Annotated in this window: 39 protein-coding genes (1 of these 39 running past the window's edge); 11 read left to right on the forward strand and 28 right to left on the reverse strand. The window is 67.5% G+C overall.

The window, feature by feature from the left end:
- Positions 1–46 precede the first annotated feature (46 nt).
- The 4 genes from VGD28_RS15935 to VGD28_RS15950 are packed head-to-tail and all read left to right on the forward strand — an operon-like array spanning position 47 to position 4,518.
- Positions 47–2,644 carry a molybdopterin-dependent oxidoreductase gene (locus VGD28_RS15935; protein WP_331029338.1) on the forward strand — a complete coding sequence of 866 codons (2,598 nt, stop codon included), beginning with the start codon at positions 47–49 and terminating at the stop codon, positions 2,642–2,644.
- Positions 2,637–3,407, forward strand: a complete 771-nt coding sequence (cobA, locus tag VGD28_RS15940; RefSeq protein WP_331029339.1) for a uroporphyrinogen-III C-methyltransferase — start codon at positions 2,637–2,639, stop codon at positions 3,405–3,407. The genes VGD28_RS15935 and cobA overlap by 8 nt, the downstream gene beginning before the upstream one ends.
- Positions 3,404–3,937: a molybdenum cofactor guanylyltransferase gene (gene mobA, locus VGD28_RS15945; protein ID WP_331029340.1), complete on the forward strand. Its 534-nt coding sequence runs from the start codon at positions 3,404–3,406 to the stop codon at positions 3,935–3,937. Before cobA ends, mobA begins: the two co-directional genes overlap by 4 nt.
- A 32-nt stretch (positions 3,938–3,969) precedes the next feature.
- Entirely contained in the window at positions 3,970–4,518 is a 549-nt protein-coding gene (locus VGD28_RS15950; protein WP_331029341.1) for a pseudouridine synthase, read from the forward strand.
- 11 nt (positions 4,519–4,529) lie between these two features.
- Here VGD28_RS15950 and VGD28_RS15955 read toward each other — a convergent pair whose 3' ends face one another.
- From VGD28_RS15955 to VGD28_RS15980, 6 genes are read right to left on the reverse strand one after another with little or no spacing between them, the layout of a single operon-like run.
- Positions 4,530–5,699: a CoA transferase gene (locus VGD28_RS15955; RefSeq protein WP_331029342.1), complete on the reverse strand. Its 1,170-nt coding sequence runs from the start codon at positions 5,697–5,699 to the stop codon at positions 4,530–4,532.
- A 4-nt stretch (positions 5,700–5,703) separates the two neighbouring features.
- Positions 5,704–7,236: a carboxylesterase/lipase family protein gene (locus tag VGD28_RS15960; protein WP_331029343.1), complete on the reverse strand. Its 1,533-nt coding sequence runs from the start codon at positions 7,234–7,236 to the stop codon at positions 5,704–5,706.
- Complete coding sequence (locus tag VGD28_RS15965) at positions 7,236–9,074, reverse strand: glycoside hydrolase family 127 protein (RefSeq protein ID WP_331029344.1); 1,839 nt, start codon at positions 9,072–9,074, stop codon at positions 7,236–7,238. The genes VGD28_RS15960 and VGD28_RS15965 overlap by 1 nt, the downstream gene beginning before the upstream one ends.
- The gene (locus VGD28_RS15970; RefSeq protein WP_331029345.1) at positions 9,058–11,199 is read right to left on the reverse strand and encodes a formylglycine-generating enzyme family protein; all 2,142 of its coding nucleotides are present in this window, start codon (positions 11,197–11,199) and stop codon (positions 9,058–9,060) included. The genes VGD28_RS15965 and VGD28_RS15970 overlap by 17 nt, the downstream gene beginning before the upstream one ends.
- Before the next feature lie 10 nt (positions 11,200–11,209).
- Positions 11,210–12,157, reverse strand: a complete 948-nt coding sequence (locus tag VGD28_RS15975; protein WP_331029346.1) for a ribokinase — start codon at positions 12,155–12,157, stop codon at positions 11,210–11,212.
- Positions 12,158–12,187: 30 nt separating this feature from the next.
- Positions 12,188–14,350, reverse strand: coding sequence for a TonB-dependent receptor (locus tag VGD28_RS15980; RefSeq protein WP_331029347.1), 2,163 nt, complete (start codon positions 14,348–14,350; stop codon positions 12,188–12,190).
- 228 nt (positions 14,351–14,578) lie between these two features.
- Here VGD28_RS15980 and VGD28_RS15985 point away from each other — a divergent pair, with 228 nt between their 5' ends.
- From VGD28_RS15985 to VGD28_RS15995, 3 genes are read left to right on the forward strand one after another with little or no spacing between them, the layout of a single operon-like run.
- Positions 14,579–15,400: a CoA ester lyase gene (locus tag VGD28_RS15985; protein WP_331029348.1), complete on the forward strand. Its 822-nt coding sequence runs from the start codon at positions 14,579–14,581 to the stop codon at positions 15,398–15,400.
- Entirely contained in the window at positions 15,397–17,784 is a 2,388-nt protein-coding gene (locus VGD28_RS15990) for a sodium:solute symporter (protein ID WP_331029349.1), read from the forward strand. Before VGD28_RS15985 ends, VGD28_RS15990 begins: the two co-directional genes overlap by 4 nt.
- Before the next feature lie 28 nt (positions 17,785–17,812).
- Entirely contained in the window at positions 17,813–18,676 is an 864-nt protein-coding gene (locus tag VGD28_RS15995) for a LysR family transcriptional regulator (protein WP_331029389.1), read from the forward strand.
- Here the strand turns inward: VGD28_RS15995 and VGD28_RS16000 are convergent.
- Positions 18,665–21,040 (reverse strand): glycoside hydrolase family 95 protein, encoded by a 2,376-nt coding sequence (locus VGD28_RS16000; RefSeq protein WP_331029350.1) that lies wholly within the window; start codon positions 21,038–21,040, stop codon positions 18,665–18,667. The two genes, VGD28_RS15995 and VGD28_RS16000, sit on opposite strands and share 12 nt — an antisense overlap.
- Entirely contained in the window at positions 21,040–22,440 is a 1,401-nt protein-coding gene (locus VGD28_RS16005) for a hypothetical protein (RefSeq protein WP_331029351.1), read from the reverse strand. The genes VGD28_RS16000 and VGD28_RS16005 overlap by 1 nt, the downstream gene beginning before the upstream one ends.
- Before the next feature lie 117 nt (positions 22,441–22,557).
- Here VGD28_RS16005 and VGD28_RS16010 point away from each other — a divergent pair, with 117 nt between their 5' ends.
- A complete protein-coding gene (locus VGD28_RS16010) occupies positions 22,558–23,820 on the forward strand; it encodes a hypothetical protein (protein WP_331029352.1) in 1,263 nt (420 codons plus the stop codon).
- On the opposite strand, the gene VGD28_RS16015 is transcribed toward VGD28_RS16010, so the two are convergent.
- Both VGD28_RS16015 and VGD28_RS16020 read right to left on the reverse strand, forming a co-directional pair.
- The gene (locus VGD28_RS16015; RefSeq protein ID WP_331029353.1) at positions 23,817–25,235 is read right to left on the reverse strand and encodes an alpha-L-fucosidase; all 1,419 of its coding nucleotides are present in this window, start codon (positions 25,233–25,235) and stop codon (positions 23,817–23,819) included. The two genes, VGD28_RS16010 and VGD28_RS16015, sit on opposite strands and share 4 nt — an antisense overlap.
- An 84-nt stretch (positions 25,236–25,319) precedes the next feature.
- Entirely contained in the window at positions 25,320–28,247 is a 2,928-nt protein-coding gene (locus tag VGD28_RS16020; protein ID WP_331029354.1) for a TonB-dependent receptor, read from the reverse strand.
- Between the two features lie 134 nt (positions 28,248–28,381).
- Between VGD28_RS16020 and VGD28_RS16025 the strand changes: the two genes are divergently transcribed.
- Positions 28,382–29,752: a glycoside hydrolase family 28 protein gene (locus VGD28_RS16025; RefSeq protein ID WP_331029355.1), complete on the forward strand. Its 1,371-nt coding sequence runs from the start codon at positions 28,382–28,384 to the stop codon at positions 29,750–29,752.
- 93 nt (positions 29,753–29,845) lie between these two features.
- On the opposite strand, the gene uxaC is transcribed toward VGD28_RS16025, so the two are convergent.
- The 6 genes from uxaC to VGD28_RS16055 are packed head-to-tail and all read right to left on the reverse strand — an operon-like array spanning position 29,846 to position 35,538.
- Entirely contained in the window at positions 29,846–31,270 is a 1,425-nt protein-coding gene (gene uxaC, locus VGD28_RS16030) for a glucuronate isomerase (RefSeq protein ID WP_331029356.1), read from the reverse strand.
- 6 nt (positions 31,271–31,276) lie between these two features.
- Positions 31,277–32,047 (reverse strand): SDR family oxidoreductase, encoded by a 771-nt coding sequence (locus VGD28_RS16035; protein ID WP_331029357.1) that lies wholly within the window; start codon positions 32,045–32,047, stop codon positions 31,277–31,279.
- Complete coding sequence (locus VGD28_RS16040; RefSeq protein WP_331029358.1) at positions 32,037–33,257, reverse strand: UxaA family hydrolase; 1,221 nt, start codon at positions 33,255–33,257, stop codon at positions 32,037–32,039. Before VGD28_RS16040 ends, VGD28_RS16035 begins: the two co-directional genes overlap by 11 nt.
- A complete protein-coding gene (locus tag VGD28_RS16045) occupies positions 33,250–33,564 on the reverse strand; it encodes a UxaA family hydrolase (RefSeq protein WP_331029359.1) in 315 nt (104 codons plus the stop codon). The genes VGD28_RS16040 and VGD28_RS16045 overlap by 8 nt, the downstream gene beginning before the upstream one ends.
- Positions 33,565–33,571: 7 nt before the next feature.
- Positions 33,572–34,225, reverse strand: a complete 654-nt coding sequence (locus tag VGD28_RS16050; RefSeq protein WP_331029360.1) for an RraA family protein — start codon at positions 34,223–34,225, stop codon at positions 33,572–33,574.
- Positions 34,225–35,538, reverse strand: coding sequence for an MFS transporter (locus tag VGD28_RS16055; RefSeq protein WP_331029361.1), 1,314 nt, complete (start codon positions 35,536–35,538; stop codon positions 34,225–34,227). The genes VGD28_RS16050 and VGD28_RS16055 overlap by 1 nt, the downstream gene beginning before the upstream one ends.
- Positions 35,539–35,796: 258 nt before the next feature.
- Here VGD28_RS16055 and VGD28_RS16060 point away from each other — a divergent pair, with 258 nt between their 5' ends.
- Both VGD28_RS16060 and VGD28_RS16065 read left to right on the forward strand, forming a co-directional pair.
- The gene (locus tag VGD28_RS16060) at positions 35,797–36,519 is read left to right on the forward strand and encodes a FadR/GntR family transcriptional regulator (protein ID WP_331029362.1); all 723 of its coding nucleotides are present in this window, start codon (positions 35,797–35,799) and stop codon (positions 36,517–36,519) included.
- 136 nt (positions 36,520–36,655) lie between these two features.
- Positions 36,656–37,780: an enolase C-terminal domain-like protein gene (locus VGD28_RS16065; protein ID WP_331029363.1), complete on the forward strand. Its 1,125-nt coding sequence runs from the start codon at positions 36,656–36,658 to the stop codon at positions 37,778–37,780.
- A 179-nt stretch (positions 37,781–37,959) separates the two neighbouring features.
- On the opposite strand, the gene VGD28_RS16070 is transcribed toward VGD28_RS16065, so the two are convergent.
- From VGD28_RS16070 to VGD28_RS16125, 12 genes are all read right to left on the reverse strand, one after another.
- Entirely contained in the window at positions 37,960–40,488 is a 2,529-nt protein-coding gene (locus tag VGD28_RS16070; RefSeq protein WP_331029364.1) for a glycoside hydrolase family 3 C-terminal domain-containing protein, read from the reverse strand.
- Positions 40,485–40,805 carry a hypothetical protein gene (locus tag VGD28_RS16075; protein ID WP_331029365.1) on the reverse strand — a complete coding sequence of 107 codons (321 nt, stop codon included), beginning with the start codon at positions 40,803–40,805 and terminating at the stop codon, positions 40,485–40,487. Before VGD28_RS16075 ends, VGD28_RS16070 begins: the two co-directional genes overlap by 4 nt.
- A complete protein-coding gene (locus VGD28_RS16080; protein WP_331029366.1) occupies positions 40,805–42,451 on the reverse strand; it encodes an AMP-binding protein in 1,647 nt (548 codons plus the stop codon). The genes VGD28_RS16075 and VGD28_RS16080 overlap by 1 nt, the downstream gene beginning before the upstream one ends.
- The gene (locus tag VGD28_RS16085; RefSeq protein WP_331029367.1) at positions 42,448–44,028 is read right to left on the reverse strand and encodes a tannase/feruloyl esterase family alpha/beta hydrolase; all 1,581 of its coding nucleotides are present in this window, start codon (positions 44,026–44,028) and stop codon (positions 42,448–42,450) included. Before VGD28_RS16085 ends, VGD28_RS16080 begins: the two co-directional genes overlap by 4 nt.
- Entirely contained in the window at positions 44,025–44,915 is an 891-nt protein-coding gene (locus VGD28_RS16090; protein WP_331029368.1) for an alpha/beta hydrolase, read from the reverse strand. The genes VGD28_RS16085 and VGD28_RS16090 overlap by 4 nt, the downstream gene beginning before the upstream one ends.
- Positions 44,912–46,369 carry a carboxylesterase/lipase family protein gene (locus VGD28_RS16095; protein ID WP_331029369.1) on the reverse strand — a complete coding sequence of 486 codons (1,458 nt, stop codon included), beginning with the start codon at positions 46,367–46,369 and terminating at the stop codon, positions 44,912–44,914. The genes VGD28_RS16090 and VGD28_RS16095 overlap by 4 nt, the downstream gene beginning before the upstream one ends.
- On the reverse strand, positions 46,366–49,641 hold the full coding sequence (locus tag VGD28_RS16100; protein WP_331029370.1) for a family 78 glycoside hydrolase catalytic domain: 3,276 nt from the start codon (positions 49,639–49,641) through the stop codon (positions 46,366–46,368). The genes VGD28_RS16095 and VGD28_RS16100 overlap by 4 nt, the downstream gene beginning before the upstream one ends.
- Positions 49,642–49,653: 12 nt before the next feature.
- Complete coding sequence (locus tag VGD28_RS16105) at positions 49,654–52,575, reverse strand: TonB-dependent receptor (RefSeq protein WP_331029371.1); 2,922 nt, start codon at positions 52,573–52,575, stop codon at positions 49,654–49,656.
- A gap of 61 nt (positions 52,576–52,636) precedes the next feature.
- The gene (locus VGD28_RS16110) at positions 52,637–53,728 is read right to left on the reverse strand and encodes a FecR family protein (RefSeq protein WP_331029372.1); all 1,092 of its coding nucleotides are present in this window, start codon (positions 53,726–53,728) and stop codon (positions 52,637–52,639) included.
- Positions 53,725–54,258, reverse strand: a complete 534-nt coding sequence (locus VGD28_RS16115) for an RNA polymerase sigma factor (protein WP_331029373.1) — start codon at positions 54,256–54,258, stop codon at positions 53,725–53,727. Before VGD28_RS16115 ends, VGD28_RS16110 begins: the two co-directional genes overlap by 4 nt.
- 98 nt (positions 54,259–54,356) lie before the next feature.
- Positions 54,357–55,877 (reverse strand): amidase, encoded by a 1,521-nt coding sequence (locus VGD28_RS16120; protein WP_331029374.1) that lies wholly within the window; start codon positions 55,875–55,877, stop codon positions 54,357–54,359.
- Positions 55,874–57,671, reverse strand: partial view of an amidohydrolase family protein gene (locus VGD28_RS16125; RefSeq protein ID WP_331029375.1) — the 3' portion only. 1,361 nt of this gene lie beyond the right edge of the window; 1,798 of the gene's 3,159 nt are visible here — the last part of the coding sequence; its start codon lies beyond the right edge, outside the window; its stop codon occupies positions 55,874–55,876. Before VGD28_RS16125 ends, VGD28_RS16120 begins: the two co-directional genes overlap by 4 nt.

The raw sequence follows: 57,671 nt of genomic DNA on the forward strand, positions 1-57,671 counted from the left end.
CTGCTGCGCGAGGCGGTCGTTCCGCCGGCGCGCGCGGCCTGAGCCGATGAGCGCGATCCGCACCACCTGCGCCTATTGCGGCGTCGGCTGCGGCATCCGCGCGACCGTGACCGGCCCGCGCGCGGTGAAGATCGAGGGCGATCCCGATCACCCCGCCAATCGCGGCCGCCTTTGCTCCAAGGGCACGCATCTCGGCGAGACGGTGGGGATCGAGGGGCGGCTGCTCCATCCGATGATCGGGATGAAGCGCGCGAGCTGGGACAAGGCGCTCAACCTCGTCGCCAAGCGCTTCCGCGACGCCATCGCCCAGCACGGCCCCAACAGCGTCGCCTTCTATGTCTCGGGCCAGCTGCTCACCGAGGACTATTACGTCGCCAACAAGCTGATGAAGGGCTTCATCGGCTCGGCGAACATCGACACCAACTCGCGCCTGTGCATGTCGAGCGCGGTCGCTGCCCACACCCGCGCCTTCGGCGAGGACGTCGTTCCCGCCAGCTATGACGATCTCGACGCCGCCGACCTGTTCGTGCTCGTCGGATCGAACACTGCCTGGTGTCACCCGATCGTCTACCAGCGCATCCGCGCGCGGTGCGAGGCAGGTGCGAAGCTGGTCGTGATCGACCCGCGCCGCACCGAGACCGCCGAGGAAGCCGACCTGCATCTGCCGATCCGGCCGGGCAGCGACGTCGCGCTGATGAACGGCCTGCTGCATTATTGCCGCGAGGCGGGCGCGCTCGATCACGGCTATCTCGCCGCGCATGTCGCGGTGCCGGATGACTTCTGGGACAGACTTGGAGAGGGAAGCGACCTGTGGTCGGTGGCGCGCGTCTGCGACGTGCCACCGTCAGACCTCAGGCGTTTCTATGAATTGTTCGCCGCCAACCCGCGGACGATCACCCTGTTCAGCCAGGGGGTGAACCAGTCGCTCTCAGGCACCGATCAGGGCAATGCGATCATCAATGTCCATCTCGCCACCGGACGGATCGCCAAGCCGGGCGCGGCACCCTTCTCCATCACCGGCCAGCCCAATGCGATGGGCGGGCGCGAGGTAGGCGGGCTCGCCTCCACCCTCGCCGCGCACATGGACTTCGCGCCGGAGAATCGCGAGCGGGTGCAGCGCTTCTGGGCCTCGCCGGCCATCCCCGAAAAGCCGGGCCTGAAAGCCGTCGACCTGTTCCGCGCGATCGACGAGGGGCGGATCAAGGCATTGTGGGTGATGGCGACCAACCCCGCCGTGTCGATGCCCGACGCCGGCCGGGTGCGCGCCGCGCTCGCCGCCTGCCCCTTCGTCGTGGTCAGCGACGTGATGGAGCGCACCGACACCGCCGAGTATGCGCATGTCCGCCTGCCCGCCGCCGCATGGGGCGAAAAGGACGGCACCGTCACCAACTCCGACCGCACGATCAGCCGGCAGCGCGCGATCTTCCCGCTGCCGGGCGAGGCCAGGCCCGACTGGTGGATCGTCAAGGAAGTGGCGCGGCGCATGGGCTGGAAGACGCCCTTCGCCTATGACCGGCCAGCCGAGATCTGGCGCGAGCATTGCCGCCTCTCGACCTACCAGAACGACGGCGCGCGCGCTTTTGCCCTGCCCAATGGCGGCGCGGGCGGCAACACCGCCTATGACGCGATGGAGCCGCATCGCTGGGGCGGCACGCCTTTCGCCGATGGCCTTTATTCGACCCCAGACCGTCGCGCCCGGCTGGTGCCGGTGACGCAGCGACCGCTGCAGGACCCGCTCGCCAACTGGCCGATGACGCTCAACACCGGCCGCTATCGCGACCAGTGGCACACGATGACGCGCACCGGCCTGTCGCCCAAGCTCGCACGCCACCGCGAGGAACCGTTGGTCGAGGTCCACCCCGACGACGCCGCCGCGCTCGGCATCGAGGATGGCGGCCTCGCCCGCGTCGCGACGCCGCAGGGGGAGAGCATCTTCCGCGCCGCCATCACCGACGCACAGCGCCCCGGCGAGCTGTTCACCCCGATCCACTGGACCGACCGCACCTCGACCGGCGGCCGCACCGGCCTCCTCCCCCGCCCGCTCACCGATCCGATCTCGGGCCAACCGGGGTTCAAGTCGACGCCCGCGCGGATCGAGCCGGTCGCCGCTGAATGGCGCGCCTTCCTGATCGTCACCGGCCAGTTGCCCGCGCCGCCGAAATGTCTGTGGGCGACCCGCGTCGCGATCCCGACCGGGACGCTCTGGGAAATGGCCGGCAATGGCGATGCGATCCGCCTCGACAAGCTGCTCCCCGCGGGCGAGCGGGTCGAGGCGGTCGATCCGGCGCGCGGCACCCGCCGCATCGCGATCCTGCGCGACGGCCGCCTCGCTGCGGCGCTCTTCGTCACCCGCACCGGCGAGCTGCCGCCGCGCGACTGGCTGATCGCCCAGGTCTCCGCGCCCCAGGTCGCCCCGACCCTGCTCGCGGGCCGTGCGCCGGGCGCCCAGCCCGATCGCGGCGCGGTGATCTGCGTGTGCTTCGACGTCGGCATCAACACCATCGTCGCCGCGATCCGCGACCAGCAATTGACCGACGTTCCCGCGATCGGCGCGGCGCTTCGGGCCGGCACCAATTGCGGCTCCTGCCGCCCCGCCCTCGCCCGCATCCTCGCCGATACCAGACAGGAGGCCGTGAATGGCTGACGACTTCCCTTCCGGCTTCGTCTGGCTGGTCGGCGCCGGCCCAGGCGATGTCGAGCTGCTGACGCTCAAGGCCGCCCGCCTGATCGCCGCGGCTGAGATCGTCTTCTACGACGCGCTCGTCGGCCCCGACATCCTCGCACTTGCCTCCCACGCCGAGTTGATCCCGGTCGGCAAGCGCGCCGGCCGCCACTCGAAAGATCAGGACGCGATCAACGACCTGCTCGTCGAGGCCGCACTGCTGGGCAAGCGCGTCGTCCGCCTAAAGGGCGGCGACCCCGCGATCTTCGCCCGCAGTGCCGAGGAGATGGAGGCATGCGCCCGCGCCGGCATCCTCGCGCGCATCTGCCCCGGCGTCACCACCGCCAGCGCCGCCGCCGCCTCGGCCGGCCTCTCCCTGTCGCTGCGCGGCCTCGCCCGCCGCGTCCAGTTCGTCACGGCCCATGCCCGCGCGGATGAGCCGCTCCACCTCGACTGGCCGGCGCTCGCCCATGCCGGCTCCACGCTCGCTTTCTATATGGGCCGCGGCGCCGCGCGCGAGATCAGCGAGCAGCTGATCGCCGCAGGCCTTGCCGGTTCCACCCCCGTGCTGATCGCGTGCGACGTCAGCCTGCCGACCGAGCAGCACCTCGCCACCCGCCTCGACCTGCTCCCGCTCGCGGTCAAGTCGATCGCAGGCAACCGCCCGACCCTGCTGCTGGTCGGCGAGGCCGTCGCCCGGCCCGCCCCCGTCCACGCCCCCGCCACGCAGGCCGTCACCGCATGACCGACCCGCCGCGCATCCTCGGCGCGGTGCTCGCGGGCGGCGCATCCCGCCGCTTCGGCAGCGACAAGGCGCTCGTCCCGTTCGACGGCGCACCGATGCTCGACCATGTCGTGCAAACCCTTACCCCGCAGGTCGCCGAGCTCGTCATCTGCGGCCGCGGCTGGCCCGGCCTCCGCACTCTTCCCGACGCAAGCCCTGAGCGTATCGGCCCCCTCGCCGGCCTCGAATCCGCGCTCCGCTACGCCGCAACGAATGGCTACGACGCCGTCCTCACCACCCCCGTCGATGTGGTACCGCTCCCGCACGACTTGCTCACGCGCCTCGCCGGTCCCCGTGCCGCGGTATTCGAGGATCAGTGGCTGATCGGCTATTGGCCCGTGGCGCTGCATGCCACGCTCGCCCGCTTCCTCGACTCCGGCAACCGTCGCTGGCAGGCGTGGATGGACGAAACGGGCGCGATCCGCGTCCCCGAACCCCACCCGCTCCACAATCTCAACACGCGGGAGGAATGGGCCGTCATCGCCGCCTAGTTGCCGTTCCGCATTGCCGCTATGGCCGTCGCATGGCACGGCTGATCCTGTTCAACAAACCCTACGGCGTGCTCTGCCAGTTCACCGACGAACGCAATCCCACGCCCCGGCCGACCTTGTCGGATTTCATTGATCTCCCAGGTGTCTATCCCGCCGGGCGGCTCGACCTCGACAGTGAGGGGCTGTTGCTGCTCACCGACGATGGGCGCTTGCAGGCGCGGATCGCCGACCCGCGGTTCAAGACGCCCAAGACCTATCTGGTGCAGGTCGAGGGCGAGCCGGACGAGGCGGCGCTGGAGCTGCTGCGCCGCGGCGTGCGGCTGAAGGACGGTCCCACCCTGCCCGCGGAAGTCGAGCGGATCGATCCGCCACAGCTCTGGCCGCGCGATCCGCCGGTACGATTCCGCAAGACCGTGCCCGATTGCTGGCTGCGCCTGACGATCCGCGAAGGCCGCAACCGCCAGGTCCGCCGCATGACCGCCGCGATCGGCCACCCCACGCTGCGGCTGGTGCGCTGGCGGATCGGCGACTGGGACCTTGATGGCCTGGTCCTCGGCGTGTGGCGAGAAGCCTTGCGCTAGCCGCCAGCGGCTCAATTCCCGTCCGTGTCACGCCGCAAGCGGGCGCTGTCCTCGTCCAGCCGCGGTGCCGCGAAGGGCGCCGGGCCCGGGGTACGGCTGAACTTGATGGCGCGCGCGACGCCGCGATAGCTGCCGAGCGCGGGGTGCGGAATGTCGCTCAGCATCGCTTCGGCGGCGACCTGGGGATCGTCGAACATATCGTCGATCGATCTCGCCACCGAACAGGGGACGGCATCGCCCAGCAACGCCTCCCATTCCGGTGCCGTCTTCGTCATCAGTGCCGCGCGCAGGCGCGGGATGATCTCGTCGGCATGGGCGGCACGGCCCTTGACCGTGTCGAGACGCGAATCCCCGAGCAGGTCGGCAAGGCCGGTCCGCTCGCACAGCGCGCGCCAGAAATGCGGTGTGTTGGCCGACAGATAGAGATGCCCCTGCGCGGTCGGATGCAGGCCGGTGATCCCGCCGGATCGCATGTCGCGGGAAATGCCGGGATCCTCCCCTTCCGCGCGGATCAGCCGCGCCGATTGCATGGTCAGCGCACTGCGGAGCAGGGAAACGCCGACATATTGGCCGCTCCCGCTGCGTTCGCGCTCGTACAGCGCCGAGGCGACCCCGGCCGCAACCAACGCGGCCGCATAATAGTCGACCGGCGAGCCATAGGTGATCTCCGGCGTTCCCGGCGGCCCCTGCAGCACGCACATGCCGGTCATCGCCTGAAGCACCTGATCGTAACCGGCCTTGGCGCGCAGCGGCCCCTCCTCGCCATAGCCGGTCACCGCGCAATAGATCAGCCGTGGGTTGCGCACGGCGAGCGTCGCATGGTCGATGCCGAGCCGCTCGGGCACACCCGGCCGGAAGTTGTGGACCAGCACATCGGCCTGATCGGCAAGGGCGAGCAACACATCCCGATCGCCATGCTGCTTGAGGTCTAGCACCACGCCCTGCTTGCTGCGGTTAACGCCCAGAAAGGCGCGGTTCTCCCCCGCCAGCGTCGAGGGATATTGGCGCAGATTGTCGCCGCCGGGCGGCTCGACCTTGATGACGTCAGCGCCCTGGTCGGCGAGCAGGCTGCAGCCATAGGGCCCGGCGATATAGGCGCTGAGATCGAGCACCTTGATGCCGCTGAGCGGTCCGGCCGGTCCGGCGCGGCGCGGGCTGGTGAAGGGGGAAGAGCCGCTCATCAAATCAGGTTCCGGGCTGGGTATAGGGATAGGGCGCGAACAGCCGCCGCTGCCAGCCGCGCGGATCGCGGACCACGCGGGTGCGGCGGTCGAAGATCATCGTCGCACGATCACGCAGGCGATAGACCGGCCATGGCGACAGCCCGGGGGCATTGGGCGTGCCGGTGCGGGCAAAGGCGACGAAGCGCTCCTGCATTGCCGCGCTGACCGCGCGCGACTCCGCGCCGGTTCCCGCCGGAGAATCTGCCAGCGTTCCGAACACGAAGGGGATATCGAGCGCATGGAACGCGCCCCGCGCGGGTTCGACCGGCGAAGGGAAATCGAACTGATAGACAAAGGCCGGGCGCCCGGCGCGGGCGAGCGCTTCGGCCTCCTCGAGCATCGGGCGCCAGCTGCGCCCATCGCTGGTCACGGCGAAGAAAATGTCGGCCGGGGAATAGCCCGGAAAGCGCCGGCGATATTCGGCGACGATCGCCTCCACGGGCGCTTTCACCGGCAGCTCGGCGGCGATCTTCGCGCCGACCGCATCCCAGCCCAGCGTGCGCATCTCGGCGCCGTCGGGATCAAAATAGGCACGGGTCTCGTCGCGCGTGCCGCCGAGCATCCAGGCGATCGCGCGCGCGGCGGGCGCGGCATCGGGGCGGAACGGATCGCGCGTTACGTTCCGGCGATCGAGCACCGGCCCCATATAGACCGGCGAGTCCTCGAACGGGTCGCGCGTCGCCAGCGCCTCGATCAACCGCTCGACCGGGAGCGTCAGCAACGGCGACAGTTCGTGCGGCGCGATCTTCAACGCCGCGAGATAGGCTCGAGTCCGCTCCGCCGAGCGCTCCGCGCCGGTCACCTCCACCTGCTGCCCGCTCATCGTCGCGGCGCGGTGGAACAGCCCGCGCGCCGCGGGCATCGCGGCCAGCGTCGCGATCTTGGCCCCGCCGCCGGACTGGCCGAACAGCGTCACGCGCGCGGGGTCGCCGCCGAACGCCGCGATGTTCGCCCGTACCCATATCAGCGCCAGGATCAGGTCGAGCTGGCCGTTATTGCCGCTGTCCGGTAAACGCGGATCGAAGGGCGCAAGATAGAGATAGCCGAGCGCATTGAGCCGGTGGTTGACCGTCACCAGCACCACGCCCTTCTCCGCGAGCGAGGCGCCGTCATTCTCGGGATCGGTGACGCTGCCATTGGCATAGGCGCCGCCATGGACATAGACCATCACCGGCAGCCCCGCGCGCGCGTCGGACGCCGGGGTCCAGATATTGAGGAACAGGCAATCCTCAGACTGAGGCCGGTATTTTCCGCGCTGCGGGCACGCGGGACCGAAGCTGGTGGCGCGGATCGGATCGCGCGACGGCGGGATCGCGGCGGCACGACGGAAGCGCTCGGCACGTCCGTAACGGATGCCGCGAAAGCGAGCGATGCCCGCCACACGCTCGCCCATGAAACGGCCGGCGGGACAGGCGACATCGACGCCCTCGATCGCATATGTCCGTCCGCAGATCAGCGCGGCGGACCCGGCGAGGAAGGTGCGGCGCGGCAGCATCAGCCGGCATCCTCCGGCGCGAGCGGCATCCAGGTCAGCCGCCAGCTGCCGTCGCGGCGTTCGCCGGCGCTGAACCACGGCTCGAACGGGATCGGCGCATGGCCCGCCGGTTTGAGGAACAGGATTCCGTCCTTCTCCTCGATCTCCGGCGCGCCGTCGAAACGAAGCGTCTCGCTCAGCTTGTACCCGTCGATCAGGCCGGTCGCCTGCACCAGCGGCCCACGGGTGATCGCCAGATAGTCGTAGCGCATCACCTGCTGCGCGACCGGAGACCCATCGGGCGCGAGCGATTCCTGCACATTGCGCTGCATGGCGCGATGCACGGCCGGGCGCATCGGCAGCGATAGCGTCACGCGGTCGCCGGACTGCCAGCGCCGGACGATCCGCGCATACTCGCCCGCTGTCGCCGCAATCGGGTCTCCGGCGACCGTCACCTGCGTCCTTTCAGCCCAATCGGGAATGCGGACGCGCAAGGGAAATTCGGCCGGGCTCTCGACATCGACGACGATCTTGACGCGGCCATCGAACGGATAGCCCGTGTCCTGCCGCACCCGCACCGTGCCCCCCTCGGGCAGACTCAACCGCGCCTCGCCCGCCCCGAGCAGGTTGACCGCGATACCGCCGTCGCGCGTCATCGCATAGGCGATGCCGGGCAGTTCCTCGATCGCCATCGCCCCGCTCGACTTGCAGCAGCGCCAATAGGTAGTGTGGACGCGGCGGCCGTTGGGGAAGCTGTAATAGCACCAGTCTTCGCCGTCCGGGGCCTGTGCGCCGATCAGGTCGTTATAGGCGCTGCGCTCGATCTCCTGCGCGAACCGCGCCTCGCCCAAAATACCGAGCAGCTCGCGGTTGAGCTGGATCCACGCCATGGTCGAGCAGGTCTCGACATAGCCATTGGGATCGAACACCGCGGCCGGATTGAACACCTCGCGCGAACGATGCGCAACGCCGCCCCACGGCCCGCCACCCAGCGTCAGATGATGATCGCGCACCGTCGTCCACAGGTTGAGGACGGCGGTGAGATACTTCTCTTCGCCGGTCGCGCGATGCAGCTTGGCAAGGCCGACCAGATTCCACAGCAGCTGGTAGGCCTTGCCGGTCGCAATCTCGGACGGGTCGACGCCAGCAAGCGCCTGGCTGAGCAGCCGGTTGTGCGGTTCGCCCTCGGCCTGCTCGACGATCCTGAGCGCGAGATCGAGATAGCGCTGCTCGCCGCTCGCGAAATACAGCTCCAGCGCGGGATCGAGCATCACCGTCGCCGACAGGCCGAAATGGTTGCCCATGTCGGTGATGTCGAGCCCGCCTTCGCTCAGCGTCCGCCACACCAGATCGCCGATCTTCCGCGCCGCCGTGATATAGCGCTCCTCGCCCGTCATCCGCCACAATTCGACCAAGCCCAGCGTCAGATAGGCATGGGTCCAGATGTCCCAGGTCCGCAGGCTCGGCTCGCCGTTCCAGCTGACCGGCTTCTCCGGATGCTTCGCGGTGAAGCGGCGCGGCGGCGGATAGTTGCCGAGATAGCCGTCCGCTTCCTGACGTTCGACCAGCCAGTCAGCGACCCGGCGAACGCGACCGAGCAAGACCTCGTCACTGCTGCGTGCCGCCGCACGCGCCGCCGCCGCCAGCCACTTGCCGGCATGTTCGCCATACCAGTCGCCGCCTTCGTTCGCCGCCACCGCTTCGGAGCGGAAGATCGCGATGGCGGGGCTGGTCTCGTCGATGATGAAATGGCTCAGCCGCCCGTGATGGTTGGCAGCCAGCGCCTCGCCCAGCACGCCCTCCAACGCGACCGCACCCGGCGGGGCAAAGCGTTGAGCGGGTTCAGAGATCGACGGCACAACGGAACCCGATTCCGGCCGAGCGATCCTTGGCCGGCGCCATCAGCAGATATTTGCCGTGCTCGTCGAGGCGATAGGCTTGCGGGAAATACCAGTGGCTGGTCTGCGGCTGGTAGCTACTGCCGCCGCGCAGCACCGCGCCGCGGACATGGCGGTCGCGATACTCGTCGGTCCATTCCCAGACGTTGCCGACCAGGTCCATCACCCCGAACGGGCTGGCGCCCGCGGGATGCGCATCGACATCGGCGGGGTCGGGCATCGTCCGGGCGAGGCGTGGCTCCGGCACCGCGGCCGGGTTCCAGTCATTTCCCCAGGGATAGAGGCGGCCGTCATCGCCCTGCGCGGCGTACTGCCATTCCCATTCGCGGCACAGCCGCTTGCCCGCCCAGTTCGCATAGGCGCGCGCATCCTCGATCCCGACCCATGTGACCGGCTTGTTCCCCCACCCGGCGGGCGGCGCGCCGTCGATCCAGTGGGCGAGGAAGTTCTGCCCGTCCTTCGGCGCGTAGTTGCTCGCGTCGAGGAAGCGCTTGAACGCAGCGTTGGTGACGGGGAACTTGTCGATCGCAAAGGCCGGGATGTGGATCCGGTGGCGATGCGTGCGGCGCGGATCGGCTTCCCACGGGTATTGGATGTCGACGCCAGCGGTAGCATACCCCTCGATCACCACGCCGCGCACTTTGAAGTCGAAATCGGCGGCGGGGATCGCGATCATGCCTTCGGGCGCGGTGCCGTGGGGTTGCGTCGGCGCGATCTCGACCAGTTCCTGCTGCGCCGCATGCCAAGCGGACGAGAAGGACGACAGCGGCGAGGCGGCACGCGCGGCCATCGTCTTCAGGAACTCGGCAAGCCCCGGCTCGTCACCGCGCGTCGCCAGCACCGCGCCGAAGCCGCGCCCATCGATCGCCAGCTCGATGATGGCGCGATCGCCTTCTATCCGCGGCGACAGCTCGGTGCCGTTCCACACGTCGTAATAGCGCGTGCCCGCGACATGCGGGACATTGAGCTGCTCGCCCGCCACCGCGAATTCGTTGCGGTTGATCAGCGTCCACAGCGTCTTGCCTTCGCCCGGGAAGCGGCTGGCGAAGATGCCGAACTGAAGCGTGCGCTCGTACGGCCGCCAGTCCTTGCTCACTAACAGTGGCGCGAACCGGCGCTGGACCATCGCCACCCGGCGCAACGTCTCGGCGTCCCGATCAGTGATCAGGTTGACGAAGCCGAAGACATTCTCCCACGCGACATAGCCGATGCCGTTGAAGAAGGCGTGCTGGAGGTCGTTGGTCCGGCTCCGGCTCCAGCGATTCTCGATATTGATGATGTGGCGCGGCTCGAGCCATTTGAGCTTAATGACCGTCGGGATGCTCTCGTCCGGCACCCGCTTGGTCCAGCTCTGCAGGTTCCACGAGAGATGATGGTCGCCCGCCTGCGCGGTGGATTCGGGCTGGAGGATCACCGGCCGCCCGCGCGCCTCGCACGCGACGTGGAAGGCGCGCGGGACGCCCGAATAGGTGTCGCCGTTGATCCCGTCCGCGCCGGTCGCGGCGATCAGGTCGGCCATCCGCTCCCAGTCCGGCCGGTCGCCTTCGCGCGTGCCATTGTCCCACGGCATGGTCGGCAGGAACACCTTGACCCCACGGCGGTGGAAATCGGCGACCACCTGCTTGAGCGCATCGACCCCGCCCGGCAGCGCGTCGGCCAAGTCGAACTGGCTGCGGTCGTCGATCCCGATATTGGGGTAGATGTACCAAGGCAGCACGCTGTCGATCCCGCCGAAGCGCGTCTCAAGATCGTCGAGATAGCGGTCGACCGTGTAGCGGCCTGTGTCGGGATCGTAGAAGTAGCGGTCCTCGACCATCAGCAGCACATGGACGAAATTGCCCTGCGCCCAGACGAGATCGGGATGGCGATAGAGGCTGTCGTCGAAGCCGATGCGAATCAGGTGCTCGCGCCGCCATTCGATCAGGCCCTGCACCCATTCGTCGGCCTCGCCATCGGCGTCGATCCGCCAGCGGCCCATTTCCTGGAACGGCCAGCCCAGCGCCTTGCCCGGGGTGGGCAGATAGGGACCGGTCAGCGCGTGACTGAACTTGTAGTCGCTGGTGGTGCGGATCGGGCGGTCAGTCATCTGGGTATATCTACTCGTTCATCCCGCAATAGGCCGCCAGAGCGCGCGCATCGGGTTCGGCCGTGCTGGCGAGGAAGGCGGTGACTTCCGCCGCCGTCGGGATGCTGGTCTGCGCGCCGGGGCGGGTGGCCGAGAGCGCCGCTGCGGCCGCAGCCCGACGCAGCGCCGCGGGCACATCAACGCCGTCAGCCAGCGCAGCGCCCAGCGCGCCGCAAAAGGTGTCGCCCGCCGCCGTGGTATCGACCGCGGCGACGGTGAAGGCAGCTTGCGAGATCAGCGTGCCGCCATCAACCGCACAGCAGCCGCGTTCGCCCAATGTCACCACCGTGGCCGCCGCGCCGGTCCGGGCGAGACGCTCGGCAATGCTGCCGTCCTTGCCGACGATCGCGGCCAGCTCCTCTTCATTGACCACCAACAGGTCGATCAACCCGAGCAACTCCGCGGGAAGCGCCCGGGCCGGTGCGGCATTGAGCATCACCGGCACGCGGGCCGCCCGTGCTGCCCGGGCATAGGCGGCGACGGTTGTGATCGGCGTTTCGAGCTGCAGCAGCAGCCACGCCACGCCGTCGAGCGCCGGCAGATGCTCCGGCGCCAGCTCGTCATTCGCACCCTGCGCGACGGTAATCGCATTCTCGGCCCCGTCCGACACAGTGATCAGCGCTGCCCCGGTCGGACGGCTGCTGCGAACCAGATGAAGGCGGATTCCGGCCGAGCGCAGCGAGTCCTCGAGCACCCCAGCCGAAGGATCGTCGCCCAACGCGAGCAGCATCGCGGTGTCCGCGCCACCGGCACGCGCCGCGGCCACCGCCTGGTTGGCGCCCTTCCCGCCCGGCACGATCGACAGGTCCCCGCCCAGCACAGTCTCCCCGGGCGCCGGGATGTGCGGCGCGCGAACGACAAAATCGACATTGGCGGATCCGGCGACCAGCACCCGGCCGCCGGGTGTGGTCCCGGTCATGCGATCCTCTCTAGCAAACACGCGCCGCGCTCAGAAATCACTCCTGAGCGTGAGCGACACAGTGCGCCCGCGACCCGCGAAATAGTTCTGGAAGAAATCGATCTGCGAGAAGGCGAGGAAATAATACTTGTTGAACAGGTTCTCGACCCCCAGCGCGACAGTGCCGACATCCTCCACGCGGTATTTCGCGGTCAGATCGAACAGCGTCCGCCCGGTGGTCCGCTCGGTGACGGTGCTGCCCGTCCGGACGGTGCGGTCGAAGGTCTTGTCCATGCCGAACGACAGCGAGATCGCGTCCGTCGGCATCCAGGTCGCGCTGAGGTTGAGCTTGTCCGGCGCGATGTTGACGATGCCCAGCTGGACGTTGAGCGGACGATCCTGAAAATTGGCCGGGCTCGTATAGCCCTCCAGCGTGCTGTACACCGCGTTGAAGCGCAGCTGCGAGATCGGGCGGATCTCGGCGGTCATGTCCCAGCCCTTGATCCGGATCGGACGGCGGTTGAGCACGAAATCGAGGGTCACCGGATCGACGCCATAGGTCGAACCCAGCTTCGAATAGGAATTGTAGCGCGAGATGCCGAAGCTGCCCCAGCTCCCGCGCCAGTTCACGCCGACTTCCTTGTTCTCGAACACCACTGCCTGCAACTCGTCGAAGGTGCTCGCGACCGACTGGCCCGGGATGCTGATGTTGCGCAGCGGAATGCCGACGTTCGGCAGCGTGAAGCCTTCGCTGTAGGAAGCGAATGCCGAGAAGCCGTGGCCGAGCCGCACGACCACGCCGCCGTTGAGCAGGTTGTTCTCGTATTTGAGCTCGCCGCCCTTCACGGCCTGCCGGCCGCGGAACCAGGTGGTGGTATAGTCGTCGACCTTGATCGTGCCGTTCTCGTGCCGCAGACCGCCCGAGAGCGTGACCGGGCCGATGTCCCAGGAAAGCTGAACGTACGGGCCGAAGCTCGTATAATCCATCGGCGGCACCCACACCCGATCGGTCAGCGCCAGCCGCTGCTCGGTCGTGTCGTGCACCGCATCGATGCCGATGCGCACCTCGAGACCGTCGATCAGGAAATTCGGGCGCGAATAGGAGGTGCGCAGGCCGTATTTCTCGGACCGGATCTCCGACTGGTCGACCAGCGTGCCGACCGGCGCGATTAGCGGATCTTGACGATCGGTGCTGTTCTCTCCGCCGAAGCGCATGGCCTGCTTCGCATAATAGGCGGTCATGACCAGATTGCCACCGAACAGGTCGCTATGGTTGTAATTGATCGCGCCCTGGATGAACTCGTTGAATTCCTCACGCAGCACGTCGGCGCCGTTGACCAGCATCGGGCCGGGCTCGGCGGTGTCGGGGATGCCCAGCGCACGATTGCCGGCGACGTAATGGTAGTTGTTCTTGCTCGCGAGCTTGAAGTAGCTGCCCGTCACCTCCAGCCGCTGCTGGCCGCTGGTGCCGAAATCGGTGCCGACCTTCAGGAAGAAGTTGCGCTGCGTCGAATCGGCGAGCGAACTCGACGCCGACAGGCCGATACGGCGGCCCTTCGCGTCATAGGTCATGCCGCGATCGACATAGGCGGCGGCGGCGAACACGTCGAACGCGCCGGACTTGTAGGCAATGTCGCCCTTGATGCCCCAGGTCTCGCTGTCGTCGCGAAACTGACTGCCCAGCCGCCCGCCGACATTGGCGTGGAAGCCCTCGCGGGTCGCGCGCCGCGAGATATAGTTGATCACGCCGCCCGCCGCGCCGATGCCCTCGGCCGCCGAAGCGCCGCCGATGACCTCGATCTTCTCGACCGTCGACATGTCGGTGAAGGTCGCGTTGCGGCTGCCGTCGCGCAGCGGGGTCGATTGCGGAACGCCGTCGAACAGATACAGCGCGGCCCGCCCGCGCATCGTCTCCCCTAGCGTGTTGAGCGTCTGGTTCGATTCCGAATAGCCCGGAACGGTCTTGGCAAGAACCGCGGTATTATCCTCGGTCAGCGTCAGCGAGCGCTGCAGCTCGGCAGGCGAGACCACCGTGATCGCGCCGGGGATCTTGTCGACTGCCTTGGGCGCGCGGTTGCCGGTGACGATCACATCCTTGGCGTTCTCGTCGGTCTCCTGGGCAACAGCGCTATCCGGCGCGTCCTGCGCCCAGGCCGGCATTGCGATTCCACCCAGCATCAACGCTGCAACCGTGGCGCGCGCAAAACTCCTCATCGTCCCCTCCCAATTCTTATCGGCTTGTTATCTGCACGACATCCTAGGCCGCGCGCGGAGCGATAAAACCGGGGTTGTTCTGCGTTCATACCCGACATTTTGTGCGGTCCCGAATGGCCCGCCGATCCGGACCGCACAATTTCTGCGGTGTGAAACCAGCATCAATTTGCTCGATGCGCGGCTATCGATGGAGCAGATCGGGATCGACCCGGCGGGGAGGATGTGTTGATGCGCAGCAAGCTGTTCGTGCCCTGCTCGCGTCCCGAATTTTTCGACAAGGCGCTAGTGAGCGCGGCGGACGCGCTGTCGTTCGATCTTGAGGACTCGGTTCCCGCGGACGGCAAGGCGGCGGCGCGCGCACGGCTTGCCGCGTTTCTCGGCAGCGACGAAGCGCTCGGCACCACCAAGCGGATCATCGTCCGCGTCAACGATCCCACCAGCCCGGATTTCGCAGCCGACCTCGACGCGATCCGGAACTGCCGCGTCGACATGATCAACCTCCCCAAGGTCGATGATGCGCCCGGGGTGATCGCGGCGGCCAACGCCATCGATGCGCCGACAGCCCTGCTCGTGAACATCGAAACGCCGCGGGCGCTGTTGCGTGCGGCCGGGATCGCCGCCGCCCATCCGCGCGTCGCAGGCTTGCAAGTCGGGCTCAATGATCTCTTCGCCACGATCGGCGCCGATCGCCGGGATTCGCGCAACGTGCATGCGGCGCTATGGCAAATCCGGCTCGGCGCAGCCGCGGCGGACGTCTTCGCCTATGACGGCGCCTGGCCAGACCTTGCCGACGAAGCGGGATTCCGTGCCGAGGCGGAGCTGGCACGTGCGCTCGGCTATGTCGGCAAGAGCTGCATCCACCCGCGCCAGATCATCGCCGCCAACGACACGTTCGATCGCGCCCTCGATCGCGCCGCTGCGCGGCGGCTGGTCACGGCGGCGCAGACCGCAGCGCTGGACGGGCGCGGGGCGTTCCTGTTTGAAGGGCGAATGGTCGACCGGCCGATGATCGCACAGGCACAGGCATTGCTCGCCGGAGACGAAGCATGATCGCCCGCCTCCTGTCGTGGCCGCTGGCCGTGCTGCTGATCCTGGCGTGCGCCGCTCCGGCGATGGCGGGCACGGAATCGCCGGTATCGAGCAAGGTGACCGCCCTGCCCGCATTGCCGGCTGCGGGCACGCGGGTCTTGCTGGCCGGCGTGGACGGGCGGCCAATCGTGATCGACGGGCAGCGCGCGTTCCGGCTGGCCGCGGACAAGCGCGGCTGGGAACCGTTGGGCGCGCACGGGTTCGCCGGTCTCGGCGCGATCAACACCGCCGCCAGCGACGGCAACCGCGCAGTGCTGGTCGCGGACCGCAACGGCATTGCCGAGCGTATCGTCCGGCTCGCCGTCGCCAATGACGGACTCGTCGCCCACCCGCTCCCCGCACTGCCCCTGCCGCTTCGCGCAGCGCAGACGGCAGTCGCGGGCGATAGCCTGTGGGTGGCGGGCCTCGCGCCCGATGGCGCGGCTCGGCTGTTCAGACACTCCTTCTCCACATCGGGCCGCTGGACCGCGCAGCCCGCATGGCCGGGCGGCGGCTCACCAGCTGCGCTGGGCGCGCAGAACAAGGGCGTGTTCGTGACACTCGCGGACGGCGCGCAATGGCGCTGGTTCCCGGACAAGGGCTGGCGCGCCGGAGCGAAGGCGCCCGCGACGATCGTCCCCGGCTCAGCGCGCGCGATCGGGCAGGCCTATCTGCTCTATCTCGGCTCGGGCGCGGACGGCGCGACGCGACTCTACAGCTACAGCGCGATCACCGACGCGTGGGCCGCGCTCGGCCAGCCGCAAACCGGTACGCCGCAAGCCGCGGTCGCCTATGGCGACGGCCTCCTGGCGGCGCACGCATGCTCCAACGGCCTGACCTTCTCCGCGACCGAACTGGTCAGCGAGCGCCAGTCGCTGGCCTTGCTCGATTGGCTGATCATCGGCGTCTACATGTTCGGGATGCTGGCGGTCGGCTTCTATTTCTACCGCGGCGCCAAGAACGGCTCGTCCAGCGAATTCTTCCTCGGCAGCCGCGCGATCCCGGCCTGGGCCGCCGGGATCAGCATGTTCGCGGGCAGCATCAGCTCGATCAGCTATCTCGCGATTCCCGCCAAGGCGTACGAGACCAACTGGCAGTACATCATGTCGAAGATGTCGACCATCGCCGGGCTGATCTTCGTCGCGATCTGGATCGTGCCGCTGTTCCGGCGGCTCAATCTCGTGTCGGTGTTCAACTATCTCGAAACGCGCTTCCATCCCTCGATCCGGCTGCTGTCGAGCGCGCTGTGGATGCTGATGCAGATCGGCGGGCGGATGGGCATCGTCCTGTTCCTGCCCGCAATGGCGATCGGCACGATCACCGACACCAACATCGTCGCCTGCATCGTCATCGTCGGCATCTTCACGATCATCTACACCGCGCTTGGGGGCATGAAGGCGGTGGTGTGGACCGACGTGTTCCAGGTGATGGTGCTCACCGGCGGCGCCTGTTTCGCGATCGGCTTCATCGTCTGGCGGCTCGGCCTGATGCCGGTCGTCGATACCGCCCGCGCGTTCGAGAAGACCGACATGGTCAATCTGAGCTTCGACATCACTCAGCCTACATTATGGGGCTTCGTGATCCTCGTGCTGTTCGACGTCGTGCTCACCTTTCCCAAGGATCAGGTGCTGATGCAGCGCGTGCTGGCGACCCCTTCCGAGAAAGAGGCGAGCCGGTCGGTCTGGGTGTTCGCGGTGGTGCTGCTGCCCAGTGCCTTCATGTTCTACATCATCGGCACCGTCCTGTTCGCCTACTACCGTGAAAACCCGGCGCAGCTGAACCCGATGCTGCCGATCGACGCGGTGTTCCCGGCCTTCATCGGCACCGAGCTGCCCGCCGGGGTCACGGGCCTGATCATCGCCGGCCTGTTCGCCGCCGCGATGGGCACCTTGTCCGGCATCATCAATTCGGTCGCGACTTTGCTGTCGGTCGACTTCTACGGCAAGTTCCGCAACCCGACGCAGGAACAGACCGTCCGCTTCGCCGAATGGATGAGCGTGGTCGTCGGCCTGATCGGCATCGCCATCGCGATCGTCCTGTCGCGGATGGACATCCATTCGCTGCTCGACCTCACCATCGAGCTGTTCGGCCTGCTCGGCGGCAGCTGCGCGGGCGCCTATACGCTCGGCATGTTCACGCGCCGCGCGAACTGGCAGGGCGTCGCGATCGGCATTGTCGCCGCATCGCTGCTCACGCTGGTGGTGTGGATCTTCGGCTTGATCCACCCCTATTGGTATCTCGCACTGGCGATCATGGCCTCGATCGTGATCGGCTATCTCGCCAGCCTGCTCTTCCCCCCGCCCAGCCATTCGCTGGAGGGCCTGACCATCTACGACAAGGGCCGTAAGAAGGCTGTGACAGCCTGACCGGAGAGATACGATCGACATCAACTTCCTGCGCACCTTCGTGGCGGTGGTCGAGCATGGATCGATGGCGGCCGCGGCGCGCGCGCTGACGCTCAGCCCGTCGGCGGTCGCGCAGCAGCTGCACGCGCTGGAGCGCGAGCTCGGCGCCCCGCTGATCGTGCGCGTCGGGCGGACCGTGCGGATGACCGAGCAGGGCGACCGCATCCTCGCGCAATCCCGCCAGTTGCTGCGCGACGTCGCCGATCTGCGCAGCCTGGCACGCGACGGCGACTTGAGCGGCGAGTTGCGGCTGGGCGCCTGCACCACACCGCTGATCGGGATGCTGCCGGAGATCCTCGCCCGCGTCAGCGCCAAGTTCCCGCAAATCAACGTCTATATCCAGTCGAGCAACTCCGCCCAGCTCTACGCCGAGGTGGAGGCCGGGAATCTCGACGCGGCCTTCGTGCTCGAAGCCCCGCACGCGCTGCCCAAGACGTGCGAGTGGCAGGTGCTGCGCGAGGAACCGCTGGTCGTGCTCGCGCCCCACGGGCTGGCGGACCGCGATCCGCACGCGCTGCTGCGGGAGGAACCGCTGATCCGCTACGACCGCAATCAATGGGGCGGGCGCCGCGCCGACGAATATCTGCGCGCATCCGGCATCGTCCCGCGCGAGCGGTTCGAGCTCAACGCGCTGAACGCGATCGCGGTGATGGTCGACCGCGGCCTCGGCGTGTCGCTGGTCCCCGACTGGATGGCGCCCTGGCCGGAAGGATTGAACCTGTGCCGCCTGCCGCTGCCCGGCGCCCCGATCGGCCGCCGCATCGGCATCGTATGGTCGCGCGCCACGGTGCGGCTGCGCCTGGTCGACGTCCTGCTGGACGAGATCGATACGGATTCCCGCTCAAGCAGGTGATCCGGCCAGGCGGGTCGTGCGCAGCCCCCCGTTACCCGGTGTGATTCGGACCCGCTCGCCCTTGCGGAGCGCGAATTCGGCTACAGCCTCACCGTCGCGAACGCGGACCGGGCCGTTGCTGCCGGCGGTCAGCACCGCTTCCGCCAGCTTGCCGCCGGCCCATGCCAGATCGACCCCGATATTCCCCCGCGCGCGCAAGCCCGAAACGCGGCCGCTCGGCCACAGGCGCGGCAGCGCAGGCAACAGGTGGATCGTCCCCGAATGGCTCTGCATCAGCATCTGGCCGATGCCGGCCGCTCCGCCTAGATTGCCGTCGATCTGGAAGGGCGGGTGCGCGTCGAACATATTGGGATAGGTGCGGCTGGGCTGAAGCAGCATCTTGAGCACCTTGTAGGCCCGCTCGCGCTGCTCGAGGCGCGCCCACAGGTTGATCCGCCAGCCGATCCCCCACCCGGTCGCGTCGTCGCCGCGGATCTCGAGCGACCGGCGCGCCGCTGCCGCCAGCTCGGGCGTGTGCTGCAGCGTGATCTGCTCGCCAGGATATAGCGCATAGAGGTGGCTGACGTGACGATGGTTGATCTCGGGCGCGTCCATGTCCCAATCGTCGAACCATTCCTGCAGCTGCCCCGCCTTGCCGATCCGGTCGGGCGGCAGTTTCGCGAGCTTCGAGGCGATCTCGGCGCGCAGTCCCGCGTCCTTGCCGAGTAGTTCCGACGCCGCGATGGTCCGCGCGAACAGGTCGCGCAGCAGCTGGCTGTCCATCGTCGGCCCGGCGCAGATCGACACACCCGGCCGATGTGAATTCTCCGGCGAGTTGGATGGGTTCATCACCAGCTCGCCGGTGCGCGGATGCGGCACCAGCGTGTCGAGGTAGAAAAGGCACGACGACGCCATCAGCGGGTAAAGCTCGGCCAGGAACGCGCGGTCGCGGCTGTAGTCCCAATGGTCCCACAGCGTGTTGAGCAACCACGCGCCGCCCATCGGCCACATGCCGTAGAGTGCCGAGGAGTTGACCGTCGCCTGCCGCCACAGATCGGTATTGTGATAGGCGACCCAGCCGCGCGCACCCCAATCGTTGCGAGCGGTGCGCTGGCCGGTGATCGCCAGATCCTTCGTCATCCGCAGCAGCGGCTCGACCAGTTCGCCCAGATTGGCGCCGTCGACGAGCCAATAGTTCATCTCGGCGTTGATGTTGAGCGTCCATTTGGACTCCCACGGCGGCGCGGTGCGCTCGTTCCAGATGCCCTGGAGGTTGGCAGGCTGCGTCCCCGGCCGCGACGAGGCGATCAGCAGATAACGCCCGAACTGGTAATAGAGCGCCGCCAACGCCGGATCGTCGAGCTCGGCCGAACGCGCGATGCGCTGGTCCGTGGGCAGGTCCGCGGCCGGGCTTCGTCCCAGATCAATCGCGACGCGGCGGAACAGCCCGCGATAGTCCGCCTGATGCGCGGCGAGCAGGGCCGCCCAGCTCTGCGTGCTGGCCGCTTCGATATCCGCGCGCACGATCGCCGACGGATCGCCGCCGATATCGTCGAACCGGCGATAGCTGGTCGCCGTCGCCACCAGCAGCACGACTTCATCGGCATCCTCGATACGGATACCGTCGCGGCCGACGGTCTGTCGCCCGCCGGTGCGGCGCACCTTCACGCGGGTCTCGAATCGAATGCCACCCGGAACGCCATGTTGCGCGGGACCGATGCCGCGCATCACCAGCGTGTCGTCTCCCTCGACCGTGATCTCGGCATCCTGCGGCGTCGACAGGCCGATGTTGACGCTCACCGATCCCTTGGGCGCATCGGTCGACAGCCGGACCGCAATCACGCGGTCCGGCGCGGAGGCGATCATCTCGCGCAGGTGCGTGACGGTCCGCACCTTGAACCGCGTCGCCGCCACCGCTCCGTCAAGATCGAGGCTGCGCCGGTAGCTCTGGCTGTTCTCGATCCCCTGGAACAGCAGCAGCAGGTCGCCGATCGGCTGGTACGACATCTGCCGCTGCGGCCGGGCGACCAGCACCTCGTCGGCCAGGTCCTGCGCTTCCTTGTACTTGCCCGCCCAGATCAGCTCGCGGACGCGCGGCAGCCCGGCGCCCGCCTTGGGATTGGTGCCGTCATAGGGCGATCCAGCGAAGAACGTGTCCTCGTTGAGCTGGATGCGCTCGTTGGCGATTCCGCCGAACACCATCGCGCCCAGCCGGCCATTGCCGACCGGCAGCGCCTGCACCCATTCGTCGGCTGGGCGGTCGTACCACAGGGTGGTGTCGGACTCGCCCTCCCCGCCCGCCCGCGCCGGCAACGCAGTCGCAAGCGCGAGGCCCGCGCTCCCCTTCATCACGCCACGGCGCGAAACGCGTGTCGGATCGCTCATCAGCTCCGGCTCCCTCGGGCGAGCGTGAACAGCATCGCGCTCACCGGCGGGATCGTCACCGTGCGGCTCGGCTTGCGGGAGACCGTCGCCAAAGTCGTCGCATCCTTCGCCGCCGCCGACGGCCCGGTCAGTATCACCACCGGCGCCTCCGGCAAGGCGGGAAGCTCGACCGTCACCGGCGCGTCCCCCTGATTGACTAGCGCGATCCGGTCGCGACCGTTCTGGCGCAGCGCGTAATAGCCGAGATAGGGGTCGGGTACCGCACTGGTTTCCAGAAAGGTCGCGCCGGCGAGCATCTGCCCGAACTGCGTACCGAAATAGAGCGGGCGGCGCGAAAAGCCCTTGGACGGCGTGCCGACGATCGGCGAGTAATTGCCATACCCTCCGCCATGCCAATTGACCCCGATCCAGCCGCGCCGCGCCCAGTCGAGCATGCGGTTGGCGCCCCACGCCGATGCCGCGTGCACGTCGGACACCCCGATCTTGCCGCCGTCCCAGCAGCTGTTGCCCTCCGACATGCGGTAAGGCAGCCCCGAAACGCGCCGCGCATCCTCGACCACCGCATAACCGGCCTGCTTGAACGTCGCGGTCTTCGCCTCGGGCAGCTTGAGCTGGTCGAGCGTCGCTTCGGGCGACCCCGCCGGCCCCATCGCATAATAATGGCCGGTCAGCATCACGACGTCGGGATAGCGCCGCGCGGCGCCGGCAAAGGCGGTCAGATACTCCAGCTTGTTCGAGATCCCGGGGCCGGCGAATTTCAGCCCCGGCGCGGCGGCGGTGATCGCCGCGTGGAAGCGATCCCATTCGGCAACATAGTCGGCGGGGGTCCAGCTCGCCGGGCGATAGCGGTTGCGGAACACGTCGGGCTCGTTGCCGATCTGGATCGCCAACAGGCGCGGGCCGAGGATACGCTGCACATCGGCCGCCTCGCGCGCAGCCTCTTCCGGCGTGGCATGCGCCATGTTGAGCCCGTAGAGGCAGCTCCATCCCGTCGCGTCGAGGAAGCCGCGCAGGTTGCGCAGCGCGAGGGTGGAGACGTTCAGCCCCTCGCGATTGAGCTTGTTGTGCTCCGGCCCATGAATCTCGAACGACGGCGCAATCACCTTGTCGCCGACATAGGCGGTATGCTCGCCCGACGAACCGCCCAGCCGGATGCTCCCCAATGGCGAAAGGCCGCGGACCAGCGCGACCAACGCCTTGTTGTCCGCCGAGAAATAGCCGGGGTTGGACAGCTGCGCGCGCTCGAACGACAGGCCGACAAAGTCGTGAGGGATCGTCGCGCCAGTCCGTGCCGGATCATAGTCGAGCCTGACGGTCCGGCCGGCTGCCGCCGCGATTCCCGGAAATGCCGCCGCACCGCCCATGACCGCCAGCATCTCAACGAAATCACGGCGCTTCATGCGGCACTCTCCCTATGGCTTGCCATGCTTCCACACGAACATATTATTATCATATGTTTTGAAAACCTGTATGACAACAACATTGCGCCTCCGCGGGAGAGGTCGGGAAGAGGGGCGATGCGGCGCACTGGACTCAAGATTCTGGCCTTTGCAGCGGCGATTGCCGCCTGCACCACGCCCGCCGCGGCACAACTCGACGGCAATGCGGACGAGGCCAAAGCGGGCGCCTATCAGCTCCCCGATCTGCTCGTTGCCGCCGATGGCCGGCGCGTGCGGAACGCCCGGGACTGGCGTAAGCGGCGCGCCGAACTGATCGCCCTGTTTGAAGCGAACATCTACGGCACCGCGCCCCGCCCTCTCCGGCAGCGCTACATCGTCGATGAACAGGAGCGCGCCGCGCTGGGCGGCCTCGCGGTCCGGCGGCAGGTGACGATCCTGCTCGACGGGCGGCACGACGGCCCACAGATGCGCGTGCTGCTGTATCTGCCCGCACACGCACGCGGCCCCGTGTCGGTATTCGTCGGGCCCAACTTCCACGGCAATCAGGCGATCCATCCCGATCCCGCAATCCACATCACGCCCGGCTGGGTCACCCCGGCAACCGGGATCCGCAAGGGCAGCGCGACGCTGCATTCGCGCGGCATCGACGCGTCCGAATGGCCGGTCGAGGCGATCCTCAAGGCGGGCTACGGCGTCGCCACCTATTTCACCGGCGATCTCTATCCCGATGCCGACGACAAGGTTGCGGAAAGCATCCAGCCCTATTTCGGCACCAGCGCCTCCGACCCGCAGCATTGGGGCGCGATCGCGACCTGGGCCTGGGGCCTCAGCCGCGTCTATGACTATCTCGCCACCGACCGCGCCGTCGACCGGCACCGTGTCATCGTGTTCGGTCACTCCCGCTACGGCAAGGCCGCCTTGTGGGCGGGCGCGCGCGACGAGCGCTTCGCGATGGTGATCGCCAACAATTCGGGCGAGGGCGGCGCCGCGCTCTACCGCCGCAATTTCGGCGAGACGATCCGCGTGATGAACAACTACTGGTTCGCACCGCGCTTCAAGACCTTCGCCGAGCGCGAGAACAAACTGCCCGTCGACGCGCATATGCTGATCGCCCTGGCCGCGCCCCGCCCCGTCTACATCGCCAGTGCGACCGAGGACTGGTGGGCCGACCCGCAGGGCGAGTTCCTCGCCGCCAGGGGCGCGGATCCCGTCTACCGCCTGCTCGGCGCTGGCGAGCTGGATGCGTCGGACATGCCGCCGCCCGACCGGCCCATCCAGTCGCGGATCGGCTATCACATCCGCACCGGCCCCCATGCCCTGACGGCGAGCGACTGGAACCACTTCATCGCCTTTGCCGACCGCTGGCTCAAACCCCGCTAGCTGCTGCGCCTACCCCCCATATTGACGCCGTAGCGCGGCCATTCCGGACGGATCAGGTGATGGCGCACATAGGGCGGTCCCTCGCACGTCAGCTCGATCACCGTCGTCGGATAGTCCGGCGCCTCATCGGGAAGCCCGGTCAGCCGCAGCGCGATCGCGTCCTGCGTGAACTGCACCGGCTGTCCCGTCTTGAGCAGGCGCGCCGACAGCACCTTGCTCCGTACCCCGCCCACCGCGACCACGGTCTCGGGCCGCAGCACGTCCAGCGTCTGCGCCGCGGGGCTTTTCGACGGCCAGAAATAGACGTGAATGTAGAGCTTGTCCTTCGCCTTGGTGAAGTTGGTGTAGTTGCCGAACGCCCCCGCGGCACGCCCGTCCGCGTCGTAGATCGCGGCGCCGTTGGTCCGCAGCCACGCCCCCACCTGCTCCAGCGTCTCGATCGACGCGCGCGGCACGGATCCGTCGGGTTCCGGGCCGATGTTGAGCAGATAGTTGCCGCCCTGCTGCACGCATAAGGTCAGGTCGTTGACCAGCTTGCGGGCCGGCTTCCATTCCTCATCGGTGCGCTGATAGCCCCAGCCATAGTTCATCGTGTTGCACGATTCCCATGCGCGAGCCTCGGCGGTGATCCGATGCTCGGGGGTTCCGAAATCGCCGTCCAGGCCATTGCGGTTGTTGACGATGATGTCGGGCTGAAGCTCGAACACCATCTTGTTCATCGCGTCCGCGCGCCACTGTTCGGGCGTCAGCGGCCAGTCGACATCGTACCAGAGGATGTCGATCTTGCCGTAGTTGCTCAGCAGTTCGCGGATCTGCGCATGGGTATAGGCGACGAAGCGCTCGCGCGCCGCGAGATCGTCCTTGCATCGCGCCCCATCGGGATGATGCCAGTCCATCAGCGAGAAATAGAGCCCGACCCGGAGCCCTTCCGCGCGCGCCGCCTCCACGAACTCGCGCACGATGTCGCGCTTCGCCCCCTGTTTCGCCGAATTATAGTCGGTCGTCGCCGTGTCCCACAGGCAGAAGCCTTCATGGTGCTTGGTCGTCAGCACCATGTACTTCTGTCCCGCGCGCCTGGCGAGACGGGCCCATTCGCGCGCCGCGCCGGGCGTGGGCAGGAACCTGGCAGCCAGCCGCTCATATTCGGGGATCGGAATGCCTTCCGATTCCATCACCCATTCCTGGTGCCCGATGATGCTGTAGAGCCCGTAATGGATGAACATCCCGAACTTCGCCTCGTGCCACCAGCGCATGCGGCGGGCACGGCTTTCCTCCTGATAGGGCAGCTTGACGTTCGCGCGCGCGGTGCTGCTGCCGTCCGCCTCCTGCGCCGCCGCAGCAGATGCGAGCAATGGCAGCGCCCCTGCGCCACCCGCAGCGCCCAAAAAAGCACGGCGGTCGATCGAACTGGGCATCTGCTATCTCTCCTTGGCTTGCGGACAAGGAAAAGCCCGGCCTGTCGCCAGGCCGGGCTTTTCGCATTCAAATCGCGCGCTGCGTCAGAACTTGAACGCGACGCCGGCGCTGAACTTCCGCCCGGTGAAGCCCGTGTAATAGGGATCCTGACGCACCGAGTCGTAATAATATTCCAGCGCTTCGTTGGTGATGTTCTGTGCCTCGAGGCGCAGCTGGATCTGCGGCGTGACCTGATAGGATGCGGCGAGATCGACGAAGACGGTCGATTTCGCGCCCTGCACGTCGTTCACCCCTGTGTCACGATCGATGCGCGAGGTCGGCACGGTCAGCAGATACTTGTCGCGATAGGTCGCGGTGCCACGAATGCTGAACTTTTCGTCCTCATAATAGAGCGTGCCGCTCGCCACGTGCTTGGAAAGGTTCACCAGATCGCGGACGATCGTGCCCGCGCCGGTGCATGGCAAAGCCGTACTCTTGCAGTAGATGATCTCGGAGTCGACGAACGTGTAGTTCGCCAGCATGCCGAAATTGCGGAAGGTATCGCCCAGGAATTCGAACCCGGTCTGGATATTGACCTCGAGGCCCTTGAGCGGGCCGCCCGGGGTGTTCTGCCGGCTGTTGACCGTGAACTCCTGATCCGGCGAATAGCCCGAACCCTCGATCAACGACAGCGGCAGCCCGGTCTGATTGAACGGCATCGATTCCCCGATCGACTGAATATAGCTGTCGATATCCTTGTAGAAGCCGCCGATCGCGATCAGCCCGCGCCGCCCGAAATAATATTCGAGGCTGGCATCCACCGTCTTGGCGCGGATCGGGTCGAGATAGAAGTTCGGCCCGCCGATGGTGCGCGTGTTGAGCGCGATGGTGACGCCTGCCGGCAGGATATGGTTGAGTTCCGGGCGCGCCATGACCTTCGCGGCGGCCAGACGCAGGATCAGCTTGTCGGTCAGGTCCATCGTGACGGTGGCCGAGGGTAGCCAATCGTCATATTCACGGGTCAACGTGCGCGAGACACCGACCACGGTGCCCAGCCCGCTCTGATTGGTATGGACATAGCGCACGCCGACATTGCCGCGCACCCGCACGCCGATGTCGGCGTCGAATTCGACCATGCCATAGGCGCCGGTCACCTTCTCGCTCAGCGTGTCGCGCACCGGAATCGGTGCGAGCGCATAGGTGCCGCTGTCGTCGTTGGTGAAGTTGATCAGCTTGTCGATCGCATCATAGTCCGGCGCCAGCCAGGACCCGCCGACGCCGCCCGGCATCGACTTTCCAAAGCCGTCGACCAGCGTCATTACCGAGCTCATGGCGGTGCCGGCCGGCAACGAGCCTGTGGTCAAGTTGCCGGCACGGCTCCGCGTATACCGGCTGTAATTGCCTTCCCGGTACTGAACGCCGGCGCGAACCTTGAAACCGTCGAACAGCGCATAGGTCGCATTGAACTCGGCGGTAAGGTTCTCGGTATCTTCCTTGTTGTCGCCCTTGTTCAGCAGATTGCGGAAGATCGTCACGCTGGTGGTCGGGCTGGTCTGCACCACGACGTTGGGCGAGAACAGGTAATTAGCGGCGTTGGTGGTGTCGAAGCCCCAGTTGATCACCGGCACGTTGCCGCCGCCGCGGAAGTCGTAGGAGAAATTATTGACGTCGTTGGCGAAGAAGCTGATCTGCGTGGAGACCGGATTGTGCATCGTCGAGAGCGACAGGCCGGCATAGGCGTCGATCGTCAGCTTACCCAGTTCCTGCGAGAAGCTCGCGTTGATCTGCCGAAATGTCGTCGTGTACTTGCGCAGCGCGATATCGTTCGAGATGTCGATGCCGTTGAACTGGGCATACAGGGTGCTGCCCAACGGATCGGTCACGATGTCGGTGACGGAGGTCAGCGGCTGGCCGTGGTTGTTGAGGCCGCGCGCGAACGAGTTGGCGGCGAAGCTGTAGTCGCGCCGGGTCACGTCATACCAGGAATAGAGACCGTCGAGCGCGAACTTGGTGCCCTCGGCAGGCTCCGCCTCAAGGGTGATCGTCGCGCCGAGCCGCGAATAGTCCTGATCCGATCGCAGCCACCGCGGGCTGCGATAGATGAACGCGTTGCGCGCGGTCTCGTAATTGGCGACGTTCTGCGCGGTGCCCGGCAGGCGCGGCATGCCGGTCGCGCAGTTGAGCGCATCGGTGCCGAGCGGGACGTTGCTCGCCGGATTCTGAGTCGGATAGCCGACCGGCGAGCAGAAGCCGCCCTGCTGGGTGCCGCGATACACCTCGACTGCGGACCACGCCTCTTCGCGCGTGTAGCGCTTGGTATAGGCGATCGAGGCGGCGATGCCGAAGGTGCCGTCGAGGAACTTCTTCGAGATCAGGCCGGTGACGCGCGGGCTGAACTTCTCGCGCAGGTCGTCATAGGTGCCCTGCGCGCTCGCTGCGAAGGTGAAGTCGTCGGCATAGGACAGCGGCCGCGGCGTCAGCAGGTCGACCGTCGCGCCGAGCGATCCTTCGTCGATGTCCGCCGAATAGGTCTTGCGCACGGTCAGTTCACTGAACAGCTCCGACGCGAACGTGCTGAAGTCGAACGAGCGCGATGTATTGAAGCCGGAGCGGATATCCGACGAGTTGGTCGAGCTCGATCCCTGCATGCCGTTGAGGCGAACGCGGGTGAATTGCGCGCCGAGGCCGCGGACCGAGATGGTCTTGCCCTCGCCGCCATCGCCGCGGGCCAGTGCGACGCCGGGCAGGCGCTGCATCGATTCGGCCAGGTTCGAATCGGGGAACTTGCCGACATCCTCAGCCGAGATCGAATCGACCACGCCGATCTCGTTACGCTTCGTCTGAAGCGACTTCTCAAGCGACCCGCGGAAGCCGGTGACGGTGACGTCCATCACCTCGTCGCTGGTCTCCTGCACAGGCGGCGCCGGCGGCGTGGACGCTTCCTGCGCTGCAGCCGGGGCCACCCAGGACAGGCCGACCGCCAATGCGGCGATCGACAGGTTCAGCTCGTGACTCCGAAAGTTTTTCGCCATTTCAACCTCCCCGTATTGCAGCCTTTGGCTTGCTTGACGCCAAACCTGTAAGACAGATATACCTGTATGACAAGTGATGAATCGCATGGCCTCATCGGCCGAATTCACGCAATCGTTCGAGAGGGGAGCCTAGGATGGGAACACGCCGTGAGTTTCTGACGCACGGAACGACGCTAGGGCTGCTGGCATTGCCCGCGGCTCCGGTCATTGCCCGCGGCCACGTCGTCGATATCCGCGGCCATGGCGCGGTCGGCGACGGGCGCACGATCAACACGCGCGCGATCCAGAATGCGATCGACGCCTGCGCCAAAGCCGGCGGCGGGATGATCGCGGTGCCCGCCGGCGTGTTCGTCAGCGGGTCGATCTGGCTCAAGCCCGGCGTCGGGATCGAGCTGCGCAAGGGTGCGGTACTCCGCGGCTCGCCCAACCTCTCGGATTATCCGCTAGTGCTGCGCCGCTTCGTCGAGGCGTTTCCTGAAGCGCTGCGCCTCGGCCTGATCAACGCCCAGCACAATCACGGGCTGCGCATCGTCGGCCCGGGCACGATCGACGGCGGCGGCGATCCGTTCTGGCGGATGTTCTTCAGCGCGCCCGAGGAGAGCGTGCAGGGCGTCAAGGTCCAGTACCACTTCCCCCAGCTCTGCTCGATCGAGGATTGCGACGACGTACTGGTCAGCGGCGTGACGTTCAAGGACGCCGCCTTCTGGAACTTGCATATGTATCGCTGCCGCCGCTCGGTGATCGAGGATTGCAGCTTCGAGGTACCGCACAAGATCCGCGCGCCGAGCTCGGATGCGATCGACCTCGACAGCTGCCAGGACATCGTCGTGCGCCGCTGCCGCTTCTCAGTCGATGACGACTGCATCGCTTTGAAGGGCACGCAGGGGCCGGGCGCCGCGGCGTACAAGGAAGCGCCGCCGGTCGAGCGCATCCACATCCATGACTGCGTGTTCGAGCACGGCCTGGGCTGCGTCACCTATGGCAGCAACGCGACGATCGTGCGCGACGTGCGCGTCGAGCGGATCACCAATGTCGGCGACATCCCGACGATCCGCTTCAAGGTGCGTCCCGACACGCCGGGGCAGGTCTATGAGAAATTGCGCGTCAAGGGCGTGCGGCTGGCCGAGGCGCCGACGCCCTATGGCGGGGGCCAATGGCACAATGGCGAAGTGTTCCACGGCTATGGCAAGCCCAATTTCAGCGAGAGCGATCCCGCGGTCGGGCTGATCGTCAATGCGCGCCTGACCCACGGCACCAGGGTCGAGCCGCGCATGCCCGGCGCGATCATCCGCGACGTGGTGATCGAGGATGTGAAGGGCACGACGCGCCGGTTCGGCAACATCTCGGGCAATCCGACGACGGCGATCTCGGACTTCCTGCTCAAGGACATCGACGTGCGTCTGACCGACCAGGGCGAGCGCCAGAAACTGATCGCGCGCGACACGCGCAATATCCGGATGGAGAATGTGCGGGTGAACGGCCGGCCAGGCGAGATCGTGACCTGATTATCGTCATCCCAGCGAAAGCTGGGATCTCCGGCGGCAAGCGAACGGTTTGTGGCACGAGACCCCAGCTTTCGCTGGGGTGACGGGCGGGAATCAGAGCCGATAGGCCTGCCGCACCAGATTATACGCCAGATCCTGCGCCACCGCGAACGCCTCGTCCTTCTCCAGCCGGTGCTCGGCGACGAGGCGGGCGAGGAACGAGCAGTCCACCCGCCGGCTCATGTCGTGCCGCGAAGGGATCGACAGGAAGGCGCGCGTGTCGTCGTTGAAGCCGACGGTGTTGTAGAAGCCGCCGGTCTCGGTCACCTGCTCGCGGAAGCGGCGCATCCCCTCGGGGCTGTCGTGGAACCACCAGGCCGGGCCGATGCGCAGCGCGGGATAATGGCCGGCGAGCGGCGCGATCTCCCGCGCGTAATTGCTCTCGTCGAGGGTGAACAGGATGATCGTCAGATCGCGCTCGTTGCCATAGGCGTTGAGCAGCGGCTTGAGCGCATTCACATATTCGGTGCGCGAGGGCCAGTCGTCGCCCTTGGCCTCGCCGAACACGTTGGTCACCGCCGGGTTCTGGCTGCGCAGCGCGCCGGGGTGGATCTGCATGACGAGTCCGTCGTCCAGGCTCATCCGCGCCATCTCGGTCAGCATCTGCCCGCGGAAGCGCTCGGCATCGTTGGCGTCGCCCTCGCCGCGGACGATCTTGCCGAACAGCGCCGCCGCCTCTTCTTGCGGAAGATTCTCGGTATGCGCGGTCGGGTGGCCGTGATCAGTCGAGGTGCAGCCGCCATGTTCGATGAAGTAGCGGCGGCGGTTGCGCAGCGCGGCGAGATAGCCGTCCCAGCTCGTCACGTCTTCGCCGGTAATGCGGCCAAGCTCGGGCAGCGCCTCGCGGAAGCGCGGATGCTCGGGATCGGTGACGTTGTCGGGGCGGAAGGCGGTGACGACGCGGCCGCTCCACCCGCTCGCCGCGATCGCGCGGTGGTGGCGCAGGTCGTCGAGCGGGTCCTCGGTGGTCGCGAGCAGTTCGATCCCGAACCGCTCGAACAGCGCGCGCGGACGGAATTCGTCCGTCTTCAGCCTGGCGTCGATCTGGTCGTAGATGCGGTCGGCATTGGCGGGCGAGAGCCGCTCGGTGATGCCGAGGATCGCGTGGAACGCATGGTCGAGCCACATCCGGCTCGGCGTGCCGCGCAGCAGGTGGAAATTCTCGGCGAAGCGCCGCCAGATCTTGCGCGGGTTGCTCTCGGTCCAGCCGCCGTCGATCCGCGGCACCCCCAGTTCCTCGAGCGCCACGCCCTGCGAGTAGAGCATGCGGAAGATATAGTGATCGGGAATGATGAACAGCGCCGCCGGATTGGCGAAGGGTTCGTCGCTCGCGAACCAGGACGGGTCGGTATGGCCATGCGGGCTGACGATCGGCAGGTCCTTGACCGAATTGTAGAGCTCTCGGGCGATGGCGCGGGTGCCGGGGTCGGCGGGGAACAGGCGGTCGGGATGCAGCGAGAGCGGCATGGTGTCGGTCATTGGAGATCAGAACCCTTGGGAAGCGCCGCCGTCGACGGGCAGCAGGACGCCGGTGACGAAGCGCGCGGCGGGGGAACAGAGATAGACGGCGGCCAGCCCGATATCCTCGGCTTCGCCGAAACGGCCCATTGGGGTGCGCTGGAGGATGCGGTTGGAGCGCGCCGAATCGCCGTCCAGCGCCCTGCGCAGCATCGGCGATTCGATCCAGCCCGGGGCGATCGCGTTGACCCGCACGCCCTGGCCCGCAACCTCGCACGACAGCGCGCGGACCATGCCGACATAGGCGGACTTGGCGGCGGAATAGGCGACGACGCCGGGCATGCCGATCAGCGAGGTCATCGACGCGGTGAAGATGATGCTGCCATGCCCCGCTTCGACCATGCCGGGCAGCACCGCCCGGGTCAGCGCATGCGCGGCCAGGACATGCGTGTCGAGCATGGTCGAGAAATCCTCGACCGGCGTGTCCACCGCCAGCTTCTTGAAGTTGATTCCGGCATTATTGAGCAGGATCGAGACCTTCCCGGTCTTCGCGATTACCCGGTCGACCAGCGCGGGCAGCGATGCGAATTCGGTAACGTCGGCGGCCTCCCAGTGCGCGCCCTCGCCCAGCTCCTCGGCCGCGCCGCGCACCATTTCCTCGCGCCGCCCGACCAGCACGACTTGCGCGCCCGCGGTATGCATGGCCCTCGCCATGCCGAGGCCGAGGCCGCTGCCGCCGCCGGTGATCAGCGCGACTTCGCCGTCGAGGCGGAAGGCCTTGGCCGGATCAAGCGGCATTGCGGCACCCCCGGTCCAGATCCGGCGTGTCCTGGTGCTTGTACATCACGAAATACTCCCGGTGCCCGAGCGCCTCGGGCTTGCTTGGTTGGCCGCCCGCGACATCGGCGACCATGGCGCCGAGCTCGTCCGCGGCCGCGTCGAGCGTCAGCTGTCCCGCCAGCACGCGGCCCGCGTCGAAGTCCATATCCTCTTCCATCCGGGCATAGGTGCGGCTGTTGCCGGTGACCTTGATCAGCGGCGCGATCGGCGATCCGATCACGCTGCCGCGCCCGGTGACGAACAGCACGATCTGACTGCCGCCGCTGATCAGGTCCATGATCCCCTCGGTGTCGTTGGGGTTGGTGTAGCCGAACTGCATGAAGTGCGGGTCGGGCACCGAATCCATCACCCATAGGCCGGGCCAGGGCGGCTGCTCGCCGACCCTGATCACGCCCTGGATCGGGTGCGAACCGCTCTTGGCGAAGGCGCCCATGCTCTTTTCCTCGATCGTCGTCAGCCCGCCCGCGAAATTGCCCGGCGACACCGAATATTGCCGCACCTCGCGGCAATAGCGCTCGGCCTTGGCATAGGCGGCGGCGAGCTCGGCGCGGGCGCGATCGTCGGCGGCGCGGGCGAGGATGATGTCCTCCAGCCCGATCATCTCGACGATCTCCTCGACGATCGCCGATCCCCCGGCATCGACGACGCGGTCGAACAGCCGCCCGACCGCCGGGTTGCCGACAAGGCCGCTGGTCCCGTCCGATCCGCCACATTCGGCGCCCAGCGTCAGATCGGCGAAGCCCATCGGCACGCGCGGACTGGTGCGGCGGATCGTCTCGCGCAACTCGGCGACGATCGCCTTGCCCTTCTCGGTCGAGGAACGGGTGCCGCCGACGTCCTGGATGAAGAAAGAGGCAGCAGGCCGTCCGCTCTTCTCCACCGCCTCGGCGATCCTCGCCGGCTGGGTATATTCGCAGCCGAGCCCGACCGAGAGCACCGCCCCGACATTGGGATGCCGCGCCAGGCTCAGCACCAGCCGGATCGCATATTGGTTGTCGTAGCAGCCGGGGAAGCCGATGACCTGCACGTCCTCCTCGCCTGCGGCGATGGCATGCGCGACATGCGCGGCGCACTGGACGGTGTAGATGACGAGGACGAGGTTGCGGATGCCCTTGTGTCCGTCGGGACGCAGCCAGCCGGTCCATTGGCGATCGAAGGTGTCAGTCATAGGCCATGTCCTTGGCCGCGCCGGTGACGATGTCGAACCCGCCCGACCGCTCGTCGAAGCGGCTGGTGCAATTGTGCAGATGAACCCAGTCGCCCGCGCGGATCGCGATGCTGGCGGTGCCGATGGCGATACCGAACTTCACTACCGCTTCGCCCGCGGCAATGTCCGCCAGCGCGACCTTGTGTCCCATCGCCACCGGTTCGTTGAGCGCGACCGTATCGCCGCCGATCAGCGTCACCACGCCCTCGCCGTCGCCGAGCAAGGTCGCGACATTGTCCTGCGCGTGGATGCGAAATGCGGTCGTCATTCTCGACTCACAAAATCCCGTACTTGGCGAAGGCCTGCGTGCTCGACATGCCCGCCTCGATCTCCTTGCGCACCAATTTCTCACCGCGCGCCTTCTCCAACGCGCGCTCGATCACCTCGGCCTCATGCGCACGCGGGATGACGACGACGCCGTCGAGGTCGCCGAACACCAGATCGCCCGGCTGCACCGTCACCGGCCCCACCTCGATCGGGCAACGATAGTCGATCACCTTGGTCCGCACGCTCGAATCCTGCGCGAAACGGCCGCGGCTGAACACCGGCCAATCCTGCTCCAGCACCATCGGCGTGTCGCGGTGATAGCCGTTGACCACCGCGCCATTCGCCCCGCGCGCCCGCGCCGTCGCGGTGAGGATCTCGCCCCAATAGGCGCAGCGCATCTCGCCGCCGCTGGCAAGATAGATGTCGCCCGGCTCGAGCTGGTCGAGCGCCTCGGTCAGCTTGCCGAAGGGCTGCGCCTGCTCGCCATAGACGTCGATCATCAGCACCGGCATCGCGCGGCCGACCAGCTTCATGGCCGTAAGCATCGGCTGGATCGGTTGGGGCAGGAACTGGTGGACGCAGCCCAGCGTGTCGAGGATGTCGCCCACCACAGGCGTGTACAGCTCGGCACGGAACAGGTCGAAGATTTCGTTGTCGGTCATCATGGCTCCGGAGTGGATGCGGTTGCGGCGCGCGAGCGGCGCAGGATCAGCGCCATCGCCAGCACGGCGAGCGGGTAGGCGAGCGCGGCGCTGAGGAAGAGCACGGCATAGTTGCCGCCGGTCGCGTCGAGGATGCGGCCCACCGCCATAGCGACGAACATGCCCATGATGCCCGCCGCGAAACCGCCGATGCCGATCACCGAACTGACCCCGCGCGAGGGGACGGTGTCCGAGGCGAGCGTGTAGAGATTGGCCGACATGCCCTGGTGCCCGGCCGCCGCAAGTGCGATCAGCATCACCGCGGGCCACAGGCTCGAGACGCCGGCGATGAACGCGACCGGGATCGGGCACAGCGCCATCAGCAGCATCGTCGCGAGCCGCGCCGGCACCGGGCGCATGCCGCCCCTGATCATCCGCGACGACAGCCAGCCGCCGGCGATGCTGCCGATGTCCGCGATCAGGTAGATCGCCACCAGCGGCCCGATCGAGCCCATCATGTCGATGCCGAAGCGGTCGTGCAGGAAGCCGGGGACCCAGTTCAAATAGAACCACCACACCGGGCTGGTCATCAGCATGCCGACGACATAGGCCCAGGTCCCGCGATAGCGCAGCAGCGACAGCCACTTGACCGGCTCGGCGGGGGCGTCGTCGCCTTGCCTGATATAGGCGAGCTCCTCGGCGGAGAGGCGCTGCTGGCGCTCGGGGAGCTCGTAGAAACGCAGCCACAGCACCAGCCAGATCAGGCCCAGGCCGCCCGCGATCAGGAAGGCGGCGCGCCAGCCGACCAGCGCGACGATGAAGGGCAGCGAGACCGGAGTGACGATCGCGCCGATATTGCTGCCCGCATTGAAGATGCCGGTGGCGAAGGCGCGCTCCTGCGGTGGAAACCATTCGCGCACCGCCTTGATCGACGCCGGGAAGTTTCCGCCCTCGGTGATGCCGAGCGCGCCGCGCGCGATCTTGAAGCCGAGCACGCTGGACATGAGGCCATGCGCGGCCGCGGCAAGGCTCCAGCCAAACACCGCGATGCCGAGCCCGGCGCGCACCCCGATCCGGTCCATCAGTCGCCCGCCGAGCAGATAGCCGAAGGCGTACATCAGCGAGAAGGCGGCGACGATATCGCCATAGGCGGTTTCGGACCAGCCGAACTCGGCGTCGAGCGTCGGCTTGAGCAACCCGAAGATCTGCCGGTCGATGTAGCAGATGGTCGTCGATGCGAAGAGCAGCGCACAGATCACCCAGCGATAGCGACCGCCTGGAGAGGCCGGCGCGGTGGCACGCGCCTCCGCAGGTTCGGCAAGAGTGGTCGTCATCGGCATCCTCACGGCGCGCCCTGACGGCGGCTCGGCTCGCTAATCCTGTATGACAGGTTAGTAGCGGTTTGCATGGCGAAGGCAAGCGTGATTTTGCTAAGAGCCTGTTTGTTTGGAATACGGTGCCGACCCGCTCCCCCACCCCGCTACCCATATGATACTGGCGTCGGGAGGCCGGGTGGGGGAGCGGGCCGGCACCGCGCGCGGAGCGCATGTCACGATCACAGGGGAATAGGGTTGGGAACGAAGGCGGAAGAAGTGGCCGGCGGTGGCGCGAAGACGAATGGCCTGGTCGATCACGTCATCGACTATATCTATCGCCACGTCGCCGACGAACGGCTTCGGCCCGGCGCGCGCCTGCCCAGCGAGACGACGATCAGCCTGACATTGGGCGTCAGCCGCCCGGTGGTGCGAGAGGCGATGCGCACGCTCGCCGCGACGGGGCTGGTCGAAATGGCGGTGGGCAAGCGCGCGACGATCGTCCCGGTCGATGGCGAGATGCTGTCGCGCGTGATCGGCAATGCGCTGGTGACCGGCCAGGCCGACACGCGCAATATCCTCGAGATGCGCCGCGGGATCGAGATCACGATGGTCGCACTCGCCGCCGAACGGCGCAGCGAGGAAGACGCCACGGAGCTCAAGAAGATCGTGCGCGAGATGGCCACCAGGCTCGGCAATGCCAAGCGCTACGCCGAGCTCGATCTGGAACTCCATGCGCGGCTGGCGCGGGCGACCGGAAATCCGCTCTACACGCTGCTGATCGACGCCTTCCGCCAGCTCATCGCGGCATCGATGCAGGAAGGGATCGAGCGCTGGTCGGCCAGCCCCGAGCTCAAGCGGGTGCAGGACTTGCACGAGAATATCGTCGCCGCGGTCGTGGCGCGCGATCCGGGCGCAGCGGCAGGCGCGATGGCGCAGCATTTCGATGACGCGCTGATCAAGATCCTGGCACCGATCGTCGCCGGCGAACCGGTGAAGTAGGTGCGGAAGCGGCGCCCCAAACCGTCATCCTGAACTTGTTTCAGCATGACGGTAGTAAGGGAGGGGCAAACTTGCCAGCCGTCGCATCGCCGCTTATCCTGTAAGACAAGTTTTAATTGCGAGGAGAGGCGCCGCGATGCGCATCGAGAAGTTCGAGACCTGGATGTGCAAGCGCCCCAAGGGGCTGTTCGACGAGGAGCGTGAGGGCGCCGCGCCGATGCCCTGGGCCTATGGCGTCGGCCGCATCACCACCAGTGACGGGATCGAGGGGATCGCGACCTTCTGGGCGGCGCGCTCGGCCGCGGTGACCGACGCTTATCTCAGCGATGTGATCGCGCCGGTGATCATGGGCCGCAGCATCCACGACCGCGAGCGGATCTGGCAGGATTTCTGGAATATCGACCGGCACGGCGCCTTCTTCCCGGTGTTCCTGCCCGGCCCGATCGACGTAGCGTTGTGGGATGCCGCGGCGCGCACCGCGGAGCTGCCGCTGCATCAGTATCTGGGAAGCTACCGCACCAGCCTGCCCGTCTATGCCAGCAGCCTGTGGCTGCCCGATGTGGACGCCTATGTGCGCGAGGCGCTCACCTATAGGGAGCGCGGGTTCAAGGCGTACAAGGTGCATCCGTGCGGACCGAGCGCGCTCGACATGGAGATCCACCAGGCGGTGCGCGACGCGGTCGGCCCGGACATGATCCTGATGACCGACCCGGTCGCCGAATATTCGCTGCACGAGGCGATCAAGGTCGCGCGGCATCTGGAGAAGCTCAACTATTACTGGTTCGAGGAGCCGTTCCGCGACTATGAGCTCGACAAATATGCCAAGCTCAGCGCCGCAGTGGACATCCCGATCGTCGGGACCGAGACGACGCGCGGCGGCCCCTGGGGCGTGGCGCAGGCGATCAAGGCCGACGCGCTCGACATGGTCCGCGCCGACGTGTCGTGGAAGGGCGGGATCACCGGCACGCTCAAGACCTGCCACCTCGCCGAGGCGCACGGCATGAATTGCGAGCTGCACACCACGACGATGGGGCCGATGGACGTCGCCAACATCCATGTCGCCTGCGCGGTGCGCAACTCGGAATATTTCGAGCTGTTCGTGCCCGAGGACACGTTCCAGCTGCCGATGAAGCAGAGCCTGCGCGACCTGATGGACGCCGACGGCAATATTCACGCGCCGGAAGGGCCGGGCCTGGGCATCGATATCGACTGGGACCTAGTCGAGGATAATTGCACCTCGAAACGGACCTTCCGGGCCTGAGCTCCGCGCCTGGGGCGGATCGACATTTAGTGTTCAATCCTCCCCCGCCAGGGGGAGGTGTCGGCCGCAGGCGGACGGCGGGGGAGGAAGCGAGCCGCCAGCGGTCTGGCATCCTCCCCCTCCGTCGCGCTGTGCGCGCCACCTCCCCCTGGCGGGGAAGGATAAATGTCGATCCGGGCCTAACGGCTCGCGTCGACGTGAACTGTCCCGGCTTGCCGGATATCGTCCGAAGACGCCCCCGCCAGCACGCGATAGGCGCCCGGCCGCACACGCCATCCGCCAGCCTGGGGATCGTAGGCGGAGAAGGCGCGCGGATCGAGCGTCAGCGCGATCTCCCGCTTCCCGCCGGCCGGGATGGCGACCTTCCGGAACCCCCGCAGCGTGCGCGTCGGCTCACCCGGCTGCGGATCAACCGGTTCGACATAGAGCTGGACGACCTCCTGCCCGGCTCGTTTGCCGGTGTTATGGACGCTGAGCCGGATCGTCACCGGCGCGGCGCCCGCTGTGCGCGCCGGCACCTTCAGCTGCGAATAAGCGAAGCTGGTGTAGGAGAGGCCGTGGCCGAACGGGAACAGCGGCTTCACCCCGCGCGCCCGATAGCCGCGATAGCCGACCAGCAGCCCCTCCGAATAGGCGCTCTTCGACGTCTTGAGATCGACCGGATCGTCCTCGCTCCGCTGCGGGAAGGTTACCGGCAGCTTGCCCGAAGGGTTGACCTTGCCGGTCAGCACATCGGCGAGCGCCGCCGCGCCGCCCTCGCCCGGCAGCCACATGTCGACGATCGCCGGTGCGCGGTCGCGCCAGGGCATGGTCATCGCCGCGCCGGCATTGACCACCACCGCGGTCTTCGGATTGGCCGCAGCAATCGCCTCGACCAGCCGGTTCTGCTCGCCGGGCAGGTCGATATTGGCGCGGTCATAGCCCTCGCCTTCGGTGGTCGAGGAGGAGCCGACGATCACGATCGCCGCATCCGCATCTTTGGCCGCCGCGACTGCGGCCTCGAACGAGGGCTGCGGCTCGCGCACGCCGAAGCTGAGGTTCTCGTAGGGCGTGCCGCCATTCGCGTAATCGATGCGGATCGGATAGCCGCGCCCCGCCTCCAGCGTGACCTGCACCGTGCGGCGCGGAACCGGGAAGCCCAGCACGTCGCGATTGTCGGGAACGGTCTTGCTCGCCTTCCCCAGAATCGTCTTGCCGTCGAGCGTGACGCGCGGCGTGCCGGTGCCGCGCATGCTGAACTCGTGCACCCCGCTGGTGCGCGGCCAGAACATACCCTCCCAGCGGATCGCGGCATAGCCGGTCGCCTTGGGTCCCGCGACATTGCCGCTGATCCAGCGCACGAAGCGGGTGACGCGCTCGGTCTTGACCGGCGTGCCGCTCGCGTCCTCGCTCATGAAATAGCTGCCCGTCAGGCCGGTATCGCCGCGCTTCGCGTCGGGGCTGAACAGCTTGGGATCGGCGGCGGGCGGCGTCTCTTCGTTGTCGACGCCCTTTTCGTAGGTGATGCGCACGCCAGGCAGCGCCGCGCGCAGCGCCTCGAGCGGGGTCTGCGTCTCGAACGGCACGACGTTCGAGCTGCCGCCGCCCTGCATGCGCACGACATCGGCATTGGGGCCGATCACCGCGAGCGATTTGATCGAGCGGCCGAACGGTAGCACGCCGTTGTTCTTGAGCAGGACCATCGCCTCCTCCGCCGCTTTCCGCGCGATGGCGGACTGGCGGAGCGGGGTCGCCGCGACAGGGCGCGATGCCCCGCGCTCGATCACGCCGCTGCGTACGATCAGCCGGACCATGCGCCGGGCATTGTCATCGATCTGTGCCGGGCTGACCTCACCCGCCGCAACCGCGGCCTTGAGCTTGTCGCCGAAATGCTTGGGCGGGCCGGGCATCTCCAGGTCCATGCCGGCATTTGCGGCCGCGGCGGTCGCATGCGTCGCACCCCAGTCGGAGACGACGAAGCCCTGATAGCCCCATTCCTTCTTGAGCAGGTCGGTGAGCAGCCAGCGATTCTCGGCGGCATGAATGCCGTTGATCTTGTTGTACGACGCCATCACCGACCAGGGATCGGCCTCGCGCACCACCATCTCGAAGGCAGGGAGATAGATTTCGCGCAGCGTCCGCTGATCGACGATCGAGTCGACGACGAAGCGGTAGCTTTCCTGGTTGTTCGCCGCGAAATGCTTGATCGAGACGCCGACCCCCTCGCCCTGCGCGCCGCGCACATAGCCGAGGCCCATGCGCCCGCTCAGCCACGGATCCTCCGAATAGGTCTCGAAATTCCGCCCCCAGCGCGGCGTGCGGACGATGTTGACGGTGGGCGCGAGCAGCACGTCGGCGCCGTGCGCCTTGGTCTCGCGCGCCACCGCCGCGCCGACGGCGGCAGCGAGCTCGGGGTTCCAGCTCGCCGCCAACGCGACGCCGACCGGGAAGACCGTCGCCGGCTTGCCGTCGGGCGAGCGCACGCCGGTCGGCCCGTCGGTCATTTTCACCGCCGGGATGCCGAGGCGCGGGACCGGGTTGAGCGCCATCGAGGATTCTCCGGCGAGCAGCAGAATCTTCTCGTCCAGCGTCAGCCGCGCCATCAGGTCCGCGACGCGCGCCTCGAGCGGCGCCTTCGCATCGCGATAGACAGGCGCGGCCTCTTGCGATCCGGCGGGCGTTGCGATGGCAAGTATCAACGCGGCTGCCGCCCCCTGCGTCAATCTCATTTGATCGCGGCCAGGCCGGTTTCGGTCTTCGCGAGCAGCTCGTCGGTGAGCTTTCCATCCGAATAGGGCTGGAGCTGCCTGAGGCTGAGGCCCTTTATCATCTCGAGCTGGGGCAGCTGCGTCAGGCCCGGCAGCTCCTTGTCGAGCACCGCCTTGGCCGCCTCGTTCGCGAGCAGCTCGCCGATCGGCGTGTCGAGGTTGAACTTCGCCGCCGCCTTGGCGGCGTCGGCCGGAGCTGCGGGAGCCGCGGGCGCGGTCTGCGCAAAGGTGGTTACAGGGACGAGCAGGGCCGTCCCGAGCATGAGGGTCAGATTCATCACTGCTTCTCCTTGGCTTCAGCGGATTGGCTGCCGAGTTCGGCGATCATCGCCTCCCGGATCAGATATTTCTGGACCTTGCCGGTCACGGTGGTGGGGAATTCCGCAACGACGCGAACGTAGCGGGGCACCTTGAAGTGGGCGATCTGGCCGCGGCAGAAGTCGCGAATGCCCTCGGCGTCGGCCTCCGTCCCGGCGCGCAGCCGGACCCAGGCGCAGAGTTCCTCGCCCATGCGCGCATCGGGCACGCCGACCACGGCGACATCCTCGACCGCAGGATGGCGGTAGAGGAATTCCTCGATCTCGCGCGGGTAGATGTTCTCGCCGCCGCGGATCACCATGTCCTTGAGGCGGCCGACGATGTTGGCATAGCCGTCGCCGTCGATCACCGCGAGGTCGCCGCTGTGCATCCATCCCTCGGCGTCGATTGATTCCGCGGTGCGCTCTTGCTCGTCCCAATAGCCGTGCATCACCGAATAGCCGCGCGTGCACAGCTCGCCCGGCTGGCCCAGGGGCACGACCGCGCCGTCGGGGCCGATCAGCTTGCATTCGAGGTGCGGCTGCACGCGGCCAATCGATCCGGTACGCCGCTCGAACGGATCGTCGAGCCCGGTCTGGAAGCTCACCGGGCTGGTCTCCGTCATGCCATAGGCGATCGTCACGTCGCGCATGTGCAGCCGTTCGATCACCTCGCGCATCAGCGGCTCGGGGCAGATCGCGCCGGCCACGCAGCCGGTGCGCAGCGAAGCGACATCAAGACTGGCGAGCACCGGATGCGCGAGCATCGCGATGAACATCGTGGGCACGCCGTAGAGCGCGGTGCAGCGCTCCGCGGCGACCGCGCGCAACGCTGCCTCCGGATCGAAGCCGGGCGCGGGATAGACCATCGCAGCGCCGTGGGTCAGGCTGGCGAGATTGCCCATCACCATGCCGAAGCAATGATAGAGCGGCACCGGGATGCAGATGCGGTCCGCCGGGCTCAGCCCCATCCCGCGCCCGACGAAATAGCCGTTGTTGAGGATGTTGCGGTGGCTCAGCGTCGCCCCCTTGGGCAGGCCGGTGGTGCCGCTGGTGAACTGGATGTTGACCGGATCGCTGGGGTGAAGGTCTCCGGGCAAGGCTGCACACCCCTCGACCGCGGCGAAGGGGATCCAGCCAGACCGCTCCGTCTCCCCGATCAGGATGCGCGCGCGCAACGTCGGTAGCCGCTCGACCCCAAGGGTCTCGATCATCTCGGCATAGGTGCTGGTCTTGAAGCTCTCGGCCGCGACCAGCGCGGCGAGGCCGACCTTGTTGATCGTATATTCGACCTCGGCCAGGCGATAGGCGGGGTTGATCGTCACCAGGATCAATCCGGCGCGCGCCGCGGCGAACTGGGTCAGCGCCCATTCGGCGCAATTGGGCGACCAGATGCCGATGCGCTCGCCGGGCTTGAGGCCGAGCGCGAGCAGGCCTGAGGCAAGGGCGTCGGCGCGCGCGCGCAGTTCGGCGAAGCTCCAGCGGATTCCCTGCGCGACCGACACCAGCGCGTCGCGCTCGCCCCATCGCTCGACCGCCCGCACCAGCGCATCGCCGATCGTCAGCTCGAGCAGCGGCGGCGTATCGGCGCCGCGCACATGGCTGAGCCCGGGGGTGACGAAGCTCATTTGCCCGGAACCTCGCAGGCGAAGCTAGCGGCATCGTCGGTCGACCCCTTGCCGTCCCAGCGCGCCACCTTGGGCCAGGCGCAGAGCGGGCGCGTGCGCTGCGCCTTGGCCGGGAAGCCGAGATAGCCGAACAGGTCGTTGTCGAACTTGGTGGCGACGATCCGCTCGGGCGTCGGGCCGCCGCGGTGCCAGGCATCTAGCGTACCCAGCGCGTCGAACACGTTCGGGCCGGGTCCGGCCAGGCAATGCGACATGCCCGGCGCCATGAACAGGCGGATGCGGCCGTGCGCCTCGGGACGTTCGGCGACGCGCTCGTAATAGTCGATCGTGTTCTCGGGTGGAATCGCCGCGTCCTGCCAGCCATGGTACATCAGCAGCTTGCCGCCACGGCGGAAGAACGCCTTGAGATCGGCGCTCTCGATGTCGAGTTCCTTGCCGACGCGCGCCTTCGCCAGTGCATAGTCGCTGGCAAGGTTGAAGCGCGATGCCGGCCAGTCGACATCGCCATGGACGAAGTAGCGGAAGAACTCGCCAGAGAACTTGGCGTGCTGGGAATCGGCAGCGGTCAGCCACATGCCCCAAGTGCCGTGCTCGCCTTCCGCACCCGGCGCGAAGCCGCGGTAGAAGGACTTCCCGTCCGGCCCTTTTGGCCCCTGATAAAGATGGCGTGCCGCCGCGACCTGCGCCGGGGTCAGGCATTCGCCGGTTGTGCCCGGCTTGCACTGCAGCTCGGCGGGATCGAAGCGGCACTGGCGCGGATTTTCGATCACCCTGTCGGCCACGCCATCGAGCTTGTCGCATTTGGCAAGCGACGCGGTCTGGAGCAGCTTGAGCTGGGCGGATCCGAGCCCGGCGCCCGGCTGACGCAGCACCTGCGCGTTGCTGGCGAAGGCGCTCGCCATTCGCGTCCACGGGATCGCCGGCGCGCCCGCAATGATCGCGTCATAATCGTCTGGGAAGCGCTGCGCCTCCATCAGCGCCTGGCGCCCGCCGTCCGAACAGCCATGGAAATAGCTCGCGGCGAGCGGCGCGGGATAATAGGCCGCGATCACCTGCTTTGCCACCTGCGCAGCGATATGGTTGGCACGCCAGCCATAGTCCTTGATCTTCTCCGGCGCATTCAGCGCCCAGCTGCCGTCGACATCGCTCTTGCCGAAATGGCCCATGTCGCTGCCGACCGCGGCATAGCCCCGCGCCACCGCGCCGCGCATCAGCAGCGCGGGGATGCCGAGATTGGCGCCGAAGCCGCCATTGCCCGCGCCCATCAGCTTGCCGTTCCACGCCGCGCGCTCGGGCAGCCACACCTCCACCTTGATCGAGGAACCGGGGACCGGGGTCATCACCGCTTGCACGCGACAGAATGGCGCGCCTGCCGGCAGCCCCGGCATGCCCGGGCCGGTATCGACCGTTGTGCCCATCGCGAACGGAGTTGCGGCCTCGATCTTGCCATTGGCCAGTGCGCGACCCGTCAGCACGGTACAGCTTGTCCCCTGGGCGGCCGGCGCAGGCGTCTGCGCCGCCGCCGATCCGGTGAGGAACGCGAGCGCACTCAGGGTTGCGAAGCGAAGGCCTTTCATTTCCCGAGCACTCCCAGCGAGTTCATCCATGCCTGCATCCGCTCGGTCCAGGCATCGCTCGGCTTGTCCTGGCGCTTCATGCCGAAGCCGTGGCCGCCCTTGGGGAAAGTCACGAACTCCGATCGTGCGCCGGCGGCGCGCCATGCCGCATCGAGCCGGGCGCTGTCGGCGCGCGAGAGCTTGTCATCGTCGGCCACCGCGACGAACAGGGGCGGTGCCTTGCCGGGCGCGGTAATCGGATCGGGAAGCAGGCCGGGATAGATGGCGGCGGCGAAGTCCGGGCGCGCGTCGAGTTTGTTCTCCAACATCGTCCACACCGTAACCGCGCCGCCCGCGGAGAAACCCATCAGGCCGATGCGATCCGGCTTCACCCCATAGTGCGCGGCATTGGCGCGGACATGGCGCACCGCCTGCTCGCCATCCGCGGTCGCGAGCGGGCGCAGCGGCTCGACCGCTTCCGCGAGCTTGGGCAGGTTGGTCATGTAGCGCAGCATCGCGAACGGCAGATCGCCGCCCGTCTCGAGCAGCCGGTAGCGCAGCACGAAGGCAGTGACGCCATGGCCATTGAGCCATTGCGCCACCGCTTCGCCCTCATTCTCGATCGAGAGCATGTGGAACGCGCCGCCGGGCGCGACGATCACCGCAGTGCCGTTCGCCATGGCCGGGTCGGGCCGGTAGACGGTCAGCGTCGCGTCCTGCACATTGGTCACGACGATGCCGAACGGCGCGCGCTTCTCCCGCTCCCCGAGCGATGCGGCGGGTGTGTCCGGCCACAGGCGCACCACCTCCTGCGCAGAGGCGGGCGCCGCGACCGGCATCAGCGCGACGGTGACGAGCGCGGCAATCGCCGCAAGCCCGGCCAACAAGCGTAGCGTGATCTTCTTCATTGGGAGTCTTTCACCTTGGCGATCGCGGCGATCGGCGGCGGGGCAGCAGGCTCCATTGCGGTGCCCGACAGGCCGATGGCGAGCAGCGCTGGGCCGTTGGGGTTCAACCGCTGCCATGCGGGAAGCTGTGTGCCGTTGGGATCGCCGCTGCGGGCGAAATTGGCCCAATAGGCCATCAGCTGCGCCGCGGCGGCGCGATCGGCTTCAGTCGCGTCGGCGGGCAGATTGCCGAACTGGAAGGCGACGTCGCTAGCATGGCCGGCGCCCTTGCCCGGCTCGCGCTTGTCCTGCGCGACATAGCCGAACCGGTAGAGCCATGTAGGTGCGCCGCTCCTGGCGTGTCGGCTTGCGAGCGCCAGCGCTGGCTCGCCGAAGATCGCGTCACCCGCGAGGTAACGGGCCGCCTTCTCCTCCGAACCGTAGGCCGTCTTCACCGCCTCCGCCCTCGCGCCAAGCTCCTTGAGCACCGGGCCGTTGACCATCGGCAGGAAGGGCGCCGGGACGAAGCCGAGCTCGTCGTCGTTGCTGCCGGCGATGAACGGGATTCGCGCCTGCCTGCCTGCGGCGAAGATCGCGTCGGCATGGCCGGGCACGAGTCCCCCATCGGTGACCGGGCCGGAATAGACCGGCTCCTCCTTGTTGAGGATGGTGATGCCGCCGCGCACGACGTCGGCGGCTAGCGCGCGGAGCGCGGCGAGATCGACCGCACCCGCCTTCGCGGCGAAGGCGCTGCCCTTGGCCTGCGCCTCCTTCAGCGTCGGCCAACGATCGCGCCCACCGCCCGATGCGGCGATCGCCTTGTGGAACAAACCGCGGGCGGCGGGCGAGGCCATCAGCCGCGCGACCGACTGCCCGCCCGCGCTCTCGCCAAAGATCGTCACATTGGCAGGATCGCCGCCGAACGCCGCGATGTTGCGCCTGACCCATATCAGCGCGGCGATCTGGTCCATCAGGCCCCAGTTCGCACCCTCCAGTGCCGGATGCGCGAAGAAACCGAAGCGGCCGAGCCGATAGTTGAAGGTGACGACGACCACATCGTGTTTGGCAAGCTGCGCGCCATCGGTCGTCGCGAGGGCCCCCGATCCGGCGACGAAGCCGCCGCCATGGATCCACACCATCACCGGAAGCTTGGCGCCCGCGGTGAGCTTGGGCGTCCAGACGTTGAGGAACAGGCAATCCTCGGCCATCGGCGCGCCGAAGCTGACGTCGCCCGGCACCGGGTTCTGCACGCAGTCCGCACCGAACCGCGTCGCGTCGCGCGGGGCCGCCCAATGCGCTGCGGGAGCGGGCGGCGCCCAGCGCCGCTCGCCGACCGGCGGCGCTGCATAGGGAATGCCCTTGAACGATGCGACGCCGCCGGCGGTGGCGCCGGTCAGCGCGCCGCTATCGATGTTGACCTGCTGCGCGGCAGCGGCCGTCGCAACGAGTGAGGCTAGGATGAGCAACCGGATCATGTGCCGCCTCCCGTGCTGAATTCGAAGGTGCCCGGGCCGGTGCGATAGACCGCATAACCGCGCTCGCGCCGCAGCAGCTCGACACCCTGTGGCCTAACGATCGAGCCGAAGCGCTCCGGCACCCACACTTCGCCGCTGGCATTGGCGGGCACTTCAACGATGAGCGTCAGGCGACCGCCTTCGACCCGCCAGCGCGACGCGGCGCGGCCGTGGATCGTTTCCATCACCGCCTCGGCGGAGGCGAGGCCGGCCGGAATCGCGGGCTTGGCCAGCACGATCTTGTAGCCCGGCGCGCCGGGACGCAGACCCGCCAGCCGTTGCCGCATCCAATCCGCGATCGACGCGAAATAGTGATGGTCGCGCGATCGGCTTTCGAGGCTCCAGCTCTCGAACATGGTCGAATGGCCGTTGGCGATCCACCAGCCCCAGCTGGGTTCGTCCGTCCGCGTCGCGATGCGATAGGCGAGGTCAGCATGACCATAGTCGCTCAGCAGCTCGAGCAGATGGCGCGTGCCATAGACCCCAGTGCGCAGCCCCTGTTTGTCGACATCGCGCGCGATCGTGTCGGCCACGCCCTGTTCACGGCCAGCGGGCGCCATGCCGAAGGCGAGCGGCAAAACATTTTGCACCTGGGTCGGCGGCCCCGCCACGCCCTTGGCGTCGACCGTGCGATACCAGCCATTGGCGTCATCCCAATAGCGCGCATTATATGCAGCGCGGATCGTCTCGGCGAGCTGGCGGTAGCGGGCCGCGTCCTCCATCTTCCCGATCACGGCGGAAGAGCGTGCGAGCAGGTCGGCCTCATGGAAGAAATAGGCCGTGGTCACCGCATCCACCCCACCTCCGCGGGCGTTCAGAAAGTCGAGCGGACCCGGCGGCATCCATTCGCTGAGGCCCGCGGCGCGGCGATAATCGGGTGCCTTGATGAAGGTCGCCGTATAGTCGACCAACCGACGCTGCATGTCATGGCTACGCTCAAGAATGCGAGTGTCACCATAGGTCGTGTAGAGTTCCCAGGGCAGGATTAGCGCCGCGGCGTCCCATGGCGTGGTCGGACCCCAGATGATGCTCCAGCCCGGCGTGTTCTCGTAGCCGTAATAGGGCGTTGCGGGCACGATCTCGGGCAGTTCGCCGTTCGGCGCCTGCGCGTCGCGGAAGTCGGCGAGCCATTTGGTCCAGACGCGCGCGATGTCTAGGCTGCGCGCCGCCGCCCCCGCCGAAGCCTGCGCGTCGCCGGTCCAGCCGTTCTTCTCATAGGTCGGCGTGTCGGTGACGAAACCATGCAGGTTGTTGAGGATCGTGCCGGTCGCCGCGGCATCGATTTTGGCGAGCAGCGGATTGGCGCTGGCGAAGCTGCCGGTGCGCGCCACGGCGGAATGGACGATGCGCGCCTTGAGCTTCGCGCCCCGCACACCGCGTACCTCGACATAACGGAAGCCGCGATAGCCGAAGCTCGGCTCCCAATGCTCGAGGCCTTTGCCCGCCAGCGTGTAGCGGTCGGTTTGCAGCTGCGCATGGATCAGGCCCGAGACCGGAACGACGCGGCCGTCCGCCGCCAGCTTCTCGCCCGCCAGCATCGACATGGTTGCGCCGCGGGGACCGCTGGCCTCAAGCACCGGCCATCCCGCGACGATGCGGCCGAAGTCATGCACCCAGATTCCGGGTACAACTTCCTGGATAGAAACGGGATCGATCGTTTCGGTCGCCTCGATCGGTTCCGCATTTGCGGCCACAAGCTTACCTGCAGGGCCGGCGACGACCGCCGCAGGCTGCCACTTCGCGCGGAAGCCGGCACGATCCCAGCCGGCGGGCAGCAGCCGCGCGTCGTAGCGCTCGCCGCGATGCACCGAATCGCTGCGCGTCGGCCCCTCGGCCGTCTGCCAGCCTTCGCCCGTCGCGACGGTCTGGCGAGTGCCATCGACATAGTCGATCTCAAGCTGCGCCTTGAGCGCGGGCCGCGCGCGCCACGGCGCAGCATGGAAATACCATTCGTCCGGATCGGTGAGCGCATACCAGCCCCGCCCCAGCTCGGCCCCCAGTACATTCTCTCCCGGGCGGAGCTGGGCGGTCACGTCGTGCGTGTAGCTCAGCACGCGCTTGTCATAAGCGGTGAAGCCCGCGCCGAGGGGCGAATCGATCGGGGCGCCGTTGAGCAGGATCCGCGGCATCCCGGCCCCGGCGTGATAGAGCCGCGCGCGCGCGATCGGCTTCCGGGCGACGTCGAAACTGCGGCGGAGCAGCGGCGCAGGCGCGTCGATCGGCAGCACGAAGGCGATGCGCGGTACGCCTGCGGGAATGGCCAGACCGTCCTTCTCGACCGATCCGCCCGTGAACGGATTGTCGTTCTGCGCGAAGCTGGCACGGAACGCGGCGCTGCCCGTACCGGCGACCGCAACCGAGTGAATCGTCGCGGCACCCGCCTCAGCCGCGGCAAAGCCGATCGTGCCGTGGCCGTGGGTCGCATCCTGAAGCGTGTCGATCGTCCTGCCGTCGATCCGGGTGACGATGCGCGACCCTTCGGCGCGGATCGTCAAGCGGATGCGCTTGCCCTTGAGCGGCGCGGCGAGCGGGATGCGCTTCAGCACATCGGTCTTGACCGTCGCGCTGGATCCACCCGAATAGCGCCGCACGCTCGCTGTCAGCGCTGGCCCATCGCTTCCCTCGCTCAGCGCCCAGACATAGGCGTCGCCATAGGTCTTGCCGTTGGGCAGCGCGCGGAAGAGGATGTCGAGGGCCTTGCCGGTCAACGTCAGCTCGACATCGAGCGTAAGATCGCGCCAGTCATGCGCATCGGCCGTTCGCCCGGCGATCCATTGCGCCTGCCAGTCGGCGGGGGCGAGCAGCCCCATTTCCCACCGGCCCGGCACACTCCAGCCGCTCACCCGGTCTTCCGCGTCCCACGCCTGGACGCGCCACCAATAGCGCGCGCGCGACGCGAGCGCGGGACCGGCATAGGTGATCTGGATATTGTCCGCGGACGCAACCTTGCCGCTGTCCCAGACGAGATCGCCCTTCGCCAGCGCTTCGGGTGAATGTGCGACCTGAATCCGATACGCGCTCTGCCGCGCGGCGGGCGAGCGCCAGCTCAGCCTTGGTGCCGGTTCGTCGAGCCCCAGTGGCGCCGCTGAATACTCGACGCGCAGCGCCTCCGGCACGCCGGCGGGATCCGCTGCTCGCGCCGGCGCCAGTGCCAACAGGAGCAGAGCGCCGGCAAAGGCCCGGAAGCGGCCGATGCGGTAGCCGCTTCCGGACAGGGGGAGTGTGCGCAACACGCCGTCAGGTTCCTAGAATTTCGTCCGCACGCCGAACGAGACCAGCCGGCCCAGCGTGAAGCCGTTGGTGTAGCCGGTGGCGCTGTCGAGATAGGGAGGGTCCTGGTCGAACACATTGTCGACATTCACCGTCAGCATCGTGTTCTTGAGCAATCCGCCCAGATCATAGGCGAAGAACAGGTCGACCGTGTCGAACGCGCCCACCTCCGTCTGCGTCGTGCTGATGATCGGATAGCCGTCACGATGATTGAGCGACGCGCGTGCGGTGAAATCGCCGACCTTTGCGCCCAGCGTTGCGACGAAGCTCAACCGCCCGGTGCCGTTCTTCAGATTGTCGTCGAAGGCGCTGCCCGCGACCGCCTGGGTCTTGCGGCTAAGCGTGTAGGTGCCGGCGAAACTCGCATTGACCGATCCGAATCCCGTCTCGCGCAGATAGGCGAGGTTGAAGTCGATCCCGTCGACCTTGATCGCGCCGAGGTTGGTCCGCCGCGCGTCCATCAGCACATAGGGCGAGGTTCCGAGATACAGGCTCTCCAGGTTCGGCGCGCCGTTGAGCGGCGTGTTCCCGACCAGCGCCCGCACCTGCGCCAGCGTGGGGTTGATGGTATAGAAGCTGCGGAAGCCCGGATCGGTGAAGAAGATCGGGAGCAGCACGGGCGGGACCGAGATCGCATCGGTGAACTCTACATTGTAATAGGTCGCGCTGGCGACCAGCCCGGGAACCGCCTCGGGCGTCCAGTCGAAGCCAACCGACCAGGTCTTCGCCTCTTCCGGCTTGAGGGCCGGATTGCCGCCGGCGAGGACCAGCGTCGGCCGCAGGAAGTCGGTCGGAGGGCTGCCGGGCGCGCGAAGCGGGCTGACGAGCAGGATCTGCACGCGCGCATCGGCAAGGCTGGTGGTGTCGGCAAGGCTCGGCGCGTGGAAGGAGGTGCCGTAGTTGCCGCGGATCAGCAGATCGTCGAACGGCTTGTAGTTGAAGCCGATCTTGGGGTTGGTGGTACCGCCGACATCGTCATAGCTGTCGTGGCGGATCGATCCGGAGACCTGAAGCGCCCTGAGGCCCGGCATCCCGTTTCCCGCGCCGACCAGCGGAATCAGCGCCTCGGCGAATACCGACTTCACGTTGCGGCTCGTCACCGATCCGATCGCGCTGGTGAACACGTTGCGGCGATCGAGCGAGACGAGCGAGTCGAGCTTCTCGAAGAAATATTCGGCGCCGATCGCCAGCCGGATATCACCGCCCGCGATGGTGACGACGCGCCCGTCGAGGATTGCTCGTGTCTGGAACAAATCCTGCTTGGCGTGGCCGTAATTCTCGAAATCGCGGATCGCGGCGAGCACCGCGGGGTTGCTCGCGCCCGGATCATAAGGATTGAGCGCAGTCGCCAGGGTGGTGCCGCCTAGCGCGAGCGTCGCCGCGGTCGTGTTGATCGTCGGCTCGCGCACCTGCGAATAGCTGTGGCCGTAATTCGCCTCAGCCCGCAGCTCCCACCGGTCGCTCAGATCGACCGACAGGCTCGGCGACACACCCCAGCTGTCGAAGCGGGCACGGCTCTCCATGCTCTCGCCGAAAACGCCGGCAAAGGACATGGCGACCTGCTGCAAAGGCTGGAAACCGATCGGGCGGAAATAGGGGTTGGTGAAGAAGATCTGCCCGGTGAAGCCGGGCGTGGCGTTGAGCCGCGTCGTATCCCGCCGCGACCAATAGGCGGTCGCCTGGAAATCGATGCTGTCGCTCAACGCCTGGGTCAGCCCGGCGAAAACGGCATGGCGTTCCTCGCGCGGATATACATCGGCATAGTCGGTGGCGTCGCACCGGTTCTGGGTATTGGGCAGCAACGCGGGCGCGGCATGGCTCACACCATTGTTCAGCGTGATGAAGTTGCCCAGCGCACACGTGGTCGAACGCAGATCCTGCCCGCCAGCGTCGCGATGGTCCGCGCGCACATAGTCCCGATCGATCCCCAGGATGTTGTCGTGCCAGGCATAGGCATAGGAGGCGAAGAGCGAGCCCGTTCCCCAATCTTTACCGATCGTCAGATTGCCTTCGGCGGTCTCATAGTCGTCGGCGAAGCCGTAGCGCAGATTGGCACCGATTCCGTCGAAGCGCTTGCGCGTGATGAAGTTGATCACGCCGCCGATCGCGTCCGAGCCATAGATTGCGGAGCCGCCGTCGGGCACCACCTCCACGCGCTCGATCAACTCGGGCGGGATGATCGACGGATCGACCGAAGTCTGGAGCACGCCCGCGCCGACGATGCGCCTGCCATTCATCAGCACCAGCGTAGTGGTGCCGCCCGAGGCGCCGAGGTTGCGGATGTTGGGCCGCACGATCGGGATCGAGATGTCCCCGCTGCCGCTCGGCACATAGTTGAAATTGCCTACCTGCGGGATCGACGCGAGCAGGTCATTCGCCGAGGTGGCGCCGGTTGCGACGATGTCCTCGCGCTTGACGCTCACCACATTGGTGCCGGTCGGCGCGACGCCGCGCAGCAAGGTGCCGGTGACGATGACCTCACCCTCTCCAGCTGGATCGGCTGGAAGCTCATCGGCGGCCGCCGGTGCAACCTCCGAAGTCTGCAGCGGCCGCGCGGGGGGCGCCGCCTGGGCCTCTATCACGATGGCGCCGCCGGCGGCCGGCCGTGCACGCAGGCCGTGACCGGCGATCAGGCGGTCGATCGCGTCGGACACCGAGTAGTTGCCGGTGAGCGCGACGGCACGCTTGCCGCGTACCAGCGCCGGATTGAAGATGATCTCGGTGCGGGTCTGACGGCCGAGCTGGGTCAGCGCGGACGACAGGCTCTGCGCCTCCAGCCGAATCGGCGCGCGCGCTGCCGCCTGCGCGACAGCCGGGACCGCGGACAGAGCGAGCGGCGTGATGGTGACCAGCGCCAGCAGGCGAAATGCGGATATATGGCGGCGATTGCTACGCATGGTTCCCCTCCCTTGCAAAGCTGGCTTCAGCCAGTCTTCAAAAGGTCAGGACGTGTGCGGATCAGTTTTCCACACCGGCCTGCGAAGTTTTTTTCGTAGAGGCATGCGCGATCACCAGACTTCCGTCCGCTTGTCGATCGATCCGCACCGGGAGCAGTTCGCGCACCAGCCCCGCGAACCGGTCGGCGTCTCCGGTGCGGAACACGCCGCTGATCCGCATCCGCCCGGTCTCGTCATCCAGCACCCGGATCGGGGCGGCGGTGTAGCGACTCATCTCCGCGACGGCGCTGGCCAGCGGCGCATCTTCGAGCGACACGTACCCATCGCGCCACAGCAGCTCGTCACCGACGTCCACCGGCGCCACGCGCTGCGGAACGCCAAGCTCGGCCACCAGCGCCTGGCCGGGCTTGAGCAGCGTAGGGGCGGGCGCAGCGGTTTCAGCCGCTGCGGAAGCATGGTCGACGACCACCCGCCCCTCGACCAGCACGACCTTCATCCGGCCAGGATCGAGGCGCACTTCGAAAACGGTGCCAAGCGCGGTCACGCGGCGGCCCGCGGCCTCGACCGTGAAGGGTCGCGACGCATCCTTCGCCACTTCGAACAGCGCTTGCCCGCGCATCAGCCGCACCAAGCGGCCGTGCGGCGTAAAGGCTAGCGCGACGGCGGTATCGGTGTTGAGCGTCACCCGCGTGCCGTCGGGCAAGCGGACGATGCGGCGCTCGCCCTTCGCAGTCGCGAAACGCATCGCGGCGGGCTGCGCGCCCGTCGAAGAGGCGATCTCGCTCACCGGCGCGCGCGCCGGGCCACCGCTCAGCCCGAGCTGCCCCGGAAGCAGCAGGGCTGCGGCGGTAAGGCTGGCCGCCAGGCCCACGCCAACCGCCGGGATCCAGCGCCGCGATGCCGGCTTGGCAGCGAGCGCGGCCTGACGGAGCGCGGTCAGATGCGGATCGGCATCGGCCTGATCGAACACGTCCCACACGCCATTGGCCTTGTGGAAGGCGCGGGCATGCGCCTCGCTCGCTTCGACCCAGGCCTCGAAGGACGCACGATCGGCAGCGGTCAGGTCATCGCGATCATGCCGCAGCACCCAATAGACCGCCGCCTCGTCCGGGGTCATGCCCAGCGTGGGGTTGGTGCGGGCCAGCGAGATCATTGGTCGCCCATCCGCTGGACCAGGTGAGCCATGGCCCGCGTCATATGCTTCTCGACCGCGCTGACGGAGATGCCCAGACGCGCGGCGATATCCAGATACCGCATGCCCTCAAGGCGTCGCATCACGAAGACCATTCGCGTCCGTTCCGGCAGTTCGAGGAGCACGGCGGTGGCACGCACCAGCGCCTCCTTGCCCAATAGGACGCGCTCGGGCGAAAAATCCACATCGCCATGCTGCTGGCCGTCGAACGCCTCGTGATCCGCCTCGAACCGGCTGCGCTTGCGGCGCAGCCGGTCGTTGAGCACGCTGCTCGCGGTTTCGAAGACATAGCCGCCGACCTTGTCGACATCGTCGAGGCTGCCGCGCTTCGCCAGCCGGAGGAATACTTCCTGAATCAGATCCTCGATCTCGCCACGGTCGCGGATCCGGCGCGAGAAATACCGGTCGAGCGACGCGCGGAAGCGCGTGTCGAGGGCTGCGAGCGAAGCATCGCTTTGGCCGTTGCAGGATCGTCTGGTGCTGTGGGTCATCGGTCTCGTCTCGCGCGCGAGGCTGCTGCAGTTCGCAGGGCTTGGCAATGCGCGACGATTCCGGTGCCTGGATTCGTTGCGTCGTTCCTGAAGCGCCCCTAGCCTGCAGGGGCAGTTCGCCCGATCCAGGGCGAGGCCTGCTCATAGGCGTGGCCAAGCTGCAGCACGGCGAGGTCGGCATGCGCCGGGCCGATGATCTGGATGCCCATCGGCAGCTTGTTCGGACCGCCGAATCCCGCGGGCACCGACAATGCCGGAAGGCCCGCCATCGTCACCGGCAAGGTCACCTCCATCCAGCGATGGTAACTGTCCATCTTCCGCCCCGCGATCTCCGTCGGCCAGCGCAGCTCGACATCGAACGGAAACACCTGCGCGGTCGGGAGAATGAGAAAATCGAAGGTGGCGAACGCCTTGCGGAATGCCTCGAAGATGCGCGTCCGGCCCATCTGCGCCTGGGTGATCTGGATCGCGCTGAGCTTGCGATAGCCTTCGACCTCCCACAGCGCCTCGGGCTTCATCTGCACGCGCTTTGCGGGATCGTCCGCAAAGCCGATCAGATCGGCGCCGACCGACCAGTGCCGCAGCGTCACCGCAGTGTGCCACATCGCCTCGGCCGGCTCGTCGATCGCCGCCGCGTCCACGCGCATCCCGATCGCGCGGAACGCCATCAGCGCCTTCTCGCACGTCTCGAGAACACCGGATTCCATCGGCAGCGCACCGCCGAGATCGCCGAGCCAACCGATCCGCCCGCCCTTCCATTCACGGTCGAGCGGCCTGGCGAACGCCGCGGGATCGTCCTTGAGCGAGAAGGGTGCCCGCGGATCCGATCCCGCCTGAACCGATAGCAGGAGCGCCGTGTCGCGCACCGTGCGCGCCATCGGGCCGGAGGTCGCGAAGGTCTGGCCGAACACGTCGCTCGACGGCGCCGAGGGCACGCGCCCGAACGAGGGGCGGAAGCCGAACACGTTGTTCCACGCCGCGGGGTTGCGCAGCGATCCGCCGAAGTCGCTGCCGTCGGCCAGCGGCATCATGCGCAGCGCCAACGCAACCGCAGCCCCGCCCGAGCTGCCGCCGGCCGACTTGCGCGGATCATAGGCGTTGCGCGTTACGCCGAAGACCGGGTTGAAGCTGTGCGATCCCAGCGCGAACTCCGGCACATTGGTCTTGCCGGTGAAGATCGCCCCCGCTGCGCGCATCCGCCCCACCACCAGCGAGTCCGCCGCTGCGATATTGTCGCGCAGCAGCGGCGATCCCTGGGTATGCGCAATGCCCTTTGCGGGAGCTGTGTCCTTCACCGCATGGGGGAAACCGTGCAACGCGCCGCGGAAGCGGCCCTTCACCGCGTCCTCATCCTGCGCTGCCGCCTCGTGCAGCAACTGGTCGCCGTCGACACGCGAGACAATGGCGTTGAACTTCGGGTTGAGCGCATCGACCCGCGCCAGATGCGCCGCCATCACCTCGCGGCTCGACACGTCACGCCGGCGGATCGCCGCCGCCAGATCGACCGCGGTCATCGCGAGGATGTCGCTCCCCGCCGTTGCACGCGCAGGACTCGCCATAGTCTGAGCGGCGATCGCTGCGGGAGCGGCCGCCAGCAGCTCGCGCCGCGTCATCTTCATTTCGTCGATCCTCCGGTATCGGCGCGCGCCTTCGCAAACCAGCGGTCCGGCAGCGCCTGCTTGCGCGGCCATTCCTCGCTCAGCGTCGCCGTGTCATAGATACGCCCGTTCTTCATTACCTTGTCGATCGCCGCGGCATTCTCGATCCGGTCGAGCGGATTGGCGCTCATGATCAGGATATCGGCATATTTGCCGGGCTCGAGGCTGCCGATCTGGCCCTTGCGGCCGATCACCTCGGCGCTGTCGAGCGTCGCGGCGCGCAGCACCTCGTGCGGGGTCGCGCCGCCTTCGGCATATGCGCGCATCTCGTAGTGATAGCCCAGGCCCTGGATCACCGCATGGCTGCCGATGCCGACCAACCCGCCGGTCTTGCGGATGCGCAGCGCATCGGCGGCGAAGGAGGCTGAGCTGCGGTCCATCGGCGGCACCCAGACGCGGTTGCGCATCTTGGTCTCGATGATCCCCCAGGGGACGAAGCGCGCGAGCTTGGCGTCCTTGTCGATCTCGCCTGCGATCACCTGATTGTCGTAGGGCGCAAACCCGCCATAGAGCACCCCGAAGGTCGGCGTGTAGCCGATCCGCGACGATGCGTAGAGCTTGACCACATCCTCGCGCAGCGGGGTGATCGGCAGATTGTGCTCGTTGCCCGCCATGCCGTCGATCGCGTGAGTGAGATTGAGGTTGAAGTCGCTGGCGCCCTCGGTCGTCGCCATCATCCCCATCTTGCCCGACGCCTCGACCACCAGCTTGCGCTGGGTGCGGTTGCCGACGAGATAGGCCTTCAAATTGCTGGTGCGGTAATAATCGCGATAGCGCGTGAGGACCGCCTCGGCCTCCGCGGCCGAGTTGATCTCGCTGTTCACGAAGATGCCCGGCCCGGTCGAGAAGGCGCGCGGGCCGATCATGATCCCGGCGTCGATCATGTCCTGATAGCCGAACACGTCGATCGTGAAGGGCTGTACGTCGAGTCCGCTGGTCACGCCATAGGCAAGGTTGGCGAGCAGGCTCCAATGGTTCGCCTCCAGCACCTGACGGGGCAGCTCGAACCAGTGAGCGTGCGTATCGACAAAACCCGGCGTCAGATATTTGCCGGTGACGTCGATGACGGTCGCGCCCGGCGGCACGCTGACCTCGCCCGTCTTGCCGACCGCGACGATGCGGTTGTTGGACACGACCACATCCGAGCCCGCGATCGTCTCCTCACCGCGCATCGTGATCGCGGTGCCGCCGCGCAGCACCACACTGCCCTGCGGAACGTCTCGCGGAAGGGCGACCACCGCCTCGACCTTTGCCGCCTGCTTCTCGGCCATGCCTTTGGCGAGGCTCGCAGCCTGCCCGGCATCGATCGTCCGCACGGTCGCGCCGAGCGACCACATCACGGTCTTCCCGTCGCGTGACCAGTCGACATAGTCCGCTCCGATATCGGTCAGCCGCACGCCGAACACCACCGGCTTGGTCAGCTCGAGTGCCTGCGGATCGGCTGAGAAGGAGGGCGGCACGTCGAGCAGCCAGGCCTGCGACGCCGCCTTGACCAGCATCCGCGTCCCGTCCGGGCTCAGGCGGATGTCCTCAGGCGGTGTCTGGATGTTGTTGAAATAGCGGTTGGAGTTGGGAACGCGCAGGTCGAACACCCGGCGCAGCATGCCGCCTTGCACCGCCACGGCCTCGACCGACGGACCGCTCATGTAGCGAAGCCATTCGCCCTTCGCATCGAACGACAACGACTTGATCCCTGACTTGCTGGCGATCACCCGGCCCTCGCCGCCGGTCAGCGGCAGCAGCACGATGTCGGTC

The sequence above is a fragment of the Sphingomonas sp. genome (assembly GCF_036402235.1).
Lineage (GTDB): Bacteria > Pseudomonadota > Alphaproteobacteria > Sphingomonadales > Sphingomonadaceae > Sphingomonas.

Coding starts and splice junctions, on each gene's coding strand:
- VGD28_RS16070 (WP_331029364.1), bottom strand. CDS start 40,488: ATGAGATTGACGCAGGGGGCGGCAGCCGCGTTGATACTTGCCATCGCA.
- VGD28_RS16055 (WP_331029361.1), bottom strand. CDS start 35,538: ATGACGACCACTCTTGCCGAACCTGCGGAGGCGCGTGCCACCGCGCCG.
- VGD28_RS15970 (WP_331029345.1), bottom strand. CDS start 11,199: ATGACTGACCGCCCGATCCGCACCACCAGCGACTACAAGTTCAGTCAC.
- VGD28_RS16020 (WP_331029354.1), bottom strand. CDS start 28,247: ATGGCGAAAAACTTTCGGAGTCACGAGCTGAACCTGTCGATCGCCGCA.
- VGD28_RS15980 (WP_331029347.1), bottom strand. CDS start 14,350: ATGAGGAGTTTTGCGCGCGCCACGGTTGCAGCGTTGATGCTGGGTGGA.
- VGD28_RS16005 (WP_331029351.1), bottom strand. CDS start 22,440: ATGAAGCGCCGTGATTTCGTTGAGATGCTGGCGGTCATGGGCGGTGCG.
- VGD28_RS16090 (WP_331029368.1), bottom strand. CDS start 44,915: ATGAAGAAGATCACGCTACGCTTGTTGGCCGGGCTTGCGGCGATTGCC.
- VGD28_RS16000 (WP_331029350.1), bottom strand. CDS start 21,040: ATGAGCGATCCGACACGCGTTTCGCGCCGTGGCGTGATGAAGGGGAGC.
- VGD28_RS16050 (WP_331029360.1), bottom strand. CDS start 34,225: ATGACCGACAACGAAATCTTCGACCTGTTCCGTGCCGAGCTGTACACG.
- uxaC (WP_331029356.1), bottom strand. CDS start 31,270: ATGACCGACACCATGCCGCTCTCGCTGCATCCCGACCGCCTGTTCCCC.
- VGD28_RS16040 (WP_331029358.1), bottom strand. CDS start 33,257: ATGACTGACACCTTCGATCGCCAATGGACCGGCTGGCTGCGTCCCGAC.
- VGD28_RS16080 (WP_331029366.1), bottom strand. CDS start 42,451: ATGAGCTTCGTCACCCCCGGGCTCAGCCATGTGCGCGGCGCCGATACG.
- VGD28_RS16010 (WP_331029352.1), top strand. CDS start 22,558: ATGCGGCGCACTGGACTCAAGATTCTGGCCTTTGCAGCGGCGATTGCC.
- VGD28_RS15985 (WP_331029348.1), top strand. CDS start 14,579: ATGCGCAGCAAGCTGTTCGTGCCCTGCTCGCGTCCCGAATTTTTCGAC.
- VGD28_RS16115 (WP_331029373.1), bottom strand. CDS start 54,258: ATGACCCACAGCACCAGACGATCCTGCAACGGCCAAAGCGATGCTTCG.
- VGD28_RS16035 (WP_331029357.1), bottom strand. CDS start 32,047: ATGCCGCTTGATCCGGCCAAGGCCTTCCGCCTCGACGGCGAAGTCGCG.
- VGD28_RS15950 (WP_331029341.1), top strand. CDS start 3,970: ATGGCACGGCTGATCCTGTTCAACAAACCCTACGGCGTGCTCTGCCAG.
- VGD28_RS16045 (WP_331029359.1), bottom strand. CDS start 33,564: ATGACGACCGCATTTCGCATCCACGCGCAGGACAATGTCGCGACCTTG.
- VGD28_RS16110 (WP_331029372.1), bottom strand. CDS start 53,728: ATGATCTCGCTGGCCCGCACCAACCCCACGCTGGGCATGACCCCGGAC.
- VGD28_RS15975 (WP_331029346.1), bottom strand. CDS start 12,157: ATGACCGGGACCACACCCGGCGGCCGGGTGCTGGTCGCCGGATCCGCC.
- VGD28_RS16075 (WP_331029365.1), bottom strand. CDS start 40,805: ATGAATCTGACCCTCATGCTCGGGACGGCCCTGCTCGTCCCTGTAACC.
- VGD28_RS16025 (WP_331029355.1), top strand. CDS start 28,382: ATGGGAACACGCCGTGAGTTTCTGACGCACGGAACGACGCTAGGGCTG.
- VGD28_RS16015 (WP_331029353.1), bottom strand. CDS start 25,235: ATGCCCAGTTCGATCGACCGCCGTGCTTTTTTGGGCGCTGCGGGTGGC.
- VGD28_RS16105 (WP_331029371.1), bottom strand. CDS start 52,575: ATGCGTAGCAATCGCCGCCATATATCCGCATTTCGCCTGCTGGCGCTG.
- VGD28_RS15990 (WP_331029349.1), top strand. CDS start 15,397: ATGATCGCCCGCCTCCTGTCGTGGCCGCTGGCCGTGCTGCTGATCCTG.
- VGD28_RS16065 (WP_331029363.1), top strand. CDS start 36,656: ATGCGCATCGAGAAGTTCGAGACCTGGATGTGCAAGCGCCCCAAGGGG.
- VGD28_RS15955 (WP_331029342.1), bottom strand. CDS start 5,699: ATGAGCGGCTCTTCCCCCTTCACCAGCCCGCGCCGCGCCGGACCGGCC.
- cobA (WP_331029339.1), top strand. CDS start 2,637: ATGGCTGACGACTTCCCTTCCGGCTTCGTCTGGCTGGTCGGCGCCGGC.
- VGD28_RS15960 (WP_331029343.1), bottom strand. CDS start 7,236: ATGCTGCCGCGCCGCACCTTCCTCGCCGGGTCCGCCGCGCTGATCTGC.
- VGD28_RS16085 (WP_331029367.1), bottom strand. CDS start 44,028: ATGAAAGGCCTTCGCTTCGCAACCCTGAGTGCGCTCGCGTTCCTCACC.
- VGD28_RS15935 (WP_331029338.1), top strand. CDS start 47: ATGAGCGCGATCCGCACCACCTGCGCCTATTGCGGCGTCGGCTGCGGC.
- mobA (WP_331029340.1), top strand. CDS start 3,404: ATGACCGACCCGCCGCGCATCCTCGGCGCGGTGCTCGCGGGCGGCGCA.
- VGD28_RS16120 (WP_331029374.1), bottom strand. CDS start 55,877: ATGAAGATGACGCGGCGCGAGCTGCTGGCGGCCGCTCCCGCAGCGATC.
- VGD28_RS16095 (WP_331029369.1), bottom strand. CDS start 46,369: ATGATCCGGTTGCTCATCCTAGCCTCACTCGTTGCGACGGCCGCTGCC.